The 55,508-nt window shown below is 69.9% G+C and carries 53 protein-coding genes and 1 tRNA gene (2 of these 54 running past the window's edge); 27 read left to right on the top strand and 27 right to left on the bottom strand.

Translation table 11 applies throughout. From position 1 onward, the window contains the following. Nucleotides 1-990, top strand: the 3' portion of a protein-coding gene (gene metG / locus HNQ70_RS12280) for a methionine--tRNA ligase (RefSeq protein ID WP_183967891.1). The gene continues 1,098 nt to the left of window position 1, outside the view; 990 of the gene's 2,088 nt are visible here — the last part of the coding sequence; its start codon lies beyond the left edge, outside the window; the stop codon is at nt 988-990. Nucleotides 991-993: 3 nt separating this feature from the next. On the opposite strand, the gene bamE is transcribed toward metG, so the two are convergent. After that, a complete protein-coding gene (gene bamE, locus HNQ70_RS12275; protein WP_183967884.1) occupies nt 994-1,491 on the bottom strand; it encodes an outer membrane protein assembly factor BamE domain-containing protein in 498 nt (165 codons plus the stop codon). Nucleotides 1,492-1,560: 69 nt separating this feature from the next. Between bamE and HNQ70_RS12270 the strand changes: the two genes are divergently transcribed. The 4 genes from HNQ70_RS12270 (at nt 1,561) to HNQ70_RS12255 (ending at nt 4,330) form a co-directional block, all read left to right on the top strand. Next, on the top strand, nt 1,561-1,743 hold the full coding sequence (locus HNQ70_RS12270) for a DUF3460 family protein (RefSeq protein ID WP_183967882.1): 183 nt from the start codon (nt 1,561-1,563) through the stop codon (nt 1,741-1,743). Nucleotides 1,744-1,805: 62 nt separating this feature from the next. Further along, a complete protein-coding gene (locus HNQ70_RS12265; protein WP_425504359.1) occupies nt 1,806-2,618 on the top strand; it encodes a segregation and condensation protein A in 813 nt (270 codons plus the stop codon). Nucleotides 2,619-2,685: 67 nt separating this feature from the next. Further along, complete coding sequence (murB, locus tag HNQ70_RS12260; protein WP_183967880.1) at nt 2,686-3,702, top strand: UDP-N-acetylmuramate dehydrogenase; 1,017 nt, start codon at nt 2,686-2,688, stop codon at nt 3,700-3,702. A gap of 76 nt (nt 3,703-3,778) precedes the next feature. Then, nucleotides 3,779-4,330, top strand: coding sequence for an OmpA family protein (locus HNQ70_RS12255; protein ID WP_183967873.1), 552 nt, complete (start codon nt 3,779-3,781; stop codon nt 4,328-4,330). A 74-nt stretch (nt 4,331-4,404) separates the two neighbouring features. On the opposite strand, the gene yaaA is transcribed toward HNQ70_RS12255, so the two are convergent. Next, nucleotides 4,405-5,175: a peroxide stress protein YaaA gene (yaaA, locus tag HNQ70_RS12250; protein ID WP_183967871.1), complete on the bottom strand. Its 771-nt coding sequence runs from the start codon at nt 5,173-5,175 to the stop codon at nt 4,405-4,407. A 70-nt stretch (nt 5,176-5,245) separates the two neighbouring features. Between yaaA and HNQ70_RS12245 the strand changes: the two genes are divergently transcribed. The 5 genes from HNQ70_RS12245 to HNQ70_RS12225 all read left to right on the top strand — a co-directional run bounded on the left by HNQ70_RS12245 (nt 5,246) and on the right by HNQ70_RS12225 (nt 9,760). Continuing rightward, nucleotides 5,246-5,710, top strand: a complete 465-nt coding sequence (locus tag HNQ70_RS12245; protein ID WP_183967869.1) for a PIN domain-containing protein — start codon at nt 5,246-5,248, stop codon at nt 5,708-5,710. Between the two features lie 9 nt (nt 5,711-5,719). After that, nucleotides 5,720-6,874: a pyridoxal phosphate-dependent aminotransferase gene (locus HNQ70_RS12240; RefSeq protein WP_183967867.1), complete on the top strand. Its 1,155-nt coding sequence runs from the start codon at nt 5,720-5,722 to the stop codon at nt 6,872-6,874. Nucleotides 6,875-6,964: 90 nt separating this feature from the next. Next, nucleotides 6,965-7,480 carry an LEA/WHy family protein gene (locus tag HNQ70_RS12235; protein ID WP_183967865.1) on the top strand — a complete coding sequence of 172 codons (516 nt, stop codon included), beginning with the start codon at nt 6,965-6,967 and terminating at the stop codon, nt 7,478-7,480. A 91-nt stretch (nt 7,481-7,571) separates the two neighbouring features. Further along, nucleotides 7,572-8,564: a PaaI family thioesterase gene (locus HNQ70_RS12230; protein ID WP_183967863.1), complete on the top strand. Its 993-nt coding sequence runs from the start codon at nt 7,572-7,574 to the stop codon at nt 8,562-8,564. Continuing rightward, complete coding sequence (locus HNQ70_RS12225; protein ID WP_343060762.1) at nt 8,561-9,760, top strand: MFS transporter; 1,200 nt, start codon at nt 8,561-8,563, stop codon at nt 9,758-9,760. Before HNQ70_RS12230 ends, HNQ70_RS12225 begins: the two co-directional genes overlap by 4 nt. Here the strand turns inward: HNQ70_RS12225 and HNQ70_RS12220 are convergent. From HNQ70_RS12220 to HNQ70_RS12210, 3 genes are all read right to left on the bottom strand, one after another. Next, nucleotides 9,730-10,125: a PaaI family thioesterase gene (locus HNQ70_RS12220; protein WP_183967861.1), complete on the bottom strand. Its 396-nt coding sequence runs from the start codon at nt 10,123-10,125 to the stop codon at nt 9,730-9,732. The two genes, HNQ70_RS12225 and HNQ70_RS12220, sit on opposite strands and share 31 nt — an antisense overlap. A 22-nt stretch (nt 10,126-10,147) precedes the next feature. Next, on the bottom strand, nt 10,148-11,077 hold the full coding sequence (locus tag HNQ70_RS12215; protein ID WP_183967859.1) for an SMP-30/gluconolactonase/LRE family protein: 930 nt from the start codon (nt 11,075-11,077) through the stop codon (nt 10,148-10,150). A gap of 152 nt (nt 11,078-11,229) precedes the next feature. Further along, complete coding sequence (locus tag HNQ70_RS12210; protein ID WP_183967857.1) at nt 11,230-12,600, bottom strand: sodium-dependent transporter; 1,371 nt, start codon at nt 12,598-12,600, stop codon at nt 11,230-11,232. A gap of 115 nt (nt 12,601-12,715) precedes the next feature. Here HNQ70_RS12210 and HNQ70_RS12205 point away from each other — a divergent pair, with 115 nt between their 5' ends. Both HNQ70_RS12205 and HNQ70_RS12200 read left to right on the top strand, forming a co-directional pair. After that, nucleotides 12,716-13,348, top strand: a complete 633-nt coding sequence (locus tag HNQ70_RS12205) for a DUF6198 family protein (RefSeq protein WP_183967855.1) — start codon at nt 12,716-12,718, stop codon at nt 13,346-13,348. An 11-nt stretch (nt 13,349-13,359) separates the two neighbouring features. Further along, the gene (locus HNQ70_RS12200) at nt 13,360-14,205 is read left to right on the top strand and encodes an HTD2 family dehydratase (RefSeq protein WP_183967853.1); all 846 of its coding nucleotides are present in this window, start codon (nt 13,360-13,362) and stop codon (nt 14,203-14,205) included. Between the two features lie 35 nt (nt 14,206-14,240). Here HNQ70_RS12200 and HNQ70_RS12195 read toward each other — a convergent pair whose 3' ends face one another. Next, the gene (locus tag HNQ70_RS12195) at nt 14,241-15,395 is read right to left on the bottom strand and encodes an AI-2E family transporter (RefSeq protein ID WP_183967851.1); all 1,155 of its coding nucleotides are present in this window, start codon (nt 15,393-15,395) and stop codon (nt 14,241-14,243) included. A gap of 65 nt (nt 15,396-15,460) precedes the next feature. Here HNQ70_RS12195 and HNQ70_RS12190 point away from each other — a divergent pair, with 65 nt between their 5' ends. Then, complete coding sequence (locus HNQ70_RS12190) at nt 15,461-16,375, top strand: LysR family transcriptional regulator (RefSeq protein WP_183967849.1); 915 nt, start codon at nt 15,461-15,463, stop codon at nt 16,373-16,375. A 107-nt stretch (nt 16,376-16,482) separates the two neighbouring features. Here HNQ70_RS12190 and ltrA read toward each other — a convergent pair whose 3' ends face one another. The 3 genes from ltrA to HNQ70_RS12175 all read right to left on the bottom strand — a co-directional run bounded on the left by ltrA (nt 16,483) and on the right by HNQ70_RS12175 (nt 22,271). After that, the gene (gene ltrA, locus HNQ70_RS12185; protein ID WP_183968034.1) at nt 16,483-17,850 is read right to left on the bottom strand and encodes a group II intron reverse transcriptase/maturase; all 1,368 of its coding nucleotides are present in this window, start codon (nt 17,848-17,850) and stop codon (nt 16,483-16,485) included. A gap of 456 nt (nt 17,851-18,306) precedes the next feature. Then, on the bottom strand, nt 18,307-18,774 hold the full coding sequence (locus HNQ70_RS12180) for an SWIB/MDM2 domain-containing protein (RefSeq protein WP_183967847.1): 468 nt from the start codon (nt 18,772-18,774) through the stop codon (nt 18,307-18,309). A gap of 182 nt (nt 18,775-18,956) precedes the next feature. Beyond that, nucleotides 18,957-22,271 (bottom strand): carboxyl transferase domain-containing protein, encoded by a 3,315-nt coding sequence (locus HNQ70_RS12175; RefSeq protein WP_183967845.1) that lies wholly within the window; start codon nt 22,269-22,271, stop codon nt 18,957-18,959. A 296-nt stretch (nt 22,272-22,567) separates the two neighbouring features. On the opposite strand from HNQ70_RS12175, the gene HNQ70_RS12170 reads away from it, so the two are divergent. Together HNQ70_RS12170 and HNQ70_RS12165 are read left to right on the top strand one after the other, a co-directional pair. Then, on the top strand, nt 22,568-24,073 hold the full coding sequence (locus HNQ70_RS12170; RefSeq protein WP_183967843.1) for a flavin-containing monooxygenase: 1,506 nt from the start codon (nt 22,568-22,570) through the stop codon (nt 24,071-24,073). Between the two features lie 48 nt (nt 24,074-24,121). Continuing rightward, nucleotides 24,122-25,033: an SDR family oxidoreductase gene (locus tag HNQ70_RS12165; protein WP_183967841.1), complete on the top strand. Its 912-nt coding sequence runs from the start codon at nt 24,122-24,124 to the stop codon at nt 25,031-25,033. Between the two features lie 24 nt (nt 25,034-25,057). Here HNQ70_RS12165 and HNQ70_RS12160 read toward each other — a convergent pair whose 3' ends face one another. Both HNQ70_RS12160 and HNQ70_RS12155 read right to left on the bottom strand, forming a co-directional pair. Then, complete coding sequence (locus HNQ70_RS12160; RefSeq protein ID WP_183967839.1) at nt 25,058-25,768, bottom strand: Crp/Fnr family transcriptional regulator; 711 nt, start codon at nt 25,766-25,768, stop codon at nt 25,058-25,060. Between the two features lie 74 nt (nt 25,769-25,842). Next, nucleotides 25,843-27,063, bottom strand: a complete 1,221-nt coding sequence (locus HNQ70_RS12155; protein ID WP_183967837.1) for an acyl-CoA dehydrogenase family protein — start codon at nt 27,061-27,063, stop codon at nt 25,843-25,845. A gap of 98 nt (nt 27,064-27,161) precedes the next feature. Between HNQ70_RS12155 and HNQ70_RS12150 the strand changes: the two genes are divergently transcribed. Further along, nucleotides 27,162-28,100: a LysR family transcriptional regulator gene (locus tag HNQ70_RS12150; protein ID WP_183967835.1), complete on the top strand. Its 939-nt coding sequence runs from the start codon at nt 27,162-27,164 to the stop codon at nt 28,098-28,100. An 81-nt stretch (nt 28,101-28,181) separates the two neighbouring features. Here HNQ70_RS12150 and typA read toward each other — a convergent pair whose 3' ends face one another. The 9 genes from typA to HNQ70_RS12105 all read right to left on the bottom strand — a co-directional run bounded on the left by typA (nt 28,182) and on the right by HNQ70_RS12105 (nt 39,545). Beyond that, nucleotides 28,182-30,059, bottom strand: coding sequence for a translational GTPase TypA (typA, locus tag HNQ70_RS12145; RefSeq protein ID WP_183967833.1), 1,878 nt, complete (start codon nt 30,057-30,059; stop codon nt 28,182-28,184). A gap of 43 nt (nt 30,060-30,102) precedes the next feature. Next, nucleotides 30,103-31,071 carry a tRNA pseudouridine(55) synthase TruB gene (truB, locus tag HNQ70_RS12140; protein ID WP_183967831.1) on the bottom strand — a complete coding sequence of 323 codons (969 nt, stop codon included), beginning with the start codon at nt 31,069-31,071 and terminating at the stop codon, nt 30,103-30,105. Between the two features lie 61 nt (nt 31,072-31,132). Further along, entirely contained in the window at nt 31,133-31,513 is a 381-nt protein-coding gene (gene rbfA / locus HNQ70_RS12135) for a 30S ribosome-binding factor RbfA (RefSeq protein WP_183967829.1), read from the bottom strand. A 49-nt stretch (nt 31,514-31,562) separates the two neighbouring features. Further along, nucleotides 31,563-34,385, bottom strand: coding sequence for a translation initiation factor IF-2 (gene infB, locus HNQ70_RS12130; protein WP_183967827.1), 2,823 nt, complete (start codon nt 34,383-34,385; stop codon nt 31,563-31,565). Between the two features lie 35 nt (nt 34,386-34,420). Next, entirely contained in the window at nt 34,421-35,908 is a 1,488-nt protein-coding gene (nusA, locus tag HNQ70_RS12125; RefSeq protein ID WP_183967825.1) for a transcription termination factor NusA, read from the bottom strand. A gap of 11 nt (nt 35,909-35,919) precedes the next feature. Continuing rightward, nucleotides 35,920-36,504 (bottom strand): ribosome maturation factor RimP, encoded by a 585-nt coding sequence (gene rimP / locus HNQ70_RS20225; RefSeq protein WP_183967823.1) that lies wholly within the window; start codon nt 36,502-36,504, stop codon nt 35,920-35,922. Nucleotides 36,505-36,627: 123 nt separating this feature from the next. Then, nucleotides 36,628-37,938, bottom strand: coding sequence for a 23S rRNA pseudouridine(2605) synthase RluB (rluB, locus tag HNQ70_RS12115; RefSeq protein WP_183967821.1), 1,311 nt, complete (start codon nt 37,936-37,938; stop codon nt 36,628-36,630). 557 nt (nt 37,939-38,495) lie between these two features. Continuing rightward, nucleotides 38,496-39,206 (bottom strand): SMC-Scp complex subunit ScpB, encoded by a 711-nt coding sequence (scpB, locus tag HNQ70_RS12110; protein ID WP_183967819.1) that lies wholly within the window; start codon nt 39,204-39,206, stop codon nt 38,496-38,498. Between the two features lie 262 nt (nt 39,207-39,468). Beyond that, a tRNA-Met gene (locus HNQ70_RS12105) sits at nt 39,469-39,545 on the bottom strand. Between the two features lie 201 nt (nt 39,546-39,746). On the opposite strand from HNQ70_RS12105, the gene HNQ70_RS12100 reads away from it, so the two are divergent. The 6 genes from HNQ70_RS12100 (at nt 39,747) to HNQ70_RS12075 (ending at nt 43,859) form a co-directional block, all read left to right on the top strand. After that, the gene (locus tag HNQ70_RS12100; protein ID WP_183967817.1) at nt 39,747-40,295 is read left to right on the top strand and encodes an NUDIX hydrolase; all 549 of its coding nucleotides are present in this window, start codon (nt 39,747-39,749) and stop codon (nt 40,293-40,295) included. Nucleotides 40,296-40,364: 69 nt separating this feature from the next. Beyond that, complete coding sequence (gene aat / locus HNQ70_RS12095; RefSeq protein ID WP_246434916.1) at nt 40,365-41,024, top strand: leucyl/phenylalanyl-tRNA--protein transferase; 660 nt, start codon at nt 40,365-40,367, stop codon at nt 41,022-41,024. Continuing rightward, nucleotides 41,021-41,806, top strand: a complete 786-nt coding sequence (locus HNQ70_RS12090) for an arginyltransferase (protein ID WP_183967813.1) — start codon at nt 41,021-41,023, stop codon at nt 41,804-41,806. Before aat ends, HNQ70_RS12090 begins: the two co-directional genes overlap by 4 nt. Beyond that, nucleotides 41,803-42,867 (top strand): quinone-dependent dihydroorotate dehydrogenase, encoded by a 1,065-nt coding sequence (locus HNQ70_RS12085; RefSeq protein ID WP_183967811.1) that lies wholly within the window; start codon nt 41,803-41,805, stop codon nt 42,865-42,867. Before HNQ70_RS12090 ends, HNQ70_RS12085 begins: the two co-directional genes overlap by 4 nt. A 50-nt stretch (nt 42,868-42,917) precedes the next feature. Next, the gene (locus tag HNQ70_RS12080; RefSeq protein ID WP_183967809.1) at nt 42,918-43,289 is read left to right on the top strand and encodes a DUF2946 family protein; all 372 of its coding nucleotides are present in this window, start codon (nt 42,918-42,920) and stop codon (nt 43,287-43,289) included. Nucleotides 43,290-43,391: 102 nt separating this feature from the next. Next, the gene (locus tag HNQ70_RS12075) at nt 43,392-43,859 is read left to right on the top strand and encodes a copper chaperone PCu(A)C (RefSeq protein WP_221302772.1); all 468 of its coding nucleotides are present in this window, start codon (nt 43,392-43,394) and stop codon (nt 43,857-43,859) included. A 55-nt stretch (nt 43,860-43,914) separates the two neighbouring features. On the opposite strand, the gene HNQ70_RS12070 is transcribed toward HNQ70_RS12075, so the two are convergent. Genes HNQ70_RS12070 through nthA form a run of 3 tightly spaced genes read right to left on the bottom strand, consistent with a single transcriptional unit; the run spans nt 43,915 to nt 45,631 of the window. Further along, nucleotides 43,915-44,334, bottom strand: a complete 420-nt coding sequence (locus HNQ70_RS12070) for a nitrile hydratase accessory protein (RefSeq protein ID WP_183967804.1) — start codon at nt 44,332-44,334, stop codon at nt 43,915-43,917. Further along, a complete protein-coding gene (gene nthB / locus HNQ70_RS12065) occupies nt 44,331-44,993 on the bottom strand; it encodes a nitrile hydratase subunit beta (protein ID WP_183967802.1) in 663 nt (220 codons plus the stop codon). The genes HNQ70_RS12070 and nthB overlap by 4 nt, the downstream gene beginning before the upstream one ends. Further along, nucleotides 44,990-45,631, bottom strand: a complete 642-nt coding sequence (nthA, locus tag HNQ70_RS12060; RefSeq protein ID WP_183967800.1) for a nitrile hydratase subunit alpha — start codon at nt 45,629-45,631, stop codon at nt 44,990-44,992. The genes nthB and nthA overlap by 4 nt, the downstream gene beginning before the upstream one ends. 44 nt (nt 45,632-45,675) lie before the next feature. On the opposite strand from nthA, the gene HNQ70_RS12055 reads away from it, so the two are divergent. From HNQ70_RS12055 to HNQ70_RS12045, 3 genes are read left to right on the top strand one after another with little or no spacing between them, the layout of a single operon-like run. Next, nucleotides 45,676-47,241 (top strand): B12-binding domain-containing radical SAM protein, encoded by a 1,566-nt coding sequence (locus tag HNQ70_RS12055; protein ID WP_183967798.1) that lies wholly within the window; start codon nt 45,676-45,678, stop codon nt 47,239-47,241. 16 nt (nt 47,242-47,257) lie between these two features. After that, nucleotides 47,258-48,184: a delta(1)-pyrroline-2-carboxylate reductase family protein gene (locus tag HNQ70_RS12050; protein WP_183968032.1), complete on the top strand. Its 927-nt coding sequence runs from the start codon at nt 47,258-47,260 to the stop codon at nt 48,182-48,184. 58 nt (nt 48,185-48,242) lie between these two features. Then, nucleotides 48,243-49,388 carry an NAD(P)/FAD-dependent oxidoreductase gene (locus HNQ70_RS12045; protein WP_183967796.1) on the top strand — a complete coding sequence of 382 codons (1,146 nt, stop codon included), beginning with the start codon at nt 48,243-48,245 and terminating at the stop codon, nt 49,386-49,388. 57 nt (nt 49,389-49,445) lie between these two features. Here the strand turns inward: HNQ70_RS12045 and HNQ70_RS12040 are convergent, their stop codons facing one another. Both HNQ70_RS12040 and HNQ70_RS12035 read right to left on the bottom strand, forming a co-directional pair. Continuing rightward, the gene (locus HNQ70_RS12040) at nt 49,446-50,864 is read right to left on the bottom strand and encodes a LutB/LldF family L-lactate oxidation iron-sulfur protein (RefSeq protein WP_183967794.1); all 1,419 of its coding nucleotides are present in this window, start codon (nt 50,862-50,864) and stop codon (nt 49,446-49,448) included. Next, entirely contained in the window at nt 50,864-51,589 is a 726-nt protein-coding gene (locus tag HNQ70_RS12035; RefSeq protein ID WP_183967792.1) for a heterodisulfide reductase-related iron-sulfur binding cluster, read from the bottom strand. Before HNQ70_RS12035 ends, HNQ70_RS12040 begins: the two co-directional genes overlap by 1 nt. 211 nt (nt 51,590-51,800) lie before the next feature. On the opposite strand from HNQ70_RS12035, the gene HNQ70_RS12030 reads away from it, so the two are divergent. Then, nucleotides 51,801-52,592, top strand: coding sequence for an IclR family transcriptional regulator (locus HNQ70_RS12030; RefSeq protein ID WP_183967790.1), 792 nt, complete (start codon nt 51,801-51,803; stop codon nt 52,590-52,592). A 12-nt stretch (nt 52,593-52,604) separates the two neighbouring features. Here the strand turns inward: HNQ70_RS12030 and HNQ70_RS12025 are convergent, their stop codons facing one another. Then, a complete protein-coding gene (locus tag HNQ70_RS12025; RefSeq protein ID WP_343060761.1) occupies nt 52,605-53,474 on the bottom strand; it encodes a serine hydrolase in 870 nt (289 codons plus the stop codon). 558 nt (nt 53,475-54,032) lie between these two features. Beyond that, a complete protein-coding gene (locus HNQ70_RS12020) occupies nt 54,033-54,734 on the bottom strand; it encodes a nitroreductase (RefSeq protein WP_343060760.1) in 702 nt (233 codons plus the stop codon). A gap of 276 nt (nt 54,735-55,010) precedes the next feature. On the opposite strand from HNQ70_RS12020, the gene HNQ70_RS12015 reads away from it, so the two are divergent. Further along, on the top strand, nt 55,011-55,508 hold the 5' portion of the coding sequence (locus HNQ70_RS12015) for a phasin family protein (protein ID WP_183967779.1). Its footprint extends 51 nt past the window's final position; 498 of the gene's 549 nt are visible here — the first part of the coding sequence; the start codon lies at nt 55,011-55,013; its stop codon lies off the right edge, out of view.

Genomic DNA, 55,508 nt, shown 5'->3' with positions numbered 1-55,508 from the left:
GCCGCCAAGCTGAACGCGCGGGTTGAGGACGTCGACTTCAACCCGGACGACTTCATGGCCCGGGTCAACAGCGACCTGGTCGGCAAGTACGTGAACATCGCCAGCCGGGCGTCGAGCTTCCTGTCGCGGCTGTTCGATGGTGCGCTGTGCGACGTGAGCGCGCTGCCGGCATGGCAGTCGCTCGAGACGGCGCGGCTCACGCAGGAGATCGCCGCCTGCATCGAGGGGCGTGAGTACGGCAAGGGGCTCCGCCTGGCGATGGAGTACGCGGACCGGATCAACCAGCACTTCGACGCCGAGAAGCCCTGGGAGCTCGCCAAGGACCCTGCCTCGCACGCCCGGCTGCAGCAGGTCTGTTCCATCTGCATCGCGGGTTTCCAGGCGCTCACCGTCTGGCTCAAGCCCATCCTGCCGGCGCTCGCAGCCCGCGCCGAAGGCTTCCTGGGCACCGGCGCGCTGGCCTGGAGCGACGCCGGCACGCCGCCGACGCGCATCGGCCGCTACGAGCACCTGATGACGCGGATCGACCCGAAACAGATCGACGCGCTCTTCGAGCCGCCGGCGGCGGCGCAGCCGGCCGCGGCGCCGAGCCGGCATCCCGGCGGCGGCAAGGGCGCCAGCGCGCCCGCGGGCAAGGCCGAGGCGCCCGCCACGATCGGCATCGACGATTTCGCGAAGCTGGATCTCCGGGTCGCGCGCATCGTCGCCGCAGAGACGGTGGAGGGCTCGACCAAGCTGCTCAGGCTGACGCTCGACTGCGGCGAGCCCGAGCCGCGGACGGTGTTCTCCGGAATCCGCTCGGCCTACTCGCCGGAGCAACTGGTCGGCCGCCTCACGGTGATGGTGGCCAACCTGGCGCCGCGCAAGATGAAGTTCGGGCTCTCGGAGGGCATGGTGCTGGCGGCCTCCTGGGACGACCCCGCGCGCGGCGACGGCCTCTACCTGCTCGATCCGCAGGCGGGCGCCGCGCCGGGGATGAAGATCTCCTGAGCGTCAGCGTCCCACTTCGGAACCGTCCTTGGCCGCAGTCACGCTGGTCGTGACCACGCGGCCGTCCGGATCGAAGTGCACGTTGAACATGTCGGGCCGGTTGTACTCGGAGCTGAAGCGCCAGCTCAGCACCTCCTCGCGCTTGAGCGGGAAACGCGCAGTCTCGGTGGGCTTGCCGAGCATGCGTCGCACCTCGTCCCTGAGCATCCCGGGACGGATCCGATCGAAATTTTCCTGCACAAGCACGTTCTTCATGCCGAGATAGCGCCCCTCGGCATCGATCTCGACCATGTAGGTTTCGGTCCCTTCCGGGCCGCGGACGAACTCCAGCACCTGGCTGCCGTCCTCTTCCTCCCAGATCATCTCGGGCTTGCCCATCATCCGGCGCACATCGTCGACCGTGGAGACTCCGGGCTTGAGTTCCTTCTGGGCGAAGTAGTCGCAGGCACCCAGCGAGGCGAGCGCCACCAGTCCACCGCACAGACGCATGCGCCATCCCATGTCTTCTTCCTTCATCGTCGCCGCCCCCGGGACCGGCGATGCCTTAGAATGCGGCAGGAGCCGAAACCCATGTACGAATCAGACATTACCCGATTCCTGCGCGAGCTCAAGGGCGAGCGCCCGCAGCTCGAGGCCGAGCAGCGCAAGGGGCGCGCCATCTGGTGGGACCGCCCCCAGGATCTGGAAGCGCAGCAGCGCGACAAGGCATCGCGCGTCCCCCAACAGCCCTACGTCTACCAGACCAGGAGCTGAGCCTGCATCCGCCGCGGGCCCAGGCGCCCGCCGCGGCGCCGGATCTCGATGAGGGCGCGGCCGTGCTGGCGGAGGTCGACGAACCGCAGCTCGACCTGAAGGTCTTCGCGCGCCTGTACGGCGAGCCGGTCCTCAAGCTGCCAAAAGATCTCTACATCCCGCCGGATGCCCTGGAGATCTTCCTCGACACCTTCGAGGGCCCGCTCGACCTGCTTCTGTACCTGATCCGCAAGCAGAACTTCGACATCCTCGACATTCCGATGGCGGAGGTCACCCGGCAGTACCTCGTGTACGTCGAGCAGATCCGCGACCACAACCTGGAACTCGCTGGCGAGTACCTGCTGATGGCCGCGCTGCTCATCGACATCAAGTCGCGGATGCTGCTGCCGGTGCGCAAGGCCGACACTGGCGAGGAGGTCGACGATCCGCGCGCGGAGCTGGCCAGGCGGCTGGTCGAGTACGAACGGATCAAGCTCGCCGCGCAGGGGCTGGACGAGGCGCCCCTGATCGGGCGCGACTTCCACGGCGCGCAGGTCTTCATCGACCATGAAGCCGTGGTGCGCTTCCCCTCGGTCAGCGTCGATGACCTGCGCGCAGCCTGGGCGGACGTGCTGCGCCGCGCCCGGCTCACCCAGCACCACCGGATCAGCCGGGAGGAGCTGTCGGTTCGCGAGTACATGACCGTGGTGCTGCGCACGCTGCAGCACCGGCGCTTCGCCGAATTCCAGGAACTCTTCGATCTTGCCGGTGGCGTCGCCGTGGCGGTGGTCACTTTCGTGGCGCTGCTGGAGCTCGCGCGCGAGTGCCTGGTCGAGATCACCCAGGCCGAGTCCTTCGCGCCCATCTACGTCCGGCTGGCCTACCGGCCCAGCTGACAAGCTGCGCAGGAAGCGATCGCGCCCGCCGGGGCGCCGACACACATCCGCCGATGCCGCTTACCCGATGCCGCTTACCTTCACCGAGAACGCCAGCCTCAGGCAACTGAACACCTTCGGCGTGGACCAGCGCGCGGCCCGGCTGGTCGAGGTGACCGACCCCGGCGATTTGCCGGAGGCGGTTGCGATGCTGGCCGCCGCGCCTGAGCGTCTGGTGCTCGGCGGCGGCAGCAACCTGCTCTTCACGCGCGACTTCGCCGGCACGGTGCTGCTGCTGCGCACCCGAGGGCTGCGCGTCATCGAGCGCAGCGGCGGAACAAGCCTGGTCGAGGCCGAGGCTGGCGAGTCCTGGGACGGGCTGGTCCGCTGGACGATCGCACAGGGGCTGGGCGGACTGGAAAACCTCTCGCTGATTCCCGGCAGCGTCGGCGCCAGCCCGATCCAGAACATCGGCGCCTACGGGGTCGAGATGCGCGAATGCTTCGCCGGCCTCGACGCGCTCGACCTGGACGGCACGCAGCAGCGCAGCTTTACGCCGGGTGAATGCGCTTTCGGCTATCGCGACAGCTGCTTCAAGAAGGGCGACGGCCGGCGCTGGCTGATCGCGCGCGTCCGTTTCCGCCTGCCGGACGACTGGGCGCCGAAGCTGGACTACGGCGACCTGCGCGAGGAGCTCGAACGACAGGGCATCGGGTCGGCCACTCCGGCTGACGTGGCCTCGGCCGTGCGGGCGATCCGGCGCCGCAAGCTCCCCGATCCGGCGGTGCTGGGCAACGCGGGCAGCTTCTTCAAGAATCCGGTGATCGGCCGCGAGCAGGCGCAGGAGCTGCTGGCGCGCCATCCCGGCCTGCCCTCCTGGCCTGCCGGGCAGGCCACGAAGCTGTCCGCCGCCTGGATGATCGACCGTTGCGGCTGGAAGGGCCGGCGCGAGGGCGACGCGGGCGTCCATTCATCGCACGCGCTGGTGCTGGTCAACCATGGCAACGCCACCGGCGCGCAGCTGCTTGCGCTCGCCGGGCGGATCCGCGAATCGGTTGCGGAGCGCTTCGGCGTGATGATCGAGCCGGAGCCCACGATCATCTGACACAGGGCACGGCTATAATCTAGGGTTCGGCGCCAGATAACGGCGCGCTGCGATTACAACCTTCGCCGGATTCCCCATGGACGACGCACAACAGAACGAATCGAACACCCTGGTCGCCTGGATCGTGGGCTTTGCCGCGGCTCTCGCGATCGCGGTCGCCCTGATCTCCGCCTTCATGGCGGCCTTCTCCGGCGGCAGCGCCGGCCCGGTGGCGAGCATCGCTGGCGCGTCTGCGGGCGCAACTGCGGAGCAGCCCCCGGTCGCGCTCGTCGAAGTCGACCAGCCGCCTCCCCTGGCCACCGGCGAGGGCGTCCCCGAAACGGTCCGGTTCCACTTCGAAGTGGGCAGCGCCGCGTTGCCGGCCGATGCCGCCGCCCAGGCGGGCGCCCTGGTCGCCTTCCTGAAGGATTCCCCGGAAGGCCGGCTCGGCATCTCCGGCTTCCACGACAAGACCGGCGATCCCGCTGCCAACCGCGAGCTCGCCAAGAACCGCGCGCTGGCCACCCGCACGATGCTCGTCGAGGCCGGGGCTCCGGCCAGCCGCCTCATCCTGGTCCGTCCCCAGGAAGTCGAAGGCGGAGCCGACGACCGCGAGGCCCGTCGCGTCGAGGTGTTCCCGAGCCGTTGAGCTTTCGCGGCGGGCCCGTTTCGGCCCGGCCCGCCCCGGGCCGCCGCGGCTCACGCTGCGGCGGCCGCGCCGGCTCAGGCCGCGCGCCTGAAGATCCAGGTCGATGCGTCCGAGGCCTCCGGCGCGAAAGCATAGCCGTCCACTTCGAAGCGCTTGAGCCCTTCCGGGTCCTCGATCCTGCGCTCGATCGCATAGCGCGCCATCGCTCCGCGGGCGCGCTTGGCCCGGAAGCTCACCACCTTCCACGCCGCGCCCTTGCGCTCCTGGAACACGGGCTGCACCACCGGATGCCCGAGCGCCTTCGGACGCACCGCCTTGAAATACTCCTCCGAGGCGAGGTTCACCAGCACCGGCCGCACCCCGCCGTCCAGCTCGGCCGCCAGGGCCTGCGCGATCCGGTCGCCCCAGAAGGCGTAGAGGTCGCGCCCCCGGTCGTTCTCGAGACGGGTTCCCATCTCCAGCCGGTAGGGCTGCATCAGGTCGAGCGGACGCAGCACGCCGTAGAGGCCCGACAGGATCCTCAGTCGGCCCTGGGCCCAGGCCAGCGCCTCTTCGTCCAGGGAAGCGGCATCGAGCCCATCGTAGACGTCGCCGTTGAAGGCGAGCACCGCCTGCTTCGCGTTGGCCGGCGAGAACGGCGGCGCCCAGGATGCGAATCGGGCGACGTTGAGCTCGGCGAGCGCGTCGCTGATCTTCATCAGGCTGGCCAGCCGAGGGCCATCGAGCGCGACGAGGCGGTCGACCAGCAGCCGCGAGTCGGCGAGGAAATCCGGCTGCGTGTAGCGTTGCGTGGCGGGAGGGGTGTCGAAATCCAGGGTCTTGGCGGGGGAGAGGACGATCAGCATGGAGTCAGGGGATGCGTACGGAACGATGGAGCAGGCCCGGAGCGGTCCGGCGAGCCAGCGCGATGATGGCATGAACGTCCCTGCCGCGGTGCTGGACACCAATGTGTGGCTGGACTGGCTGGTGTTCGCCGATCCGGTCATCGCGCCGGTGCGCGCCGCGGTGGCGTCCGGACAGCTGCGCCTGCTCGGGCTGGCCCGCGGCAGGGACGAACTGGCCGATGTCCTCGGCCGCGAAGCGGTGCGCCTGCAGGCCGAGGCTGCGCGGCGCCGGCGCGGGCTTGCAAACCTCCCTGCACCGCTGGCCGCGCTCGCGGAATTCGACGCCCTGGTGGCGATGCGCCCGGCGCCGCCGGCCTGCGGCCTGCTCTGCCGCGACCCGGACGACCAGTGCTTCATCGACCTGGCGATCACGGAGGGCGCGCGCTGGCTGCTCACCAAGGACCGCGCGCTTCTCGCGCTTGCGCGCCAGGCGCGGCGCCGGTCCGGGCTTGAGATCGTGCCGCCCGGGGGATTCCGGGAAGGGCCGGGCCTATAATCTGCGCCGATGCGCACCGACCCGCCCGCCCTCGAGTCCCGGCTGCCGAAAGTCGGCACCACGATCTTCACAGTGATGTCGGCGCTCGCCGCCGAATGCAAGGCGGTGAACCTCGGCCAGGGCTTCCCCGACTTCGACTGCGACCCCAGGCTCATCGACTCGGTAGTCTCGGCGATGCGCGCCGGGCTGAACCAGTATCCGCCGATGGCCGGCGCCGCGCCGCTGCGCGAGGCGATCGCCGCCAAGATCGGCCGGCTGTACCGCGCCGCCTACGATCCGGCCACCGAGATCACGGTGACCGCCGGCGCGACCCAGGCGATCTTCACCGCGGTGCTGGCGATCGTCCGTCCGGGCGACGAGGTGATCGTGCTCGAGCCGGTGTACGACAGCTACATCCCCAACATCGAGCTTGCCGGCGGCCACGCGGTGACCGTGCCGATGACCCCGGAGTTCAGGGTGGACTGGAGCGCGGTGCGCGCGGCGGTGACGCCGCGCACTCGCGCCATCATGGTCAACTCGCCGCACAACCCCAGCGGCACCATCCTGCGCGATGCCGACATGCGCGCGCTCGAGGCCATTGCGGTGGAGTCGGACCTGTTCGTGATCTCAGACGAGGTCTACGAGCACATGGTCTTCGACGGCGAGCCCCACTGCTCCGCCAGCAGCTACCCGGGGCTGGCCGCGCGCAGCTTCGTGGTGTCCTCATTCGGCAAGACCTTCCATGTGACCGGCTGGAAGGTCGCCCACTGCGCCGCGCCCGCGGCGCTGACCGCGGAGTTTCGCAAGGTCCACCAGTTCAACGTGTTCACCGTGAACACGCCCGTCCAGCACGGCCTGGCCGACTACCTGCAGGACCCGGCCCCTTACCTCGGGCTGGCCGGCTTCTACCAGCGCAAGCGCGACCTGTTCCGGCAGGGCCTCGCCGGCACGCGCTTTGGCCTGCTGCCCTGCGAAGGCACCTACTTCCAGGTGGTCGACTACTCCCGCGTCTCCGCGCTCGGCGAGGCCGACTTCGCACGCTGGCTGACCACCGAGATCGGCGTTGCGGCGATCCCCGTGTCGGCCTTCTCCGAGCATCAGGTGGACCGCGGACTGGTGCGCTTCTGCTTCGCCAAGAAGGACGAGACCCTGAAGCTCGCGCTCTCACGGCTCGCGCGGCTGTAGTCCCCGGAAGCCGACGAGCCGGTTTCACCGAACCTGCCCCCTCGCACCCGCGGCCCGTCCGGGCGCGGCCGTTTCCCGCAAGGAGCCTCCATGACGAACACACCTCGCCGCCGCCTGCTCGCGGCTGCCGGCGCGCTCGCTGCCCTGGCAGCCCTGCCGGCCTGCTCCGCCCTGCCCCCGCTCGGACTGCAGGCGCCCAAGCTCTCCTTTTCCGGACTGTCGGTGCCTCGCGTGGGCCTGGACGAGATCGAATTCCTGCTCACGGTGATCGCGGACAATCCGAACGAGATGGAGGTGCCCCTGTCGAACCTGCGCTTCGAGCTCGATCTGTTCGGGCTGCCCTTCGCTTCCGGCGCCGCCCGCGATCCGCGGCTGACGCTGCCCGGCCGCGGCACGCGCCAGGTGCCGATCGCCTTCACGATGCCCATCTCCGGCCTGCTCGACCTGGTGTCGAAGGCGCGCAGCCAGGGCAGCGGCCGCCTGGAGTACCGCCTGAAGGGCTCGGCGAACTGGGGCGACTCCCCGTTCACGATCCCGTTCGAGAAGACCGGCGACCTCGAAGCGCTACGCAAGCTGCGCGGCCTCATCAGGCTGCCTGGCGGCTGAGCGCGCGCCGGCAGGCCGGCCCCCACCGGCCCCCACCGGCCGGCGCGGCCTGCGCGCCCGCCAGACCGCTTCACTTTCCATCGAGGCAACAATGTCGAACCAATCCTCGCCCGCCGACCACTTCGCGAACCGCTTCTTCAGGTCGATCCCGCACATGAACGAGACGGGCATCCGCCTCGGACCGATGGAGGCCGGCAAGGTCACCCTGGTGCTGCCCGCCCGCAAGGACTGGCTCGGGGATCCGCAGCGCGGCCTGCTGCATCCGGGACCGCTCACCGTGCTCGCCGACTCGGCCTGCGGCGCGGCCGTCGGCGTCACGCTCGACCGCGTCCAGCCCTACGCCACCCTCGACCTGCGCATGGATCTGCTGCGCCCGGCCGGCCCCGACCGTGACGTGAGCTGCACCGCGGAGTGCTTCCGCCTCACGCGGAACATCGCGTTCACGCGCGCCACGCTCCGGCAGGCCGGCGACGATGCCCCGATCGCCACTGCACTGGCGACCTTCATGCGCGGCACCAGCAACAGGCGCTCAGCGGGAGGGGGGACGCCTGCCGGGGCCGCCGGAGCGGGGGCCCCGGCCTCGACTTCAGCTTCCGCCGCCGCGCTTCCCGAGGCCGACTCGGGGCGCCCCGCCCCCGACGGCAAGGGTCTCGTCTGGCAACCGCCCGCCGCCAGCGAGCCGATCGCGCTCGGCCGGCAGGTCCCCTACATCGATTACCTGGGAATGAACGCCTCCCGCACGCAGGACGGCACGCGCCTGTACCGCCTGCCCTTCGCCGAAAAGCTGGTCGGCAATCCGGTGCTGCCCGCGCTGCACGGCGGCGTGATCGCAGCCTTTGCGCAGACTGCCGCGATCCTCGGCCTGATCGAAGCCCTGCCGGAGCCGCGGCTGCCGAAGGCGATCGACTTCTCGATCGACTACCTGCGCTCCGGGCGGCCGCGAGAGACCTTCGCGCGCTGCGAAATCGTCCGTGTGGGCAGCCGCGTCGCCCTGGTGCAGGTCTGGTGCTGGCAGACGTCGCCGGCCGAGCCGATCGCGCTGACGCGCGGCCACTTCCTGCTTGGCGAAGCCGAGCCGCAGTGACCCGCGCTGGCGACACGCTGTTCTGGCTCGCGGCGGCCTCGTTCGCAAGCATGGCCTCGATGCGCATCTGCGACCCGATGCTGCCGGCGCTCGCCGGCGACTTCGGCGTTGCCGCGGCCGGCGCCTCCGGGGTGGTCACGCTCTACGCGATCGGCTACGGCATCTCGCAGCTCGCGCACGGGCCGCTCGGCGATCGCATCGGCAAGGCCCGCTACATCGCGGGGGCGGCGCTGGCTGCCGCTCTTGCGTCGCTTTTGTGCGCGCTCGCGCCGGGACTGGCCGCGCTCGAGCTGGCGCGGCTGCTGACCGGCGCAATCGCCGCAGCGATCATTCCCCTGTCGATGGCCTGGGTGGGCGACACCGTCCCCTACGGCCAGCGGCAGGCCTCGCTCGCCAAGTTCCTCAACGGCACGATCCTCGGCGCCATCCTCGGCCAGGCGATGGGCGGCCTGCTCGCGGACACCGTGGGCTGGCGCGCGGCCTTCGTGCTCCTGGCGGCGATCTTCGCGGTCTCGGGCTGGAAGCTGCGCGCCGTGGTCCGCGCAGGAGATGCCGCCCAGGCGGATGCCGCGCCAGGGTCGGCCGCGCAGGCCCACGCGCATGCGCCGGGCGCCCTGGCGCGGTACGGCATCGTGCTGCGCAGCGGCTGGGCCCGCGTGATCCTGGCGCTGGTCGCGGTCGAAGGCCTGCTCGCTTTCGGCGCGCTCGCCTTCGTGCCGACCTCGCTGCACGAGCGCACCGGCATGCCGGTCTGGCTGGCCGGCGCCACCGTGGCGGCCTTCGGGATCGGCGGCCTGGCCTACACGGCGAATGCCGCGCGGCTGCTTGCCCGCCTCGGCGAAGCCGGACTCGCGCTGAGCGGCGGCGCGCTGATGGCGTCCGGCTTCGCGCTGCTGGCCGCCGCGCCCCGCACCGGCGCAGTGGCCTGCATCCTGCTCGGACTGGGCTACCACATGCTGCACAACACCCTGCAGACCCATGCCACGCAGATGGCGCCGACGGTGCGCGGCACCGGCGTGGCGCTGTTCGCGATGTGCCTGTTCATCGGCCAGTCGGCCGGCGTCACCCTGGCCGCGGAGCTGGTGCTGGGCGCCGGCTTCGTCCCGGTGTTCGCCGCCGCCGGCGCCGGCGTGCTGGCGACCGGGGCTGCCTTCGCGCTGCTGCTTCAGCGCCGGGTGGGCGCGAAGATCGAGTAGCTGCCGACCGCCCGGGCGACCAGCGCGTCGCCCACCATCAGGTCGGACTCGAGGTGCGCGACGCGCCTGCCGCGGCTCACCACCCGCGTGTCGCAGACGATCCTCCCTTCGGAGACGGCGCGGTGATACGCGATGCGGATCTCGATGGTGGCGCACAGTTCGCCCTCGGCGAGAGAGGGGTACAGGGCCTTGCCCATGCCCGTATCCGCCATCGAGAACAGCACCCCGCCGTGGACCACGCCGTGCGGGTTGAGGTGCGCCGGCACGACATCGATGTAGCACTCGCTGCGGCCGGGCGCATGCCCGCCCTCCCGGAAGTGCAGGCCGATGAGTTCGGCGAAGGGATGGGCCGGCCCGGTCGACATGGTCTGCTCCGTCCTGCCCGTTTCAGGCGTTGAAGTTGAGCGCCAGCCCCGGCACCGGCCAGTCGTCGATCGCGATCAGCCTGCCGGTGCCCGACAGCGTCACGAAGACCGTCCGCAGGTCGGGCCCGCCGAAGCACAGGTTGGTCGTGTAGGGATCGGGCAGGGGCACGTGGCTCGCGAGGCTTCCGTCGGGCGAGATCACCGTGATTCCGCCGTGCAGCAGGGTGGCGACGCAGACGTTGCCGAAGGCGTCGACAGCCATCGAGTCGAAGCGCTGGTAGTGACCGCCCGGCGCGGCAGCGATCATCCGCCCGCCATTGGGCGAGGGCCAGGGCTGGCGATCGATCGTGCCGGGGCCGGTGAGGTCGAAGGCCCACAGCCGGGCGCCCTCGGTCTCCGCGTAGTACAGCGTCTTGCCGTCCGGCGAGAGCGCGATCCCGTTCGGGGTCATCAGCGGCCGCGAGACCGCGGCTGCAGCGCTGCCGTCCGCGCGCGCAAAGTAGACCGCGCCGCGGTCCATGTCGTCCTCGCGCCCCTTGCCGAGGTCGGTGAAATACATGCCGCCCCCGGCGTCGAAGACCAGGTCGTTCGGTCCGCGCAGCCGGTGCCCCGCGACCGACTCCAGGACGCGTTCCGCGCGGCCGGTGGCCAGGTCGACGCGTTCGACGCGCCCGCCGTCGTAGTCGTCGGCCTGGGCGACCGGGCGCATCATCCCCGAGGCCTCCCTGGCCCAGCGGAATCCGCCGTTGTTGCACACGTAGACCGCGCCATCGGGGCCGATCGCGGCGCCGTTCGGGCCTCCGCCCAGTTCGGCCACCACCTGCACCCGCCCGTCCGGCGTGACGCGGGTCAGCGTGCCCCGGGCGATCTCCACCAGCAGCACCGACCCGTCTCCCATGGCCACCGGTCCCTCGGGAAACTGCAAGCCCGTCGCGATCTCGCGAATCCTCATTCCGTCCCCTCCTGTGCGTTCTTCGCTGTTGTCTTTGCCCGCTCAGGGTCGGACACAATTGCCGGTCCTGGCAAGTGGATGGGCCGCGCTGATCCGGACCCGAGTACCGGAATCTGGATGCCGCCGCGCCCGGGCCGTCAACGCCCGCAGGCTCAGCGCCCGGCCAGCAGCGTCGCCAGCGCCACCGCCGCGATCCCGAACGGGGCGACCCAGCGAAGAACGAAGCGCAGCGCGCCGGCGCCGCTGGCCCCCATGCCCAGGGTCCTCGCCATGAGCCCCGCCGGGGCCGCCCAGCCGGCGAACAGCGCGATGGCGAGCCCGCCCACCGGCAGCATCAGGTTGGACGTCACCCAGTCCAGCAGATCGAAGAAGGTGGCGGTCTCGAAGCCGGCGACGCCGGCCAGCGGATGCCACCCCGACCATGCGTTGAACGAGAGCACGCTGGCAAGCCCCGCGACGAAGCAGGCCGCGCCGGCCAGCGCCGCGCTGCGCGCACGGCTCCAGCCCGTGGCCCGCACCAGCCAGGCCACGACGAGCTCGAGCAGCGAGATCGCCGACGCGAGCGCGGCGACGAACAGCAGCACGAAGAACGCCTGCGCGGCGAGGGCGCCGAAGGGCATCCGCGCGAAGGCCAGCGGCAACGTGACGAAGACCAGCCCCGGCCCGCTCGCCGGGTCGAGCCCGTGGGCGAACACGATCGGGAAGACTGCGAAACCTGCCAGGAAGGAGATGAGGGTGTCGGCGATCACCGACGCGAACGCCACTTCGCGCAGGCTGATCCGGGCGCCGCTGTATGCGGCGTAGGTGATCATCAGGCCAAGCCCCACCCCGATCGAGAAAAAGCCAAGACCCAGCGCGTCGAGCGCGGTTGCGGCGGTCAGGAACGCGGGATCGATGCGCAGCATGAAGGAGAGCGTCGCGCGAAGGTCGCCCTCGACGGCCGCGTACCCGGCCAGCAGCACCATCAGGACCACCAGCAGCGGCATCAGCACCTTGACCGCAGTCTCGATGCCGCGCGAGACGCCGCGCGCAACGATGAACGCGGTCAGCCCCATGAACAGCGCATGCCAGCCGGCCAGCCGCCACGGCGAGGCGAGGAAGGCCCCGAAACGCTCGCGCACCGCCTGCGGATCGGTCCCCGGCAGGCCGCGGGCGAACGTGTCCGCGGCATAGCCGATCGTCCAGCCGCCGATCACCGAGTAGAAGCTCAGGATCAGGAAACCTGTGAGCACGCCGAGCCCGCCCGCCCAGGCCCAGCACCGTGCGGACCCGGCCTCCCGGGCAAGCGCAGCGATGCTCGACACCGCATCCCCGCGGCCCGCCCGCCCGAGCGCGAACTCCGCGAGCATCAGCGGCACGACGACCAGCGCCAGCCCCGCCAGGTAGAACAGCAGGAAGACTCCTCCGCCGTTGGCCCCAACCTCGTAGGGGAATTTCCAGATGCTGCCAATCCCGACCGCGGATCCGACGGTGGCCAGGATGAAACCGATCCGGCCCGACCAGGCCTCCGTGGGGGCGCTCACGACCGATGGCGAGCGCGGACCGCGCGATCTTCTGCGTTCACCCTGCGCATGCTCCAAAACCCTCCGACCGATGCATTGAATCGACGCGCCCAAGAGCCGCAGGTTAACCTGAGCCATGGCCGCACAGACCCCGCAAGCGGCAGCAGCGCCGCAGACGCTGCGCCACACGCGACTCGAGGACACGCTCGCCTTCCTGTCCGCAGCGATCCTCGCCGGACTGGGCATCGCATTCTTCGAGCGCGCGGGACTGATGACCGGCGGCACCGCGGGCCTCGCGCTGCTGCTGTCCTATGGCACCGGCCTGGCCTTCGGCGCGAGCTTCGCCTTGGTGAACCTGCCTTTTCTCGCGCTCGCGCTGCTGCGGATGGGCTGGCGCTTCACCGCCAAGACGGCCGCCGCGGTGGCGCTGCTCTCGGTCGTGACCGAGGTGCAGCGACCGCTGCTGGTCCTCGAGCGGATCCAGCCGGCGTACGCGGCGCTGGCGGGCGGCCTGCTCGTCGGCATCGGCCTGCTGATCCTGTTCCGCCACCGCGGCAGCCTGGGGGGCTTCAACGTGCTTGTGCTCTTCCTGCAGGAGCGCTTCGGCTGGCGCGCCGGCTGGGTCCAGCTCGGACTCGACGCCGCGATCCTGCTGCTGTCGCTGACCGTGGTGCCGCCGGCCATCGTCGCGGTCTCGCTGGTGGGAGCGCTCGTGCTGAACGTCACACTTGCGATCAACCACCGTCCCGGCCGTTACATGGCGGTGTAGCATCGGACGCCATGGACACCCAGATCGACCTCGACGCCCTCCGTCCCTGGCTGGAACGCAGCGACTCCTCAGAGGAGACGCTCAGCCCCATCCCGGCCCTGTGCCTTGCCGCCACGCTGAACCTCGGCGAGGGCGACCGCCCTCCCGCGACGCTGCCGCCCCTCTGGCAGTGGCTGCACTTCCTCGACCGCACGCCGACCGATGGCCTCGGCGAGGACGGCTCGCCGCGCAGCCGCGCGCTGTTGCCGCCGATTCCGCTGGAACAGATCATGTGGGCGGGATCGGAGATCGAGTTCGTCGCGCCGCTGGCGCTCGGCCAGCCGGCGCGCAAGGTATCGCGCATCGCCGACATGAGCGCGAAGACCGGCTCGCGCGGGCCGATGGTCTTCCTCACCCACGAGCACCGCTACGAGCAGCAGGGCCGCACCGCGATCGTCGAGCGCACGCGCGCGGTCTTCCTCGGACCGTCGACCGGTGCCACGCCGGCCGCGGCGGCCGCGCCAGTCGCTGACCGGCAGCTGGACTGGCCGATGGACGAGGCCACCCTCTTCCGATTCTCGGCGCTCACCTTCAACACCCACCGCATCCACTACGACCTGCCCTATGCCACCGAAGTCGGCGGCTATCCGGGACTGGTCGTCCACGGGCCGCTGCAGGCGCTGCTGATCGCAGAGACCTTCAGGAAGTGGCATCCCGGGCGCACCGTCCGGCGCATGGAGTTCCGCGCCCGCGCCTCGCTGTTCAGCGGCACGCCGGTGTCCGTCTGCGCCGCGGCACCAGAAAGCGGGCGGCTGGCGTTCTGGACCCGCACGCCCGCCGGAGGCCCGGCGATGGAGTGCGTGGTCAGCTTCGACTGAACACGCGCGACCGAGCGCCTGCGATCGAGCCTGCTTCAATCGCCGAGCAGTTCGCTGATCGGCCGCAGGTCCTCGATGTGATCGCAGACGGCCTTCAGTCCCATCATGATAGGGATCGCCAGCAGCATGCCGGGGATGCCCCACAGCCAGCCCCAGGCGAGCACGCTGACGAAAATCACGACCGGGCTCATCCGGCTCGTTCGGCTGGTGAGCCAGGGTGTCAGCACGTAACCCTCGATGCTCTGGATCACCAGCGCCGCACCGCCCACCACCAGCGCCATCTCAACGCTGCCGAACTGCACGAAGCCGGCCAGCGTTGCGCCGCCGGTCAGCGCGATCGCGCCGACGTAGGGCACCAGGTTGACGACCGCAGCCATCACTCCCCAGACCGCCGCCTGTTCGAGGCCGATCCACCAGAAGACCAGCCAGGTCGCCAGGCCCACTGCAGCGCTGGTGTAGATCTGCACCAGCAGGTAGCGCTGGATCTGCGCGGCGATCTCGTCGAGCACCTTCACCGTGATCTTGCGGCGTGCAAAAGTGGGGCCGGCGATGCGCACCAGCTTGCGGCGGAATTCGCTGCCGCCCGCAAGCAGGAAGTAGGTGATGAAGCAGATCATCACCGTCTGGCCGATCATGCCGAGCAGGCCGAGGGTGCCGGGCCAGAGGTAATCCTTGACGTTGAAGCGCGGCTTTTCGATCTGGACCCGGGTCACGCCCCTGCGCACCGTCGACTGGGCGCCCCCGGTCTCTTCGGCCGCCTGCTCGAGCTGCTCGGCAGCCTTCTGGACCTTCTCGATCGAGCCCTGGGGCGCGCCAGGCTGCGGCCGGAGCACCTCGCGCAACTTGCTGGCCGAGTCCGGCAGCGCCTCGACCAGGTCGACCGCGTCGTCCTCCAGCGACCAGACCAGCGCCGAGACCCCGCCGATCAACCCAAGAATGACCAGCGCCGCGGCCAGCGCCCGCGGAATCCGCAGGCGCTCCAGCCTGGCGGTGACCGGCGACAGCGCGTAGCTGAACAGCAGGCCGAGCAGCACCGGAATGAACACCGGACTGCCCAGCCGCAGCATCGTCACGCTGGCGAGCACGGCGAGCAGCACCAGCGACGTATTGCGCACCCCGATGGACGGCGGCAGCGCTGCGCCGCCTGGCGACGCCGGAGCTTCCGTGGCGGGGGCTTGCTGTTCGCTCATGGCTCAGGATGTTGCCACGCGTTCGCACGCCGTGCGTGACAATCTCGGCTGCACACGGAGCTTTCATGGACCGCTTCAAGCAGATCGAGACCTTCGCCGCCGTCGCGATGCGCGGCAGCCTGTCGGCCGCCGGGCTGGCCGAAGGCGTGGCCCCGGCGGTGATCGGCAGGCGCATCGATGCGCTCGAAGCCCGCCTGGGCGTCAAGCTGCTGGTCCGCACCACCCGCCGCATCACGCTCACCTTCGAGGGCAGCGCCTTCCTCGAGGACTGCCAGCGCATCCTGAACGACTTCCACAATGCCGAGGCGTCGGTCTCGCTCGGCGGAGTCAAGGCCAGCGGGCACATGCGGGTGACCGCGCCCGCCGGCTTCGGACGGCGCCACGTCGCGCCGCTGGTGCCGCGCTTCCTGGCGCAGAACCGCGAGGTCTCGATCTCGCTCGACCTCAGCGACCGCCTCACCGACATCGTCAACGAGGGCTTCGACCTGGCGATCCGGATCGGCCTGCTCGACGACTCCAGCCTGGTCAGCGTCCCGCTGGCGGCCAACCACCGCGTGGTGGTGGCAAGCCCGGACTACCTGAGGCGACGCGGCACACCGCAGACGCCGGCCGACCTGGCCCGGCACGACTGCCTCACCTTCGGAACCTACGGAAACCAGTCGCGCGGCTGGCTGTTCACGGTGGACGGGCGCCCGCTGGCCTTGCGCGTGTCGGGGAACATGGAGTGCAACGACGGCGCGGTGCTCCACGAATGGGCACTGGCCGGGATGGGCCTGGCCTGGCGTTCGATGTGGGAGGTGCGCGAGGACCTGGAAGCGGGCAGGCTGACGACCGTGCTCGACGGCTACGCGGCGCCCGACAACGCGATCTGCGCCCTGTTCCCGCAGCGCAGGCATCTGCCGCTGCGCGTGAGGATGTTCATCGACTTCCTCAAGGAGACCTACGGCCGGGCGGAGTACTGGTCGGGTGCGGCCCGGTGAGCGCCAGGGTGGCGGGCTGATCGGGATAGGGGGGCCAGGTTACCCCGGCCGCCCCTCCCACACCACCCGGCATGCGGGTCCGCACCGGGCGGTTCGAGTGGTTGAGGTCATGAGAGTCGGGGAACGCCGAGCCGATCGAAATACGCGATCGGCATCACCCGGTTCAGGCGTCCGGCGCTGTTGCGCCACCAGCGCCGCGAGTTGGCCGCAACCCGGTGAGCATCCTCGTGGGACGCACCGAGCGCCTTCAGCTCGCGATACATCGTCGTCCCGCGCTTCCAGTGCTTGAGCTGGATCGCCCGCAGGCGGTGGCGCAACCACTCGTCGAGCGCGAGCCAGAGTCTCGGCGTTTGTGCCATCCGGAAGTAGGCCTTCCAGCCCAGCAGGTAGGGCCGCAACCGCTCGGCGACCTCGGCCATGCTTCGGCCCGCCGATCGCCGCGTCAGTTGGCGCACCCGCTGCTTGAACGTCGCCATGGGCTTGTCGGCCACGCGGCGCTTGATCTCGCCACCGCTGGCCACCCACAGGCTGTACCCCAGGAACTTGCGCCCGAACACGCTGGCCACCGCGCTCTTGGCCTCATTGACCGTGAGCCGCAGCCCTGCGTACAGCCGCCGCAGCAGCGCCATCACGCGCGCGCCCGCCTTCAGACTGCGCACGTACACGTTGCAGTCGTCCGCGTAACGCACGAAGCAGTGGCCCCGCCGCTCCAGTTCCCGGTCCACCTCGTCGAGCAGCACGTTGGCCAGCAGCGGGCTCAGCGGCCCGCCCTGAGGCGTGCCCTGATACCGCCGCTGCACCACGCCATCGCCCATGATCCCGGCATCCAGGTACGCACGGATCAGCCGCAGCACCGCTGCGTCTGCGATGCGCCTCTCGAGCCGGGCCATCAGGATGTCGTGATTGACCCGGTCGAAGAACTTCTCCAAGTCCACGTCCACCACGATCCTGCGTCCCGACTGCACATACGCCTGCGCGGCCAACACCGCATCCTGCGCACGGCGCCCGGGCCGAAAACCGTAGCTGTGCTCGCTGAAGCTGGGATCGAGCAGCGGCTGCAGCACCTGCAGCAGCGCCTGCTGGATCAACCGGTCCGTCACCGTCGGGATGCCCAGCTCGCGCTCGCCCCCGTCCGGCTTCGGAATCGTCACCCGCCGTACCGGACTGGGCCGGTACGTCCCCCGCAACAACCGCTCTCGGATCTCCGGCCAGGACGTCTTCAGGTGCAGCGCAGTCTGGCCGATGTCCAGACCGTCCACCCCTGCCGAGCCCTTGTTGGCCTTCACCCGCCGCCACGCCTGCTGCAGGTTCTCTCTCGTCAGCGCCGCTGCCAGCAGCGCTGACCCCGTGCCTTCGGTGTCGCGCCGCGGGCCTCGGGCTTCGTCGCTGGACGCTTCGCGCGCGGCTTCACCGCTCGCTACCCCGCCCCGCCCGGATCGCTCCGGCATCTGACGCATGGCCCCCGGCATCGACACGTCCTCGTGCACTTCCACTCGTTCGGCCCTTCGCCCCGTGCCGGCAGCTACTACGGCCTCTGCTGACTTCTCGCTCCGGCTCACCGCCGTCGCCCTTTCAAGCGCAAGGCGAGATCTCCCCGGGTAAGAACGCACTCCTTCGCTGCACAACCGCCGGATCTACGCCACTTCGCCTTGATCACGAGAGCTTCGCGGTCCTTTGCCCGCTCGCCCTGCTCGGCAGCGCCTTCTATCCGGTTCTTGTCCATCGGCTCGCAGCTGCGCTCCACGCTTCCTCCCCACACTCGGTCACCCTCGTGCAGTTGCGCTTCGCTTCGCTCGCTGTGATCAACTTGCGGCGGGACTTGCACCCGCAGGAGTGCGCCCGTGCCGGGCGCACAAAGAAAAATGCCCGCGGGAGGTCCGCGGGCACGCGTCACCTCCGGGCGGCACGGGCCGCCCGGGGTGGGGCAGGCATCACTTCAGATGCTTGCTGATGAGCTTGGTCATCTCGAACATGTCGGCCTGGGCCTTGCCGAAGATCTCGCGCAGGGCGGCGTCCGCCTTGATGAGCTTGCGGTTGGCCTCGTCCTGCAGATTGAACTTCTTGATGTGCTCCCACACCTTCTTGACCACTTCGGTGCGGGGCAGCGGCTTGTCGCCGACGATGGCTGCGAGCGCAGCGCTCGGGGTCAGCGCCTTCATGAACGCGGCGCTGGGCTGCCGCGTCGCTTTCGTCGCCGCGGGCTTCTTGGCCGACGGCTTTTTGGCAGCGGCCGGCTTCGCAGCGACGGCCTTCGCAGCGGCCGGTTTCTTCGCCGGCGCAGCGGCCTTCGTCGCGGGCGCGGCCTTGGCGGCCGGTTTCTTGGCGGCCGGCGACTTCGCCGGGGCCTTAGCGGGTTTCTTCGCAGCCGTCTTGGCGCCAGCCTTGGCAGCAGTTGCCATCGTCATCCCTCCGAGAGATTTGGTTCATCACACGATCGTTTCAACGAAAAAACCGTGCGTGAGCCGGTTTTCGCATCCGCAAGAATGACGCTTCTTCACCCGCGAGCCAATAGCGCCAACACAAAATTCTCCGCGCGGCGCAAGCGGCTGTTGTTTTTCCCTATACGGGCCGCCATTCCGGGTCACCAGGTATCGACGAAGGGCCGCTTCTTGCCGACGCGCGGCAAGGGCGCTGGCGTGGCGCGCAGCCCGCCAATGATCCAGCGGCGGGTGTCGGCCGGGTCGATCACCGCGTCGATTTCCAGGAAAGAGGCCATGTTGGTCGCCTTGCCCTTCTCGTAGGCGGCAGCCACCATCCCGGCATAGGCCTGCTGGCGCTCCTGCGGATCCTCGATCGACTCGAGCTCCTTGCGGAAGCCGAGCCGCACCGCCCCCTCCAGCCCCATGCCGCCGAACTCGCCGCTCGGCCAGGAGACTGTGAACACCGGCGCGTGGAACCCCCCGGCAGCCATCGCCTGCGCCCCGAGCCCGTAGCCCTTGCGCAGGACCACCGTGAAGAAGGGGACCGAGAGGCTCGCCGCGGTGACGAACATCCTCGAGACGTGGCGAACCAGCGCGGTGCGCTCCGCCTGCGGACCCACCATGAAGCCAGGCGTGTCGCACAGCGACACCATCGGCAGGTCGAAGGCGTCGCACAGCTGCATGAAGCGCGCCGCCTTGTCGCCCGCATCCGCATCGACCGCGCCGCCCAGGTGCTTCGGGTTGTTCGCGATCAGACCGAAGGGCCGGCCCTCGATCCGCACCAGCGCGGTGACCACACCGATGCCGAAGTCGCGACGCAGCTCGAGCACCGAATCCTTGTCGACCAGCGTCTCGATCACGGTGCGGATGTCGTAGACGCGCAGCCGGTTCTCGGGAATCAGGTGGCGCAGCAGGCGCTGGTCCGGCGCCTCGCCCGGGACGGTCGCGCCCTGGAAGTAGCCGAGGTAGCGCTTGGTGGCGGCCACCGCCTGCGCCTCGTCCTCGACGAGGATGTCGATGACCCCGTTGGGCGCCTGCACCTCCACCGGGCCCACCTCGGCCGGCTTGTACACCCCGAGACCGCCGCCCTCGATCATCGCCGGCCCCGCCATGCCGATCGAGGAATTGCGGGTTGCGATGATCACGTCGGCGCAGCCCAGCAGCGCCGCATTGCCGGCAAAGCAGTAGCCGGAGACGATTCCGACCCGCGGCACCAGTCCGCTGAGCCTCGCGTAGCTGGCGAAGGTCGTGGTGTCCAGCCCGGCCACGCCGAGGTGGTCGACGTCGCCAGGACGGCCTCCGCCGCCCTCCGCGAACAGGACCACCGGAACCCGCCACTCCTCGGCGACCTGCAGCGCGCGGTCGGTCTTCTTGTGGTTCATGAAGCCCTGGGTGCCCGCAAGCACGGTGTAGTCGTAGGACATCACCATGCAGCGCGAGCGCTCGGGCGGAAAGAGGTCGCCGTTGACCGAGGCCAGCCCCAGGACGATGCCGTCGCCCGGCGTGTTGCGGATCAGGTCGTCGATGGAACGACGGGAGCGCTGCGCCGCGACGGCCAGCGCCCCGTACTCGATGAAACTGCCGGGGTCGACCAGGTCGTCGATGTTCTCGCGCGCAGTGCGCTGGCCGGTGCGCTTGCGCCGGGCGACGGACTCGGGGCGCGCCTCGTCCATGCCCAGCGCGATCCGCTCGCGCACCTCCGCGAGGTCGGTCCGGATCGCGTCGAGATCCAGCGCGCCGGCGGTGTCGCTGCGCGCGGCATCCACCTCCGCCGGCTCGATGAAGACGATCGCCTGGCCCTCGAACAGGGTCTCGCCCCGAACAGCAGCCACCAGCCGCACAACGCCCGAGACCGACGCCTCGATGATGTGCTCCATCTTCATCGCCTCGAGCACGGCGACCTGCGCTCCGGCGTGAACCTGGTCGCCCTCGCCGACCTCGAGGGAGACGACGGTACCCTGCATCGGCGCCTCGACGGCGACCGTGCCCTCGGGCCCCTGCTCGTGCGCGGCGCCTGCACCGACGCCGCTCGCCGGGCCTGCCGACGCATCGGCGAAATAGAGTTCGCGGTGCGCGTCGCGCCCCAGATGCAGCACCTCGTCCAGGTGCGTCTCGACGAAGCGGGTGTCGACCCGGCTCGCCGCCACCGCCGGATGCTTGAGCAGCCCGTGCAGCAGGGTCTTGTTGGTGGCAACGCCGGCGATGCCGAACTCGCTGAGCGCACGGTCGGCCTTGGCGAGCAGCCGCGGCAGCCCGCCTTCGGGGGCGTGCACGATCAGCTTCGCGAGCAGCGAGTCGTAGCGCGGACTCGAGGTGTAGCCGGCGTAGCCGAGGGTGTCGACGCGCACGCCAGGTCCCGACGGCGGCTCGAACGCGGTGAGCGTGCCGCCCGAGGGCCTGGCGCTGCCGTCGGCCTGCATCGTCTCCATGTTCACGCGCAGCTGGACCGCATGACCCCGCGGCGCCGGCACCTGCGACTGCTCCAGCCCGATCGAGGCCAGCGTCGCGCCGGCGGCAAGCCTGAGCTGGACCTGGACCAGGTCGATGCCGGTCACCATCTCGGTCACCGTGTGCTCCACCTGGAGCCGCGGGTTCGCCTCGATGAACGCGTAGGCGTCGGCCGAAGCGCCGGCGGCGTCGACCAGGAATTCGAAGGTGCCCAGGCCGCGGTAGCGGGCCTGCGAGGCCAGCCGCACCGCATCGGCGAGCAGGCGCTCGCGCAGCTCCGGGTCAAGCGACGGGCTGGGCGCGAACTCCACCAGCTTCTGGTGGCGGCGCTGCAGGCTGCATTCACGCTCCCACAGGTGGGTGACCGCGCCGCTGCCGTCGCCGGCCACCTGCACCTCGATGTGGCGCGCGGCGGGCATCAGCCGCTCCAGGTACAGCGCCCCGCTTCCGAAGGCGGCGCGCGCCTCCGACTCGCAGCGTGCGAAGGCTTCCGCCACCGCGTCCGGCGATTCGACGATGCGCATGCCGCGCCCGCCTCCGCCAGCCACCGCCTTGATCACCATCGCCGCGCCCGCACCGAGCGACTCGAGGAAGGCCCGCGCCTGGCCGACGTCGACCGGCGCCGGCGTGCCCGTGATCACCGGCACGCCGGCCTGCCGGGCGAACTCCCTGGCCTTCGCCTTGTCGCCGAACAGATCGAGCACCTCGGGCGCCGGGCCCACGAAGCACAGGCCGACCTCCGCGCAGCGCCGCGCGAAGGCGGCGTTCTCGCTGAGGAAGCCATAGCCCGGATGCACCGCGTCGCAGCCGGCCGCCAGCGCCACCTGGACGATCTGCTCGATGTCCAGGTAGGCCTGCGCGCCCACCCCCGCCAGCTGGCGCGCCTCGTCGACCTTGCGCACGTGCAGCGCGCGGGCGTCGTCCTCGGAATGCACCGCCACGCTGCGGATGCCGAGTTCGGCGGCGGCGCGGGCGATGCGGATGGCAATCTCGCCACGGTTGGCGATCAGCAGGCTCTTGATGGTCATCGGGTCTCGCTCATGGAAATCACCGGGGCCGGGATGCCCGGCCGATGCCGGCGATTGTCCACGACGGGGCGGGATCGCCGGTGCGCCGTACCGCGCGTTACGGAACGCGCAGGGATCCGCCAATCCGAGACTGTCCGGGCCACCGGGCGGAGCCTCGTCACGATTCAGCGACATCGTCGAAAGCGACCGCTCTCGCCTGGGGCAACGAGACTGCCCAAAGCCGACAGTCCGGGCCGGACGCGCCAAGCAGAATCCCGGGTCTTCGCCCCTCCATCCACGAAACCCCGGAGACACCAATGCCCTCGAACGGGCCGACCGAAAGGCCTCCCTGCAGCACGACCGAACGGTTCGACGTGGTCATCGTCGGCGCCGGCATCTCCGGCATCGGCTGCGCGTACATGCTCCGCAGGCACTGCCCGGAGCTGAGCTTCGTCATCCTGGATGCCATGGAAGCGCACGGCGGCACCTGGCTCATCCACAAGTACCCGGGCGCGCGCTCGGACAGCGATCTGTTCACGTTCGGCTACGACTTCAAGCCCTGGAAGGGCGACCCCATCGCCTCGCGCCAGCAGATCCTCGAGTACCTCGGATCCGTCATCGACGACGCGGGGCTCGCCCCGCGGATCCGATATCGGCACACGGTTCGATCGGCCGACTGGTCGAGCGCATCGCGCTGCTGGAGCCTGGATGTTTCCGCCGGACCCACCCAGGAAAGCGTCCGGATCGAAGCGGGCTTCCTTTGGATGTGCCAGGGGTACTACCGTCATGACGAGGGCTACACCCCCTCGTGGTCAGGCCTTGAGGAATTCGGGGGCGACGTGATCCACCCGCAGCACTGGCCGGATTCCGTGGACCTGTCGGGCAAGCGCGTGGTGGTCGTCGGCTCGGGCGCGACGGCCGCAACGCTGATCCCGGCGCTTGCAGACCAGTGCGAGCACGTCACCATGCTCCAGCGCACGCCCACGTACTTCGCAGCGGGGCGCAATGCCGATGCGCTGGCCGACGAACTGCGCAGGCTCGAGATCGATGAGACCTGGATCCACGAGATCATGCGCCGCAAGTCCGTGCGCGACAGGGCGGACCTGATCGACCTCGCGCGTGCCAGGCCCGAAGCCTTGCAGCGGCAACTGATTGCAGGGGTCAAGGCCTGCCTGCCCGAAGGCTACGACGTGCAGCGGCATTTCACCCCGCCGTACAAGCCGCTCCAGCAGCGCGTTGCCTTCGTTCCCGACGCGGACCTGTTCAAGGCCATCGGCTCCGGAAAGGCCTCCGTGGTCACCGACCGGATCGAGACTTTCGATGCCGCCGGAATCCGTCTCCAATCCGGGGACCGGATCGACTGCGACGTCGTCATCACCGCCACCGGCTTCGATCTCTCGGTGATGGGCGAGATTCCCTTTTCGGTCGACGGACGCTCGGTGGATTTCTCCGAAACGGTGAGCTACCGGGGAATCATGTTCACCGGTGTGCCGAACATGGCAGGGGTCTACGGCTACGCGCGCTACAGCTGGACGCTGCGCGCCGAGCTCGTCGGCGCCTTCGTCTGCAGGCTGCTGAAGCACATGCAGTCACGGAACCTCAGGAGCGTGACGCCGACGCTCAGGCCCGAGGATTCCGACATGGAGCTTCACCCCTGGGTGGACACCGAGGACATGAATGCCGGCTACATGCTGCGCAGCCTGCACCGTCTCCCGAAGCGGGGCGAAAAGCCCGAATGGCAGCACAGCCAGGACTACCTCTACGAGAGCAAGGCGCTTCCCGAAGCCGACCTCTCCGACCCCATTTTTTCCTATTCGACCTGAACCCAGTCCGCGCGGTGCACCGCACCCGCGACATCGAGGAGAACGAGCATGAAGCAGATCACCGACGGCGTGGCCGTCATCACCGGCGGGGGCTCGGGCCTTGGAAAGGCCCTGGCAATGTCGGCGTCCAGGCGCGCGATGAAGCTCGTGCTGGCCGACATCCAGCCGGAGGCACTGGACCGGACCGTCCAGGAATTGCGCACGCGGGGAACCGACGCGATCGGCGTCGCGGTCGACGTCTCCGATCCGGCGGCCGTCGAGGCGCTGGCAGACCAGGCCGAGAGGCGGTTCGGCGCCGTGAACCTGCTGTTCAACAACGCCGGCGTCACCTCGGGCGGACCGGTCTGGCAGAGCACCGAGAAGGACTGGGACTGGGTGCTGGGCGTCAACCTGAAGGGCGTCGTCAACGGCGTGCGCAGCTTCACGCCCAGGATGCTGGCTTCGGCGGCTGCCGATCCCGCCTACGAAGGCTGCATTGTCAATACGGCCTCGATGGCGGGCCTGATCACCGCTCCGGGTATGGGCATCTACAGCGTCTCCAAGCATGCGGTGGTGGCGCTCTCGGAATGCCTGCACTACGACCTGCAGCTGGTCACGACGCAACTTCGCGCCGCGGTGCTCTGCCCTTCCTATGTGCCGACCGACATCGGCCAGTCGGAACGCAACAGGCCCGCGCATCTCGCGAATTCGGAGGCGCCCACGAAAGCTCAGCTGGCCTCGCGTGCCGCTGCGCAGCAGGCGGTCAGCCAGGGCGCCATCTCTGCCGAAGAGGTGGCGGAGATCACCTTCCGGGCCGTCGAAGGCGAGCGCTTCTACGTCTTCCCGAGCCCGGAGACCCTCCCGGTCTTCCGCGCCCGCTGCGGGCACGTGCTCGACCAGACCACCCCCGAGCTGCCCTACGAACTGTTTCCCGCGCTCAAGGACAGGCGCGATCGATTGCTGGCGGCGGCCCGACGCTGAGCCTGCCGGCCAGCGCGCACCGGGTCATCCGGGCGGGCGTCCGGTGCCGTCCCCGTCCAGGGCGATGGCTCGCAAGGCCTGGGTGTCCAGCAGCCTGATTCGTCCGTAGGCCAGGGTCAGGAGGCCCTCCGACTCCCACTGTTTCAGCTGCCTGTTCACACTCTGCCTCGAGGCGCCCAGCATCTGCCCGAGGCCTTCCTGCGACAGGCGCAGCTCGGCGGGACCAGCCGCTTCATCGCGCGCAATGCCTTCCTGCGTCGCCAGCAGGCATTGCGCCAACCGCACCGCGAGCGGCTGCAGAATGGTGGCATCGATCCGCTCGATCGCCCACTTGTACCGGTGACAGACCAGGCGAAGGAACTCGAGCAGATAGTCGGACCGATCGCCCAGCACCTCATGGAAGCGGCGCGCGGGGACGACGACGACTTCCGTGTCGGCAAGCGCCCTGGCGTCATGCACGCGAGGCGCTTCTATCAGCAGGGTCAGCTCTCCGAACCATCGGCCTGGTTCGACCACGCCGAGAACCGCCTCCCTGTCGCTGCGCGACGTGGTGCTCAGCTGGATGGCCCCCGACTCCACGCGGTAGACGGATCCGGGACTCGATCCGCGAGCGTAGAGCACCTCGCCTCTGGACAACCGGCGCCGCCTGCCCTTCGCGCGCAGCAGCCCGTCGAGCTCGGGGGACAGCCGGTCCGGAGCCCTGCCCGATCGCTCTTTCTCGGGTCGATCCTTCATCGAGGGGATTCTCGCATCTGACGGCCGGCGGCCCGGTCAGGCGGGCCGGCGGCACGTGCCGCCGGCCACCCCGATCAGCCGGCGTACTTGCCCAGCTCCAGCTTGGCGATGGTGTTGCGGTGCACCTCGTCCGGGCCGTCGGCCAGGCGCAGCCCGCGCTGCCAGGCGTACATGTAGGCGAGCGGGAAGTCGTCGCAGACGCCGCCGGCGCCATGCGCCTGGATCGCCCAGTCGATGATCTTCGTCGACATGTTCGGCGCGATCACCTTGATCATCGCGATCTCGGCGCGCGCGATCTTGTTGCCCACCGTGTCCATCATGTAGGCGGCCTTGAAGGTCAGCAGGCGGGCCTGGTCGATCATGCAGCGCGACTCGGCGATGCGTTCGTGCCAGACCGACTGCTCCGACACGCGTTTGCCGAACGCCACGCGGGTGGACAGGCGCTTGCACATGTACTCGAGCGCGCGCTCGGCGGCGCCGATCGAGCGCATGCAGTGGTGGATGCGGCCCGGTCCGAGGCGGCCCTGCGAGATCTCGAAGCCGCGGCCCTCGCCCAGCAGGATGTTGGCGGCCGGCACGCGCACGTTCTCCAGCACCACCTCGCAGTGGCCGTGCGGCGCGTCGTCGTAGCCGAACACGTTGAGCGGACGCAGGATCTTCACGCCCGGCGTGCCCGCGGGCACCAGCACCATCGACTGCTGCGAATGGCGCGCCGCCTCGGTGTCGGTCTTGCCCATCACGATGAAGATCTTGCAGCGCGGATCGCCCACGCCGGACGACCACCACTTGCGGCCGTTGATCACGTACTCGTCGCCCTCGCGCCGGATGCTGCACTGGACGTTGGTGGCGTCGGACGAGGCGACGGCCGGCTCGGTCATCAGGAAGGCCGAGCGGATCTCGCCCTTGAGCAGGGGCTCGAGCCACTTGTCCTTCTGCTCTTCGGTGGCATAGCGCTCGAAGGTCTCCATGTTGCCCGTATCGGGCGCCGAGCAGTTGAACACCTCGGGCGCCCAGTGGACGCGGCCCATGATCTCGCACAGCGGCGCGTACTCGAGGTTGGACAGGCCTTCCGGTGCGCGCGGCGAGTGCGGCAGGAACAGGTTCCAGAGTCCGGCGGCGCGTGCCTTGGCCTTCAGCTCCTCGATCACCTGGGTGGGCACCCAGGCGTTGCCCTTGGCGCGATTGGCCGCAACCTCGGCCTCGAAGCGATGCTCGTTCGGGTAGACATGCGCGTCCATGAAGGCGAGCAGGCGCTGCTGAAGATCCTTGACCTTGGGGCTGAACTCGAAATCCATGCTGGCGACTCCATTGCGTTGATCGGGAGAGGAGGCGAGGATAGAGTCCGATCAGAGATCAGTGAAGTGCATGTTTTGAATCAGACGGCATTCATCCGATGAATTTCGACCGGATCGACCTGAACCTGTTCCGGGTGTTCGAGGCGGTGCTGCGCGAGGGCGGAATCACCGCCGCGGCGCGCACGCTGAACCTCTCGCAGCCCGCGGTCAGCCATGCGCTGGCGCGGCTGCGCGAAGCGCTGGGCGACCCGCTGTTCGAGCGCCAGGGACGTACGATGGCGCCCACCCCCACCGCCCGCAGCCTGGCCGGCCCGATCCGGCTTGCGCTCGGAGGGCTGGAGAACAGCCTGCGCACGCTGGACCGCTTCGACCCGGCCACCGCCCAGCGGCGCTTCACGGTGGCGATGCGGCCGCAGTTGGAAGACCAGTTGCTGCCCCCGGTGATCCGGCGGCTCGCGCTCGAAGCGCCGGACATCGACCTGACCTCCACCGCAGTCGACTGGCGCAATATGCCGGCGTCCCTGGCCGACGGCACGGTGGACCTCGCGATCGACGTGCCGGGCCCGGTCGGGCCGGACATCCGACGCAGGCGGCTGCGCGACGAGCGAACGGTGGTCATTGCACGGCGCGGGCATCCGCTGCTCGCGCGGGAACGTGGCGGGCTGGACCTCGCCGCCTACCTCGAGGCGGAGCACATCCGGGTGTCGCTGCGGCGGCACCGCCCGGGACTGGAGGACATCGAGCTCGCACGGCTCGGGCTGGAGCGCCGCATCCGTCTGCGCTGCCAGAGTCACAGCGCCGCGCTCAGGATCGTCAGCCAGACGGACCTGCTGCTGACGATGGCCGAGCCCTACGCCCGCATCCTCAACGAGCCCTTCGGCAACCGCATCCTGAAGGCGCCGATCCCCTTCCCGCCGATGGACAGCTACCTGTACTGGCATGCGGGCGCGGAGCAGGACCCCGCGAACCGCTGGCTGCGCAGGATCCTGCGCGCCGAGCTCGGGGTGACGCGCCCGGCCGGGGCGGCGGGGCGCTGAAAGTCGCGCACGTCCGGCGCGGCACCTGCCGCGTGCAGCGCCGGATTCCTGCGCGCCGGCGGCGCGCAGGGTGGGCCGCGCTCAGGCGGCTTCGGTGTCGCGCGAGGCGCGCTTGCGCTCATGCTCCTTCAGCAGCCGCTTGCGCAGCCGGATGCTCTTGGGCGTGAGCTCGACCAGTTCGTCGTCGGCGATGAACTCCACCGCCTTCTCCAGCGTCAGCTGGATCGGCGGCGTCAGCACGATCGCATCGTCCTTGCCGGACGAGCGCACGTTGGTGAGCTTCTTCTCCTTCACCGGGTTGACGACCAGGTCGTTGTCCCGCGTGTGGATGCCGATGATCATGCCCTCGTACAGAGCGTCGCCGGGCTTGACGAACATGCGGCCGCGCTCCTGCAGCTTCCAGAGCGCATAGGCCACCGCATCGCCGTCGTCCTGCGAGATCAGTACGCCGTTGCGCCGGTCCTCGATGTCGCCGGCCCACGCGCCGTAGGCGTCGAAGACGTGGCTCATGACACCGGTGCCGCGCGTGAGGTTCAGGAACTCGTTGTGGAAGCCGATCAGGCCACGGGCCGGCACCCGGTACTCGAGGCGCACACGGCCCTTGCCGTCCGGCTCCATGTTCAGCAGCTCGCCCTTGCGGCGGCCGAGCAGCTCCATCACGCCGCCCTGATGCGACTCCTCGAGGTCTGCCGTCAGCAGTTCGTAGGGCTCCTCGCGCTCGCCGGCCACGATGCGCACCTTCGGCTTGGGCCGCGACACCGCCAGCTCGTAGCCTTCGCGGCGCAGGTTCTCCAGCAGGATGGTCAGGTGAAGCTCGCCGCGCCCGGACACGATGAAGGTGTCGGAATCGCTGGTGAACTCGACGCGCAGCGCCACGTTGGCCTTCAGCTCGCGCTCGAGGCGCTCGCGGATCTGCCGGCTGGTGACGAACTTGCCTTCTCGGCCGGCCATCGGCGAGGTGTTCACCAGGAACTCCATCGACATCGTCGGCTCGTCGATCGTGATGGGGACAAGCGCTTCCGGGGTGCCGACATCGCACACCGTGGTGCCGATGTCCAGCGCCTCGATGCCGGTGATCGCGACGATGTCGCCGGCCTCGGCCTCGTCCACCGCGCCGCGCTCGAGCCCCTTGTAGCGCAGCACCTGGTTGACCTTCGCGGTCACCGCGGCAACGCCGGTCGTCGCGGGATCGCCGTAAAGCACGATCACCTGCTGGCCCGCGCGCACCCGGCCGCGATTGATGCGGCCGACGCCGATCTTGCCGACGTAGCTGGAGTAGTCGAGCGCCGAGATCTGGAACTGCAGCGGACCGTCCGGATCGTCCTTGCGGGCCGGAACCTGGCGCAGGATCGCATCGAACAGCGGCTTCATCGACAAGCCCTCGGAAGCAGCGTCGCCCGGACCGTCGACGCCGTCCTCCGGCATGTCCTCCATGCGCTCCAGCGCGAAGCCGTTGATCGCCGAGGCGTAGACGACTGCGAAGTCGAGCTGTTCGTCGTTGGCGCCGAGCTTGTCGAACAGGTCGAAGGTCTGGTTCACCACCCAGTCGGGGCGCGCACCCGGGCGGTCCACCTTGTTCACCACCACGATCGGACGCAGGCCCAGCGCCAGCGCCTTGCGGGTGACGAAGCGGGTCTGCGGCATCGGACCTTCGACCGCGTCCACCAGCAGCACCACGCCGTCGACCATCGACAGCGCCCGCTCCACCTCGCCGCCGAAGTCGGCGTGCCCCGGGGTATCGACGATGTTGATGCGGGTGCCCTCGTAATCGACCGCGCAGTTCTTGGCGAGGATGGTGATGCCCCGCTCGCGCTCGATGTCGTTGCTGTCCATGACGCGCTCGGTCACCTGCTGGTGGCTCCGGAAGGTGCCGGACTGCCGCAGCAGCTGGTCGACCAGCGTGGTCTTGCCATGGTCGACGTGCGCGATGATCGCGATGTTGCGGATCTGTGAAGTCATTGGTGATGGGTCCAGGGTGAATTCTTGGGGGGCCGCCGGCGCGTCATTGCGCATCCGCGGCGGCAGGTTCCTGCGCATTGCCGACCAGCCGCTGCGGCACCAGCAGGCCGCCGTCCAGCGTGGCGATTCCGAGCAGCGCATCGCGCAGGTAAACGCGCACTCGGGGATCGGCCTGGCGCGGCTCCGCCAGCGGCACGCGCAAGCGCTGGCCGTGCAGGAAACGGCGCGCATGTTCTTCGTCAAGCAGCACGCGTGGCAGCGCCGCCAGCAGCGAATCGACCGGCGCCAGGCACGCGAGCCGCTCGGCAGGAGTCATCGCCTCGAGTCGGTCCAGGCTCACTGAACCGGCCAGGCCCAGCGCGCCAACGCGCTCGCGGCGCAGCGCGCTCAGGTGCGCGCCGCAGCCCAGCACTGCGCCGATGTCCTCGGCCAGGGTGCGGATGTAGGTGCCCTTGCTGCAGGCCACGCGCAGCACCGCCCGCAGCGAGCCGGGCTCGCCGGCAGCGACCTCGGCCACCGGGCCGAAGTCGATCAGGTCGATGCTGCGGATCGTGACGCGGCGTGGAGCGCGCTCGAGCGTGATGCCGGCGCGCGCATATTCGTAGAGCGGACGGCCGTCGCGCTTGAGCGCCGAGTACATCGGCGGGACCTGGTCGATCTCGCCGAGGAACCCGTCCGCCGCCGCGCGCACCTGCGCCTGCGCCAGGTCCACCGGCCGCCGCTCAAGGATCGCGCCTTCGGCGTCGCCAGTGTCGGTGGTGATGCCGAACGTGAATTCAGCGAGATAGGCCTTGTCGGCGCCCAGCGCGTCGCCAGCGAACTTGGTCGCCTCGCCGAAAGCGATCGGAAGCAGCCCGCTCGCCATCGGATCCAGGGTGCCGCCATGACCCGCCTTTCGCGCGTTGAACAGCCGCCGCGCGCGCAGCAGGGCATCGTTGGACGTCATGCCCTTCGGCTTGTCGAGCAGCAGCAGCCCGTCGATGCAGTCGCGTTGCTTGCGTTGGGTGTTCATGCGGATTGGCTGCCGGTTCGGTGCGACGCGCAGGGCGACGCACCGCCACCGATGCTCCGGGTCAGTCGTCCGCCCGGCGCAGGTTCGCTTCGTCGATCAGGCGCGACATCGACATGCCATGGGCGGTCGAGGTGTCGTGCGCGAAGCGAAGCTCCGGCGTGGTGTGGATGCGGATGCGGCGGAAAAGCTGCGAGCGAAGGAAGCCTGCAGCCCGCCGCAAGCCCGCCAGGGTGGACGCCACCGATTCCGGATCGTCCGGCAGCACGGTGAAATACACGGTCGCGTAGGCGTAGTCCGCCGTCAGCTCGACGCCGGTCACGGTGACCATCCCCACCCGCGGATCCTTCAATTCGCCGCGAATCATGTTCGCGAGCTCGTGATGGATCTGCTCGATCACGCGCGGGGCGCGACCGCCGGCGGGGCCTCTCGTTTGACGGCTCAATGCATTCTCCGGGCAGCCGGTCGGGTGGATCGGTAAGCGGGCCGCACGCTCATAGCGTGCGGGCCACTTCCTTCACCTCGAAGACCTCGAGCTGGTCGCCTTCCTTGATGTCGTTGAAGCCCCGCAGCGTCAGGCCGCACTCGAAGCCTTCCTTGACCTCGCGCGCGTCGTCCTTGTAGCGCTTCAGCGAATCGAGCTCGCCGCTCCAGGCCACCGTGTTGTCGCGCAGCAGGCGGACCTGCGCGCCGCGCCGCACGACGCCCTCGAGCACCATGCAGCCCGCCACGTTGCCGATTCGCGAGACCGAGATGACCTGGCGGATCTCGACGAGACCGATGATCTCTTCCTTCTTCTCGGGCGACAGCATCCCGACCATCGCCGCCCTCACCTCGTCGACCGCGTCGTAGATGATGTTGTAGTAGCGGATGTCGACGCCGTTGGACTCGGCCAGGCGACGCGACTGCTGGTCGGCACGCACGTTGAAGCCGATGAGCACGGCCTTCGATGCGATCGCCAGGTTGACGTCGCCCTCGGTGATGCCGCCGACGCCGGCATGCACCACCTGCACCCTGACCTCGTCGGTGCCCAGCTTGATCAGCGACTGGGCGAGCGCCTCCTGCGAGCCCTGCACGTCGGCCTTGATGATCAGCGGCAGGGTCTGCGTGCCGCCCTCGCCCATCTGCTCGAACATGTTCTCGAGCTTGGCCGCCTGCTGGCGAGCGAGCTTGACGTCGCGGAACTTGCCCTGGCGGAACAGCGCGATCTCGCGCGCCTTGCGCTCGTCGCCGAGCACGATGACTTCCTCGCCCGCCGCGGGAACTTCCTGCAGACCCTGGATCTCGACGGGAATCGAGGGGCCGGCCTCGGTGACCGGCTTGCCGTTCTCGTCGAGCATGGCGCGAACCCGGCCGAACACGCTTCCCGCCAGGACGATGTCGCCCTTGGAGAGCTTGCCCGACTGCACCAGCACGGTGGCGACCGGGCCGCGGCCCTTGTCCAGCCTCGCCTCGATCACCAGGCCCTTGGCGGGGCCCTCTGCCGGAGCCTTCAGCTCCAGCACCTCGGCCTGCAGCAGCACGTTCTCGAGCAGCTCGTCGATGCCCATCCCGGTCTTGGCGGACACTGCCACCACCGGCACGTCGCCGCCGTACTCCTCGGAGAGCACCTGGTGGGCGATCAGTTCCTGCTTGACACGCTCGGGATTCGCATCAGGCTTGTCCATCTTGTTCATGGCGACCACGATCGGCACCTCAGCGGCCTTCGCGTGGTGGATCGCCTCGATCGTCTGGGGCATCACGCCGTCGTCGGCGGCAACCACGAGGATGACGATGTCCGTCGCCTTCGCGCCGCGTGCGCGCATCGCGGTGAACGCCTCGTGACCCGGCGTATCCAGGAAGGTGACGACGCCGCGCGGCGTCTCGACGTGATACGCGCCGATGTGCTGGGTGATGCCGCCCGCCTCGCCCTGCGCAACCTTCGCGCGGCGGATGTAGTCGAGCAGCGAGGTCTTGCCGTGGTCGACGTGACCCATCACGGTGACGACCGGCGGCCGCGGCAGCAGCTCGGCCTCGACGCCGCCGGAGGTCAGTTCGAGGAAGGTCTCGGGATCGTCGAGCTTGGCGGCCACTGCCTTGTGGCCGAGCTCCTCGACGAGGATCATCGCGGTGTCCTGGTCGAGCACCTGGTTGATCGTGACCATCTGGCCGAGTTGCATCAGCTTCTTGATGACCTCGGCTGCCTTGACCGACATCTTGTGGGCAAGATCCGCGACCGAGATGGTCTCGGGCACGTGCACTTCCCGGACCACCGGTTCGGTCGGCTGGCTGTACGAGGACTCTTCGCGGTGATCGCCGCGATGGCGTCCGCCGCGCGGACCGCCGCGCCAGCCGCTCGCGCCGCCGGAATCGCCGCGGGTCTTCAGGGCCCGGCGCTTGGCGCCTTCCTCGTGCCACGAGGAAGAGAGTTTCTCGGACTTGACGTGCTTCTTGTCCTTGCTGTCACCAGCCGCAGGCGCAGCCGGCTTCGCGGTGGCGGGCTTGTGCAGCGTGCCCGTGGGCGCGGCCTTCCCGGCGACGGGAGCAGCTGCAACCGGCTTTGCAACCGGCGCGGGCGGCGGCGCCTCCACGACCTTGGGCTGCGGACGGCGCTGCATGCTCATCAGCCGGTTGATCTCCGCGACCTCGTTCTCGACGGCGCGGCGCGCAGCAACCTGGGCCTCGGCATCCGCCTGCGCCTTACGGGCGGCTTCGGCGGCGGCGGCAGCTTCCTCGCCGGCACGCTGGCGGTCGCCGGCCGGCTCTTCGGACTGCATCGCGGCGGCCTTCTCGCGCTCGATGCGCGCGGCCTCCTCGCGACGGGCGGCTTCGGCGGCGGCCTCGGCCTCGAGCTGGCGCTCGCGCTCGAGGAGTTCCTGCTTCTCGCGCAGCTCGGTGGCCTGGCGCTCGAGGAGCTCGCGCTCCCGGCGATCCTCTTCCTCGCGCAGCCGCTGCTGCTCGAGCTCGACGGGCGACGGAGTCGGCTCGGCCTCGGGCGCCGGCGGCGGCGCGGGAACCTCGGTGGCCACGTCGCCGTGCTCGCGCTTGACGAACACGCGCTTCTTGCGGACTTCGACCTGGATCGTGCGCGCCCGGCCGGTGCCGTCGGCCTGCTTGATCTCGGAGGTCTGCTTGCGCGTCAGCGTGATCTTCTTCTTCGCGGCATCGTCAGAGCCGTGCGCGCGGCGCAGCGCCGCGAGCAGCTGCTCCTTGTCGGCCTCGGAGAGCGGGTCGGCAGGCGAGCTCTTGTTCACGCCCGCATCACGCAGCTGCTCGAGCAGGACCTCTGCCGGGACCTTGAGTTCGGCCGCAAACTTCTCAACATTCGTGCTAGACATCGTCATCCTTCCGCTCACCTCGCCGTATCTCGTCGTCAAGCCGATTCGCCGGCGGTGAACCAATGCTCGCGCGCCTTCAGGATCAGCGCCTTGGCGCGCTCCTCGTCGATGCCGGTGGCCTCGACGAGCTCGTCGACCGCCAGCTCGGCCAGCTCGTCGCGCGTGTGCACGTCGGCGTCGGCGAGCTTCGCCGCCAGCTCGCGGTCCATGCCGTCGAGCGACAGCAGGTCCTCGGCGGTCTGTTCGATCTTCTCCTCGGTGGCGATCGCCTCGGTGAGGAGCACGTTGCGCGCCCGGGTGCGCAGCTCGTTGACCGTGTCCTCGTCGAAGGACTCGATCTCGAGCATCTCGTTGATCGGCACGTAGGCCACCTCCTCGATGCTCGTGAACCCCTCGTCGATCAGGATGTCGGCGACCTCCTGGTCCACGTCGAGCCGGCCCATGAAGACGTCGCGGATCGCCGCGCGCTCGCCCTCGGACTTCTCCTGGGACTCGGCAGCCGACATGATGTTGATCTGCCAGCCGGTGAGCTCGGAGGCGAGCCGTACGTTGCGCCCGCCGGTGCCGATCGCCAGGGCGAGGTTGTCCTCGTCGACGACCACGTCCATGCAATGCTTGTCCTCGTCGACCACGATCGACGAGACGTTCGCCGGCGCCAGCGCGCCGATCACGAACTGCGCCGGGTCCTCGGACCACAGCACGATGTCGACCCGCTCGCCGCCGAGCTCGCCGGTCACCGCCTGCACGCGCGAGCCGCGCACGCCGACGCAGGTGCCGATGGGATCGATGCGGCGATCCTGTGTGTAGACGGCGATCTTGGCGCGCACACCGGGATCGCGGGCGGCGGCCTTGATGTCGAGCAGACCCTGCTCGATCTCCGGAACCTCCATCGCGAACAGGTGCCGGATGAAGTCCGGCGACGTGCGCGAGAGGATCAGCTGCGGCCCGCGCCCTTCGCGGTTCACGCGCAGGACATAGGCGCGCACGCGGTCGCCCACCCTCAGGTTTTCCTTCGGGATCATCTGGTCGCGCGGCAGCCTGGCCTCGACCTTGCCGGACTCGACCACGGCGCCCTCGCGGTCCATCCGCTTGATGGTGCCGGACATGATCGACTCGCCGCGCTGCAGGAAGTCGGTGATGATCTGCTCACGCTCGGCATCGCGGATGCGCTGCAGGATCACCTGCTTGGCGGCCTGGGCGCCGATGCGCCCGAGCTCGATCGCATCGAGCTCCTCCTCGATGTATTCGCCCACCTGAACGTCGGCCACCTGCTTCTGCGCCTCGGTCAGGATCATTTGCAGATCGTGGTCCTCGAGCTCGCCGTCCGGCACCACCAGCCAGCGGCGAAAGGCCTCGTAGTCGCCGCTCATGCGATCGATCGACACGCGCGCGTCGACCTCTTCCTTGAAGAGCTTCTTGGTCGCGGACGCCAGCGCGCTCTCGAGCGCCTGGAACACCACTTCGCGAGGCACGTTCTTTTCCCGCGCAAGCGCGTCGACCAGCAAGAGGACTTCACGGCTCATCGCCAGATCTCCTAGAACTTCACTTTCGGTACGAGTCGCGCACGATCGATCTCGTCGAGCGCGAACACGAGTTTCTGCGTAGCTTCGGGCGCATCGGCTGCGCCCGTTCCGGCGGGGCTTGCAGCTGCCTTCGGCTTGCGCGGCGGAAGCTTCGGGATGCGCCGGGCCGCCTGCCCCTTGCCAGGCACGCTGGCGCGCACGGCATCGACGACGAGCTCCAGGCCGAAGCGGCCTTCGGGCTCGACGGTCAGCACTCCCTCGAAGTTGCGGCGACCCTCGAAGGGCCGCTTCAGCCGCACCGTGACTTCCTCGCCCGCGAAGCGGACAAAGTCGGCCGGCTTCCTGAGCGGCCGGTCCAGGCCTGGCGAAGAAACCTCCAGCCGCTCGTAGTCGATCTCATCGACCATGAGCACATGCGAGAGCTGGTGGCTCACTCGCTCGCAGTCCTCGACCCGGATTCCTGCCGGCGCATCGATGAAAACGCGCAACAGTCCTTGCTGGCCGAGCTCGAGCTCCACGAGCTCGTAACCCATCGCTGCGACGGTTCGCTCGACGATATCCTGCAGTGCTTCCAAATGAACGCGCCCTTTAGACATGAAGGCCCGTTCAGGCCAGGGCGCGCACAAATGAAAAATGGGCTGTGCCAGCCCATTCTTCTTGAGCACGCCCGGCAGTAATCGCTGAACGGGCGCTTGGAATCCGACGATTATAGCGTGTTGTCAGCCGTTTGGCGAGCGCTTGCGTCCACGGCCGCGCGCAGCCCCCTGCGGCTTGCCTGCGCCACCGCCCGCGCCGGCCCCCGGTCCGCGACCGCCGCCTCCCGGTCCGGCGGCGCGGCTGCTTCCGCCACGCTTGCCGCCCGGCCGATTCCCGCCCGGACGGCCGCCGCCCGGCGCGCCCGCAGGCCCGCCCTGCCCACCGCCGGCGCGGAAACCACCCGCCGGAGGCGGCAGCCCGAACGCGGCGGGCCCGCGCGGCCCGCCGCGCCGGGCGCCTGTCCGCCCAACGGGCTTCGCGGCACCCGGGTCGCCTTTACGAACCAGCCGCGTGATGCCCTCGTGATGGGCATTCTCGGAATTGGGCTGCCATTCTTCGTCTTCGAGCCTGGGGTCGAAGGCCTCCTCGGGATCAGGAAGGGCCGGGCCGAGCATGGCAGCCTGCGTATCGTCCTCGAACTCGAAGTCGTCGTCGTCCGGCGAGCCGTCAGCGCCACGGGCGTCCTCCTGGTCGGACGAATCCTGGGCGCCGGCATCGCCGCCGGCTGCCTTGGAGGCCTCGCGGGCCGCCTGCATCAGCGCGAGCAGTTCGCCGTCGGCGAGCTCGATCCAGCGCCCGCGCGGCAGGTCGCGCGGGAGCGCCACGGGACCGAAGCGGACGCGCACCAGTCGGCTGACCGTCAGCCCGACGGACTCCAGCATTCGACGCACCTCGCGGTTGCGCCCCTCGGCGATCACCACGCGATACCAGCGATTCGCGCCGTCGCCGCCGACGTCTTCCAGGGTGGTGAAGGAAGCGGGCCCGTCCTCGAGCTGGATGCCCGCGAGCAGCTTCTCGCGCGCCTCCTCGTCGATCCTGCCGAGCACGCGGACCGCATACTCGCGCTCCCAGCCGTACCGCGGGTGCATGAGCCGGTTGGCGAGGTCGCCGGAGGTGGTGAAGACCAGCAGGCCTTCGGTGTTGAAGTCGAGGCGGCCGACGGACACCCAGCGGGCGCCCCTCAGGCGCGGCAGGCGCTCAAAGACGGTGGCGCGCTGGCCGGGGTCGTCCCGGCTGGTGATCTCCCCCGAAGGCTTGTGATAGAGCAGCACCCTCGGCGCATCCTGGTCCGGCTTGCGCACCAGCAGCCGCCCGTTGACGCGGACCTGGTCGTTGATGCCGATGCGCTGCCCGACGTGCGCTGGCTGGCCATTGACCGAGACCCGCCCCGCGACGATGTATTCCTCCATGTCGCGACGGGAGCCGATTCCGGCGTCGGCCAGCACCTTGTGCAGCTTCGGCAGGGACTCGTCGTCGATCGCCGCGAGCGCCACTGCACGGCCAGCCTTGCCGCCGTTTCGTCCCGCCCCCAGTCCGACGACCGCATTCTCGGCGTAGAAAGGAATCGGATCGGCCTCGGGCTGGCGCGGCCCGCGGCGTCTCGGCCCGCGCGTTGGCCCCTGGCCCTGGCCGGATCCTTGACCCTGCCCCCCGCCTTGACCCTGCGCCGGACCTTGACCTTGACCTTGACCTTCACCCTGGCCCTGGAGCGGGCCCTGCCCCTGGCGCCGGCCCTGCCCCTGCCCCGATCCTCGTCCGGGCCTCTGGCCGCCGGCCCGCGCTCCGCCCTGCCCTCGGTCGCCGCGCTGCGGCGCCTCCGACGCGTCTGCGGCGCGCGGCGCACTGGCCGAGGCCTCGATGTGCTGCCCGCCCTCGTGGACGGCCTGCTCATCACGAGGCTGGACCGGTTTGCCGCGCCGCCGGGAGCCGCCCTTGGGGCCTCGCCTGCGACCGGAGCCGGAGCGCGGAGGGCGCCCGCCCTGCTCGGGACCGGCATTCGGTCCGGAATTCGCGCCGGCGTCGGGGGCGGATGGCGTACGGGTATCGTCGTTCAAGGTGCGTTTCCTTCTGCAGCGGGCACGGGCTCGACTGCGTTGTCGTTCAGTTCCCCAGGCTCCGGCGCGAGCGCGAGAACTTCGGGATCCGGCATTTCGGGGGGCGAACTCGCGCCCGTTTCGCCGCCCGCGTACGGCTTCGCGCCAGCCACTGCAGCCAGGGCTTCGACCAGCGCACCGGACGGCACGGCCGCGGAGGGATCGGTCAGTTCCGGGAGTTCGTCGAGCGAGCGAAGCCCGAGATCGTCAAGAAACTGGCGGGTGGTCGCCAGCAACTCCGGGCGACCGACCACCTCCTTGTGGCCGATCACCTCGATCCAGCCGCGCTCCTCGAGCGTGCGGACCACCTGCGAGGACACGGTGACACCTCGGATCTCCTCGATGTCTCCGCGGGTCACCGGCTGCCGGTACGCAACGATGGCGAGCGTCTCGAGCACGGCGCGCGAATAACGGGGAGGTTTCTCGGGGTGCAGGCGTGCCAGGAACTGCGCGACTTCAGGCGCGGTCTGGAAGCGCCAGCCGCCGGCCAGTTCAACGAGGCGCACGCCGCGGTCGGTCCAGTCGGAGCGAAGTCCGGCGAGCAGCTCACGCATCGCGGCCGGATCGATCGCGTCGTCGAACAGACGCCGGAGGTCGGCCATGGATAGCGGCTGAGCGGCAGAGAGCAGCGCCGCTTCGATGACGATTCTTGCCTGCGCGGTGTTCATCCGCGTGCGCCCGACCGGAGCATTGCTTCAGATGTTCGATTGAGCATTCCCGCCAGGGGAGCTGGTACTGCTGCGCACGAGCCGCGCCGAACCGGCGCGGCGCCTGTCCCGCCTGATGCCTCGGGAAGACTCGTGGTCCTCAGGGGGCAGGCCCGGAATTGCCGGGCCGGGGGTTGCAGTCAGTTGCGGCACCGAAGCCGCAAGGCCGGCGCGGGCATTTGTTGCCGCGCCTTTGACTGCACCAGGCTGCACTACAGGAATTTGGTTGCGGGGGCAGGATTTGAACCTGCGACCTTCGGGTTATGAGCCCGACGAGCTGCCAGACTGCTCCACCCCGCGTCTGGAGAACCGAACTATAGCAAGGTATTCAGTGGAATGCAAGCGCCCTGTTTTCGCACCCCCTGGAACGCAACGGCTCCGGCGCCCCGCCCGCCCGCGCTGCCGCGGCGGTGCGGCCTGCTATACACTGCGATTCACTCCCGATTCGGCACGAAACGGGCCGGCCGAAGCAGGCGGTCGGCGGCCCGCCCAGAACGACGCATGAGATTCTGCCCATCCTGCGGCCACGAGGTCGAGCAAGCCATCCCGCCTGGCGACAACCGGCTTCGCCACTGCTGCCCTTCCTGCAGCGCGATCCACTATCAGAACCCCAAGATGGTGCTCGGCACGATTCCAGTCTGGGAGGACCGGGTGCTGCTGTGTCGCCGGGCAATCGAGCCGCGCTATGGATACTGGACGCTGCCCGCCGGGTTCATGGAGAACGGCGAGAGCACCGGCGAAGGCGCTGCCCGCGAAACGCTCGAAGAGGCCGGCGCCCGGATCGAGCTCGGTGCACCGTTCTCGATTCTCGACGTGCCGCAGATCGAGCAGATCCACATGTTCTTCCACGCCACCATGCTCGGTCCGGAACTCGACCCCGGCCCCGAAAGCCTGGAGGCAAGGCTGTTCACGGAGGACGAGATCCCCTGGGACTCGCTCGCCTTCCGCACCGTTTCGCAGACCCTGCGCTGGTTCTTCGAGGACCGACGCGCAGGCGGCTACCGGCTCCACACCGAAACCATCCGCTACCAGCCCCGCCCGCCGGGCTGAGGTCGACGTCCGGGAATGCGCCTCGCCTGGGTTGAACCCGGCCAGCCCCTTCCCCCGGCGGATCGTGCGATGCGCGAGCCGAACGGGCTGCTCGCCGCTGGACGCGATCTCGATGCCCGCCGCCTCCTGGAGGCCTACCGCCAGGGCATTTTCCCCTGGTACGAGGAAGGCCAGCCCGTGCTGTGGTGGTCGCCTGACCCGCGGATGGTGCTGCACCTGGACGAACTTCGCATCACGCGGTCCTTCGCCAAGGTGCTCAGGCGGATCGCCAGGGAGCGGCGCTGGCGGCTGACGCTGGACCGCTGCTTCGAGCGGGTGATGCGCGAGTGCGCAGCGCCCCGCGACGGCCAGCCCGGCACCTGGATCACCGCGGACATCGTCGCCGCCTATTCGGAGCTGCATCGCTCGGGCCACGCGCACTCGGTCGAGGTCTGGGAGGGCGACACGCTCCTGGGCGGGCTCTATGGCGTGTCGATCGGCCGGATGTTCTTCGGTGAATCGATGTTCTCGAAGGTTCCCGAGGCATCGAAGTACGCGCTGGTCTCCCTCGCGGCGACCCTCCGGAAGGCCGGTTTCACCGTGATAGACTGCCAGCAGAACACCGGTCACCTGGCCTCCTTCGGCGCCCGAGAGATCGGCCGCGCGGCCTTCCTCCGGCTGGTGGCCGAGTTCAGCGCGCTGCCCGCGCCCGACTGGTCAGGCATGTCACCCGAAGTTCCAGACGCATGAGCCACCTGAACGAACTGCCGTTCTCCACGCTGCAGTTCTACGCGACGGCCCCCTACCCCTGCAGCTACCTCCCCGGCCGGCAGGCGCGCTCGCAGGTGGCAACGCCCAACCACCTGATCAACGCCGACGTCTATGCGGAACTGGTTCGCGCCGGTTTCCGCCGCAGCGGGGTCTTCACCTACAGGCCTCACTGCGACGGCTGCCGCGCCTGCGTGCCGGTGCGCGTGCCGGTGCGTGAGTTCAGCCCGACGCGCAGTCAGCGCCGGGCCTGGAAAGCCCACCAGGGTCTGCGCGTGCTGGTCGCGCGCGCCACGTTCTCCCGCGAGCACTACGGGCTCTACCTTCGCTACCAGGCCGCCCGGCATTCGGGCGGCGGCATGGACCACGACAGCCGCGAGCAGTACGCGCAGTTCCTGCTGCAGAGCAAGGTCAACACGCGGCTGGTGGAGTTCCGCGAGGCGGACGGCACGCTGAGGATGGTCTCGATCGTGGACCTGCTCGACGACGGGCTGTCCTCGGTCTACACCTTCTACGACCCCGATGTGCCCGGGGCCAGCTACGGCACCTACAACATCCTCTGGCAGATCGAGCAGAGCCGGCGGCTGGAGCTGCCGTGGCTCTACCTCGGCTACTGGATTGCCGAGAGCCCGAAGATGGCCTACAAGGCCCGCTTCCGCCCGGTCGAGCAGCTGCGCGCCGGCGTCTGGGAGCGGATGCAGGAGCCCGACCCCACCCCTTCCCCAGCCCGGGACGCCGCGGCGCCGGGCATGAACCCGACATGAGCCTCTATTTCCTGGCGCGCCCGGCGCTGTTCGCAATGGACCCGGAACGGGCGCACGAATTCACGCTCGGCGCCATTGACCGGGCGGCCGACTGCGGGGCGATTTCGCTGGTGGCCGGCCCGGCAGTCGACGATCCGGTCGAGGTGATGGGCCTGCGCTTTCGCAACCGCGTCGGCCTAGCAGCCGGCCTCGACAAGAACGGCGCGCACGTCGATGCCTTCGACGCGATGGGCTTCGGCTTCGTCGAGGTCGGGACGGTCACGCCGAAGCCGCAGCCCGGCAATCCGCGCCCCAGGATGTTCCGGTTGCCGCAGCGCCAGGCGCTGATCAACCGGATGGGTTTCAACAACGAAGGCGTCGAGGCCTTCGTCGCGAACGTGCGGCGCGCCCGCTCGTCCTGCGTGCTCGGCCTGAACATCGGCAAGAACGCCGCCACACCCATCGAGCACGCAACCGACGACTACCTCGCCTGCCTGGAGCGCGTCTACCCGCTGGCCAGCTACGTGACGGTGAACGTCTCCTCGCCGAACACCAAGAACCTGCGCCAGCTGCAGGGCGGCGACGAGCTCGACGGGATGCTTGCGGCGCTCAAGGAACGCCAGCTGCGGCTGGCCGACCAGCACCGCCGCTACGTCCCGATGGCGCTGAAGATCGCACCCGACCTGGACCACGCCCAGGTGGAGGAAATCGCCAACAGACTGGCAAGGCACTCGATCGACGCGGTGATCGCCACCAACACCACGATCTCGCGCGAGGCGGTGGCCGGCTTGCCGCATGCCGAGGAGGCGGGCGGGCTGTCCGGGGCGCCGGTCTTCGAGGCGTCCAACAACGTGATCCAGGCACTGCGCGCGCTGCTACCGCCCGGCTTCCCGATCATCGGCGTCGGCGGCGTGATGTCGGGCCAGGACGCGGTGGCCAAGGTGCGAGCCGGGGCCACCCTGGTCCAGGTCTATACCGGTCTCGTCTACCGCGGGCCGGCGCTGGTGCGCGAGTGCGCGCTGGCGCTGCGCAGGGAGGCCGCGCAGCAGGCGCGCGCAGCCCATCTCCCGGGCCAGGCGTAAGCCAGGCCCTGAGGAACGGCATCCCGCGCCGCGCCGGCTAGAATCGACTCATGTTCCGCGGAAACGCCCTGCGGCCCGGCGCCTGGCTGGCGCTGCTGGCCCTCGTCTCCAGCCTGCTCGCCCCGCTGGCGGGGCAGGCGCGCACCGTGGGCCTGGACCAGGCGCTCTCGCTCGCGGTCTGCAGCGCGGGCGGGCTCCCGGGGCCGGTCGACGATGCGCCGCCGCCAGGCACGCATCAGGGCGGACCGGCCTGCGCCTACTGCCAGACCGGACCCGCCGCGCTGCCCGACACTCATGGCCAACGACTCGGGCCGCCCGAAACGCGCGCGCTGCTGCAGATCTCGCTTCGGCCCGAGCCTGGGGTACTGTCCAAGAGCGCCTGGCCGCCGCTGCCCGCGCGCGGCCCGCCGCGGCCGGCCTGAACCCTCCGGCCTGAAACCTCCTGCAGGGAGCCGCACAGGGCTCCGATTCCTGCCGCGCGGCGCGCTTGCCGCGCGAAGACCTGCCCATCCGGGAACATGAACATGAAATCGAACATCCGCACCCTGGCGCTTGCCGCCGCACTCGCCGTCTCGTCCGCCGCTTTCGCCCAGGTCACCGTCAAGGACCCCTGGGTGCGCGGCACCGTCGCCCAGCAGAAGGCCAGCGGCGCGTTCATGCTGCTCCAGTCGGCGACCGCTGCGCGCCTCGTCTCCGCCGCCTCGCCGGTGGCGGGCGTGGTGGAGCTCCACGAGATGCGCATGGAGGGCGACGTGATGCGCATGCGCGCCCTCACCGGGCTGGACCTGCCTGCGGGCAGCACGGTGGAACTCAAACCCGGCGGCTATCACGTGATGCTGATGGACCTGAAGAAGCCGCTCCAGGAAGGCGACATGGTTCCGCTGACGCTGACCGTGGAGGACAAGGACGGCAAGCGGTCGACGCTGGTGGTGCAGGCACCGGTGAAGGCGCTGGCGGCCCCGGCGGGCGGCCACATGATGCGCAAGCACTGACGCTGCCAGGCGTCCCGCGACGCAGCCCGTAGCCCGTAGCTCGGGCGCAATCGCTTCAGCGGCGATTGCGCCCGGGCATGCCTTCGGATCGGCCCGCGAGGATTGCCCGGGCGCCTGGCCCCAGCTGCACCGGCCGGCCGTGGGGCGTGGCCTCGGCGGCCACCCGCCAGGCCTGGCGCAGGGCCGTGAGCGCCAGCGGCTGCGCCAGTCCCTTGCCGACCAGCAGGCGCTCGAGTGCCACCAGCCAGTGCCGGTAATAGGTGCTGCCGTCGTCGGGGTCGCCCTGCGCCTGGGCATCGCGGATCGCCTGCGCCAGGTGGCTCGCCCATTCGGTCCAGTCGAAGTACCCGCGCTCGTGCAGCGCGACCGTCATCGCGAAGACCTGCGCCTGCCAGGGTTCGGCGAAAACCGGCTCCCCCGAGCCGCAGTCGCTGCCGGGAGGCAGCGGCAGGTGCTGTACCAATGGCTCGGTCATGGGCCTGGAGTCTCCAGGTAGGACTCCCAGCAGTCGGCGCAGATGCTCGACGCCGTGGTGTCCGGCCCCCAGAGCTCGTCCGCCTCGAAACGGACGCAATAGAGCCACTGCGGGGATTCGCCCGCGCCCTGCGCGCTGCTGTCCGGGAAGACGTGCACGCCGTGCACCGCAACGATTCGGCCCGCCTTGCCTCTGAGGTAGCGGGGCAGCCGCGTGTGGTGCTGCGGATGAATGACCCTGGTGCGCACCGCATCCCCCGGGGCGAAGCGCGCCGGGGAGGTCGCGGCGCGCTTCGTCGGGCCGCCGCGCCCGAGCGCCGCGGCAACGCCGGCGGCCGGCAGCGCCGCGACGCCCTCGAGCGCCGGCGCCAGGCTGCGGCCCGCCGCGAGTTCCTCGCGCGTCACCAGCCCGCGCTCGAGCATCAGCCGCACCAGCCCTTCCAGCCAGATCTCGTAGTAGCTGCTCGACAGGTAGCGGGCCGGATCCAGTCGCTCGCGCGCCTGGCGCGCCATGTCGATGTTCCATCGTCCGGTGAAGCCCATCGCGAGCGTCACCGCGAAGGCGCGCCGCTCCCAGTCGGCGTGGAACGGCGGCTCGTCCGCCTCTGGATCAATCGGCCCGAAGCCCATCATGCCGCCGAGATCCTGTGCGCCGTTCATCTCCCGCCCTCCTCGAACCCGGCCGGCGGGCGCGCCAGCCCGGTGCCGATCATGGAGTCGCGCGTGACGAGGGCTGCGAGCCGCTCCTCGGTCCAGCCGTCGGTGCCTGCGGGGCGCATCGGAACCACCATGTAACGGATCTCGGCAGTGGAATCCCAGACGCGGATCTCGGTATCCGCGGGCAGCGTGACGCCGAACTCCGCCAGCACGCCGCGGGGATCGATCACTGCCCGCGAACGATAGGGCGCCGACTTGTACCAGACCGGCGGCAGCCCGAGCACAGGCCACGGATAGCAGGAGCAGAGCGTGCAGACCACCACGTTGTGCACGCATGGAGTGTTCTCCAGCGCCACCAGGTGCTCGCCCTGCCGGCCGCGGAAGCCGAAGGTTTCGTCGGCGCCGATGGCTGCGGTGGCGTCGCGCAGCAGCCACTCGCGGAAAGCGGGGTCGGCCCATGCGCGGGCCACGACCCGCGCGCCGTTGCGGGGGCCGACCCGGTGCTCGTAGGTTTCGACGAGGGCGTCGAGCGCGGCGGGATCGACGTAGCCCTTCTCGACGAGCAGCGTCTCGAGCGCGCGCACGCGCAATTCCATCTCGGTGAGTTCCGAACCCGGATGCGCGTGGGATGAAGAGTCCATGCGTATGATTCTGCCGGATGCGCGCTCCCCGCGCGAGCACACCCATGAGCGACATCCTTCTCGTCACGATCAACGCCCGCTACCAGCACGCCTCGCTCGGGCTGCGCTGCCTGCACGCGAACCTGGGCGGGCTGGCGCAGCGCGCTTCGATCCTCGAATTCGTGTCGGGCGCGCGCACCGAAGACATGCTCGAGCGGGTGCTGGAGCGAGGCCCGCGCATCGTCGGGATCGGGGTCTACATCTGGAACGTGGTCGAGAGCACCCGCCTGGTCGCGCAGCTGCGCGCGGTGGCTCCCGGGGTCACGGTGATCCTGGGCGGGCCCGAGGTCAGCCATGAGCACGAGGGACAGCGCATCTGCGCGCTGGCAGACCACGTGGTCACGGGACCCGGTGAGCATGCCTTCCGGCAGCTCTGCGAAGAGGTGCTCGCGGGCCAGCCGCCAGCGGCGCGGGTGATCTCCGGCGGTGCGCCCGCCCCCGCTTCGCTGGCGCTTCCGTACCCGCTCTACGGCGACGAAGACCTGCGCCATCGCTTCCTCTACGTCGAGGCTTCCCGGGGCTGCCCGTTCCGCTGCGAGTTCTGTCTGTCGGCGCTGGACCGCACCGCGGAGCCCTTCCCGCTGGACGCGATCCTCGACGCGCTGCGCGACCTGCATGCGCGCGGCGCGCGCCGCTTCAAGTTTGTCGACCGCACCTTCAACCTGAAAGTGTCGACCAGCCTTGCGATCCTGGAGTTCTTCCTCGAGCGGCTCGAGGAGCGGCCGGACGATCCGGTCTTCGCACACTTCGAGCTCGTCCCCGACCACCTGCCGGAGCGGCTGCGCGAGGCGATCCGGCGCTTTCCGCCCGGCACGCTGCAGCTGGAAATCGGCATCCAGACCTGGAACCCCGCGGTACAGGCGCTGATCAGCCGCCGCCAGGACGACGCGAAGGCGGCCGCGAACCTGGAATGGCTGGCGTGCAACACGCATGCGCATACCCACGTGGACCTGATCGCAGGCCTGCCCGGCGAGGACCTCGACAGCTTCGGCGCAGGCTTCGACCGGCTGGTGGCGCTCGCGCCCCACGAGATCCAGGTCGGGATCCTCAAGCGGCTGCGCGGCGCGCCGATCGCCCGTCATACCGAGGCCTTCGGGCTGGTCTTCAGTCCCGAGCCGCCCTACAACGTGCTGGCCACCGACCGGATCGCCTTCGCCGACATGCAGCGGATCGCGCGGTTCGCGCGCTACTGGGACCTGGTCGGCAATTCGGGGCGCTTCCCGCGCACGCTGCCCCTGCTGCTGGGCGATGCGCCGTTCCGCCGCTTCATGGCGCTCGCCGACTGGCTCTATGCGCGCACCGACGCCACCTCCCGGCTGTCGGCCGAACGGCAGTTCGAACTGGTGCGCGAATGGTTGCTCGACCAGGCCGGAACTGGCGCTGTGGTCGACGAAGCCCTGCTCGCGGACTACGCCGGCAGCGGCGCCCGCGGGCGTCCGTCCTTCCTCGCGCGCGCGGCTGCTGGCGCCGGGCGGAATGCCGCCGCCACTGGCACTGGCACTGGCACTGCCGCTGCTGCCCCGGGCGCGACGGCCGCGACGCCAAAGCGCCAGGCGCGTCACCTTGCCTGACCAGAAGGCGATGGCCATGACGCGCGCGGCGGCGCTCCCGATCCTCGATGCGGGCGCCACCGTCGCCGCCCTCCCCTGGTCCCGCCTGGTCGACGCGCTCGAGGCGATGCTGGAGCGCAAGGCTGCCGGCAGCACCCTGGCCCCAGAGCGCCTCGCCCTCCCGCTGCCGGGCGGCATGCTGCTCGCAATGCCGGCCAGCGACGGGGAGTACGCATCGACCAAGCTGGTCACGGTGCATCCGGGCAACCCGGCGCGCGGGCTGCCGACGCTGCTGGGCGAGCTGCTGCTGATGCGCGCCGACACCGGCCAGCGGCTCCTGATCCTGGACGGACCCGCGCTGACGGCGCGACGCACCGCAGCACTGTCCGTGCTGGCGGCACGCAGGCTGGCGCCCCGGGCGCGCGGGCCGCTGCTGATCGTCGGCGCCGGCATCCAGGGCCGCGCCCACCTCGAAGCCTTCGCGTCGGTGATGGGGACTCGCCAGGCATTCATCGCCTCGCGCACCCGGGCGAGCGCCGAGGCGCTCGCGCTGCACGGGCGCAGCCTCGGAATCGACGCACGCGCGGTGGCCGGCGCCGACGACGCTCTCGCGCAGGCGGGCGTGGTGGTGACCGCGACCACGAGCACCGCGCCGGTGATCGGCGACGGAGTCCGGGACGATGCCTTCGTGGCGGCGGTGGGCGCCTACCGCCCCGAGATGTGCGAGCTGCCGGCGGCCCTGCTGCACAGGGCCCGGGTCTACGTCGACGACCCGGCAGGCGCGCGCCACGAGGCGGGCGACATCCTGCAGGCCGGACTGGACTGGGCGCGGGTCACCGCACTCGAGGACGTCGTTGCTGGCGCCGCGGCCCCGCCCGCGCACGGACCGGTCGTCTTCAAGAGCGTGGGCCAGGCGCTGTGGGATCTGGCTGCGGCCCGGCTGGCCCTGGAGGCGCGGCAATGAGGCTCCTCGCCGCTGCAACGCCCTGCCTCGGCAAGGACACTGGCCGGGAGCCTGCCCGATGAGCGTCGCGACTGACGCGGACGTGATCGTGCTTGGCGCGGGCATCGTCGGTGCGGCCTGCGCCTGGCGCCTGGCCGAACGCGGCCTGCGGGTGCAGGTGCTCGAGCGGGAAGCGGTGCCCGCCGCCGGCTCCACCGGGCGCAGCGCGGCGGGCGTGCGCCATCAGTTCTCCGAGGAGGCCAATATCCTGCTCTCGATGGCGAGCATCGCCGAGTACCGCACGATGCCCGAGTCGGACTACCGTCCGACCGGCTACCTGTTCCTGGTGCCGCAGGCGCAGTGGGACGCGCACGAGCGCGCCGCCGCCCTGCAGCGCATGCATGGGATCCCGGTGCGGACCCTGTCGCCCGCCGAGGCCGCCGGACTGGTGCCAGCCACGACCGAGGGCCTGCGCGGCGCCACCTTCTGCCCGATCGACGGAGTCGTCGATCCGCACGGCATCTGCATGACCTACGCGGCGCGGGCCAGGGCGCTGGGCGCGTCGTTCGCCTTCTCCTGCGAAGCGGTCGGCATCGGCCATGACGGCAGCCGCTGGCAGGTGGAAGGCCGCAGCGGCCGCTTCCGCGCCCCCCTGCTGGTGAACGCCGCGGGCGCCTGGGCTGGCGGCGTCGCTGCCCTGGCGGGGCTGGACCTTCCGGTCGGTCCGGCGCGGCGGATGGTCTGGACCAGCGCTCCGCTGCCGGACGGCTTCGGCATGGCGCTGCCCTGCCCGCTGACCGTGGACCTCGGCAGCGGCTTCTGGTTCCGCTCGGAGCGGGACCGGCTGATTTTCGGTCTGGCCAATCCCGCCGACACCGGCTTTTCCGAGGGGATCGACTGGGAATGGCTGGAACCGACGTGGACGGCCGGCAGCGAGCGTTTCGAATGGTTCGCGGAGCTGGCGGTGGATCGCCGGGCCTGCTGGTGGGGATACTACGAAAACACGCCAGACCACAATCCGGTGCTCGGCCGACGCCCGGGCGCCGAAGGATGGATCGATGCCTGCGGATTCTCCGGCCATGGGGTGCAGCACGCGGCGGCGGTCGGGCGGCTGATCGCACAGGAGGCACTAGGGGAGCCCAGCTTCATCGACATCGAGGCGCTCAGGATCGGTCGCTTCAGCGCGCCCGGTGCAACGGGCGGCGGCGAGCGCCTGGTCGTCTGAGCGCCTGGTCGTCCGGAGCCCGAGCCCGCTGAGCCGCGCCCGCCGGCCCCGGCCCCGCTAGCCCCGACCGTCCGGGCGACGGCGCGCCCACTGCTCCTTGAAGGTCGGGCCGCGCGGAACGGGCAGGTCCCGCTGCGCGGTCCAGCCGCCCACCAGCGGCAGGGCCCCGATGCGCGCGTCCTTGCCGCCGGCCAGCCGCAGCAGGCGCGAGGCCAGCCGCACCATCGGCCGATAGAGCCCCGGACGGCTGGCCGCGAAACTCCACGCCGCCATCGCCACGCGCTCGCCCCAGGGGCGCAGCCCCCGGTTCAGCTGCTTCTCGCGCAGCTTGCGCAGGAGATCCGGCAGCGGAATCTTCATCGGGCAGACCACGTGGCACTCCCCGCACAGCGTCGACGCCTGCGGCAGGTCGAGCGCCTTCTCGAGGCCGACGTACGAGGGCGTGAGCACCGAGCCCATCGGCCCCGGATACACCCAGCCATAGGCATGCCCGCCGATCTTCTGGTAGACCGGGCAGTGGTTCATGCAGGCGCCGCAGCGGATGCAGCGCAGCATGTCCTGGAATTCGCCGCCGAGCAGCGCGGAGCGTCCACCATCGACCAGCACGAAGTACATGTGCTCGGGGCCGTCCGGCTCGCCCGCAGCGCGCGTTCCGGTGAGGATGGAGAAGTAGTTCGAGATCGACTGCCCGGTGGCCGAGCGCGGCAGCAGGCGCGCGATGGCGGCGAGGTCGTCGAGCGTGGGCAACACCTTCTCGATGCCGGTGACCGCGACGTGCACCGGCGGAACGATGGTGCACATTCCCTCGTTGCCTTCGTTGGTGAACAGCGCAACCGAGCCCGTCTCGGCGATCAGGAAGTTTCCGCCCGACACCCCCATGTCGGAGGACAGGAAGTGCGGGCGCAGGAACTCCCTCGCCTCGCGGGTCATCGCGGGAATGTCGGTCAGCCGGGGGCGGCCATGCACCCGGGCGAACAGGTCCGAGACTTCGTCCTTGCTCTTGTGAACCACCGGCGCGACGATGTGCGACGGCGGCTCGTTGTCGTTGATCTGGAGGATGTACTCGCCCAGATCGGTCTCCACCGGCTGGATGCCCGCGGCCTCCAGCGCCCGGTTCAGCGCCATCTCCTCCGAGACCATCGACTTCGACTTGGTGACCTTGCGCACGCCGTGGCGCCTGGCGATCTCGACGACGAGCTGCGATGCCTCCTCCGGTGTCTCGGCGTACAGCACGACGGCGCCGCGGCGCGTCGCCTCCTGCTCGAAGCGCTCGAGCCAGACGTCGAGCTCGGCGAGCGCGCGGTTGCGCCGCGCCACCGCGTCGTTGCGCGCCGCCTCGAAGTCGTCGAGCTCCAGGATGGCCTGGGCGCGCCCGGCCACCCACTTGGTCGAGAGCTTCTTCAGGTTCTCCTGGAGGCGCAGGTCGGCGAGCTTCTGCCCGGCGCGCGCCTTGAAGTGCATCGAAGTGACCTGCATCAGGCGTCTCCGGCCAGCACCTGCGCGACGTGCAGCACCCGGGTGGTCGTGTCGCCGCGCCTGCGCAGCCGGCCCTCCAGATGCAGCATGCAGCCGAGATCGCCCAGCACCAGGCAGCGGGCGCCGCTGGCCTGGACGTCGTCGAGCTTGGCGTCGGCGATTGCCGCGGAAATGTCCCCGTACTTGACCGAAAAGGTTCCGCCGAAGCCGCAGCAGGCGCGGGAATCGCGCATCTCGGTGAGCCGGACGTCCGGATGCAGCGCGAGCAGCGCTCGCGGCTGGCCCTGAACGCCCAGCTCGCGCAGGCCGCTGCAGCTGTCGTGATAGGTGAGCTCGCCCTCGAAGCTGCCGGGCAGCCGCTCGATGCGCAGCACGTCGTGCAGGAATGCGGTGAGCTCCCAGGTCCGGTCGGCCAGCGCCTGCACGCGGCTGCGAAGATCGGGCTCGTCGCGGAACAGCTCGGGGTAGTGGCAGCGGATCATCGCCGCGCAGGAGCCGGACGGCACCACCACGTGGTCGAAGCCCTCGAAGTCCTCGAGAAACCGGCGCGCGAGCCGCCGTGCCGCGCCGGTGTCGCCAGCGTTGTAGCCGGGCTGGCCGCAGCAGGTCTGCGCCATCGGCACCTCGACCGTACAGCCGGCCGACTCCAGGAGCCTGACCGCGGACAGGCCGATCTCGGGCCGCATCAGGTCGACCAGGCAGGTGATGAAGAATCCGATTCGCACGCAGGCTCCGGTTGGTGGCGGTTCGCGCGCCGCGCTCGGGCGGGGCGTCGACCGACGATAGAGCCTGCCGCCCCGCGGGTCAAATGCCCGGGGCCCGTTCGGCGGCGACTGCGACCGGCCTCTGGAATCGGCGCATTCCACCTTGCGGTATAGAATTTCGCTCACGCCAGGCCGGCGCCCGCGGGCCGGCGCCTTCGCAAGGGCTACGCGCATGTCCCGTCCCAGCCGCCCCGCAGCCGAAGAAGGCAAGACCGCGATCCAGGTGATCCAGCGCATGGTGTCGCTGCTCGACGCGCTCGCCGCGCAGCCCGACGCGGTGAGCCTGAAGGAGCTGTCGGCGCGCACCGGCCTGCATCCGTCGACTGCGCACCGCATCCTCAACGACCTGGTCACCGCCCGCTTCGTTGACCGGCCGGAAGCCGGCACCTACCAGCTCGGCATGCGGCTCCTCGAGCTCGGCAACCTGGTGAAGGCCCGCCTCAACGTTCGGGACGCCGCGATGGGACCGATGCGCGAGCTGCACCGCGCGACCGGCCAGCCGGTCAACCTGTCGATCCGCCAGGGCGACGAGATCGTCTACGTCGAGCGCGCGGTTTCCGAGCGATCCGGCATGCAGGTGGTGCGGGCAGTGGGCGGCCGCGCCCCGCTGCACCTGACCTCCGTCGGCAAGCTCTTCCTGGCCGAGGACGACCTGCGGGCCGCGCGCGCCTATGCCACCCGGACCGGGCTGGCGGGCAATACGCGCAACAGCATCACCGAGCCGGCCCGGCTGGAGCGCGAACTGGCGCTCGTGCGGGCGCGAGGCTATGCGCGGGACAACGAGGAACTCGAGCCCGGGGTGCGCTGCATCGCGGCCGGAATCCGCGACGACTCAGGAAGCCTGGTCGCTGGGCTTTCGATCTCGGCGCCAGCCGATTTCGTGCAGGACGACTGGATCGACCAGCTGTGCCGTACCGCCGCGGAGATCTCCGCCGCCCTGGGCTTCGAAGCCTCCGCCTCCTGACCCGCCCGCGGCTCAGGAGCCGAAGGAAGGCGCCGCCACGGTGCGCATCGGGGCCGCCCTGGCGCCGCCGTGTTCGAGCCACTCGCGCAGGCGCTGCGCGTCGCCGAACCGGGAGCTGGGGCCGGTCGCGTCGAGCAGTACCATGACCACTGCCTGACCATCGAGGCTCACCTGCATCACCAGGCAGCTGCCGGCCTCGGAGATGTAGCCGGTCTTCTGCAGGCCGATGTCCCAGGTGGGGCTGGAGATCAGCCGGTTGGTGTTGCGGTAGCTGACCATCCGGTAGCCGGTGTCCACCGTGAGCCCGGGGGCCGTGGAGAACTGACGCACCAGCGGATACTCGAGCGCCTCGCGCACCATGCGCGAGAGGTCGCGCGCATTGGAAACGTTGCTGCTGGACAGGCCGGTGGGCTCGACGAAATGCGTGTCGGGCATGCCGAGGGCACGCGCCTTGGTGTTCATTGCGTCGACGAACGCCCGCAGCCCGCCGGGATGGTTACGCCCCAGCGCGTTCGCCGCGCGGTTCTCGGAGGACATCAGCGCCAGCTGCAGCATTTCGCCGCGACTCAGGCGGGTTCCGGGCGGCAGGCGCGAGCCGGAATTCTTCTCGGTATCGATGTCCGCGGCAGTGATTTCGAGGGTCTCGCCCATCGGCGCGCCGGAATCGATGACCACCAGCGCGGTCATCAGCTTGGTGATCGAGGCGATCGGAAGCACCGCCTGCGCGTTCTTGGAGAAGAGGGGCGCGCCGGTGCGCTGGTCGACCACCAGGGCGACGGACGAACGCAGGTCGAGCGGATCGTCGGTGGCGTGCAGGCCGATCGCCTGTCCGATTGAAACACGCGCGGGGGTGAAGTCGCGCGGCGCCGCGGTCACCCGCACTGCGCTCGCCCTGGCCGAACTGCCGCGGGCGGAGGCAAGTTGCGCCTTGCCACGCGCCTGGTTCCTCAGGGTGACCCGAACTGCCGGCCCTGCGACCCGATCGCCCCGTTGCCGCGCTGCAACGGTCTTGGTCGCGCGAGCCGGCTGGCCGCGCTGGGCTTGCGTCGCGACACGCGCCGATTGTGCACGCTGCGCCCGGGCCGTCGGCTGCTTGGCGAGGCCAGCCTTCCTGGCGGCCGCAGTCCTGGCAGCCGGCGCCTTCGCTATCGTGGCCTTCGCTACCGGAGCCTTGGAGGTGCGCTGCTTGGAGCTTGAGGCAGCCTGCTTGGCCTCGGCCGCCGGGGGGGCTCCTGCCAGGGAGATCGCTGCCAGCACCGCCAGCATCCACGTCCGTTTGCGCACACCCTTCTCCTCGCCTCGCGATCCGGCCGGCGAGCACCCGGAGACACGGGGGTCAGTCGCACGGCAACCGGGGCGACCATCGCCCCGAGAAATCAGTTTAGCAAGAAAATCCTGATGAAATAGAGGCTTGGCGCGATTTCTTCAGGTGCTGCCTGATCAGAACCCGTGGAAGCGGGTAAACGAGGCCACCGGCTCGCGCTCCGTGACGAGCCGGTTGATCGGCGCGTCGGGATCGGCGTGGCCGAGCGCCATCCCACAGACCACGGTCTGGGTCGGCGGCAGCTCGAGCACCTCGGCAATGACCCGGTGGAAGCGCGAAAAGGCCTGCTGCGGGCAGGTGTCCAGCCCACGGGCACGGGCAGCGATCATGATGTTCTGCAGGAACATCCCGTAGTCGAGATAGCTGCCGGTGCGCATCGCGCTGTCGATCGTGAACATGAAGCCGACCGGGGCGTCGAAGAACATGAAGTTGCGCGCGGTCTGCTCCTGCATCCGTTCGCGGTCTCCCTTGCCGATGCCGAGCAGCCCGTACATGTCCCAGCCGATCTTGCGGCGACGGTCGACGTAGGGCGCCACCCATTCAGCCGGATAGTAGGGATAGGACTCGCTGTGATCCTTCAAGGCCTCGGGGTCGTTGAAAACCTCCAGGATCCGGCGGCTGAGCTCGGCCTTCGCTACGCCCGTCAGGACGTGCACCTCGTTCCAGGGCTGAATATTGGTGCCGGAAGGCGCCCGGCGGGCCACCTCGAGGATGTCCTCGACGACCTCCCTGGAGACCGGGGTGGGCAGGAAGGCGCGCACCGAGCGGCGCGTGAGGATGGCCTCGTCAACGAAGCGATGGCTGTGCGGATAGTCCACTGGGTTCTCTCGATGGGTTCTGGAGGGTTGAAGACGGCAGAAGCGGCGCGCGCCCGGATCGGCTCTGGCAGAAGACGAAAGATAAGGCATCCGGCCTCGGCGACACGCCGGCTTCCGGCCCGATATGCAGGATATTGCACTGCACAAAACTTTAGCTTGACATCGGTCCGATCGAACCTAGAATGCGTTTTGTGCGGTGCATCAAATTCAGTTGCCCGCCCTGCGACGGCACCACGAATCCATCCGAATCACGATTCAATCAAACAGAGGCGAGTCATGGTCAATACCCCCGAACAGTTCGTTGAAATTCAGAAATCCGCGCTGGAAGCCTTCCAGGCGATGGCGCTGAAATCGGTCGAAGGCTTCGAGAAGCTGGCCGACCTGAACATCCAGGCCTTCAAGGCCTCGGTGGCGGAGTCCAGCGAGCACATGAAATCGGCGCTGAACATCAAGGACGCGCGTTCGCTCGGCGACCTGGCCAGCACCAACCTGCAGCCCGCCGCCGACAAGTTTGGCGCGTATGCCCGCGACGTGTACCAGATCGGCGCCGAGACCGGCACCGAGATCGCGAAGATCTTCGAGAAGCAGATCGCCGAGGGCAACAAGCAGTTCGGCGCCGCCGTCGAAGAAATGACGCGCAACGCCCCGGCCGGCTCGGAAGGCGTGGTCACCCTGGTGAAGTCCGCGGTCAGCGCTGCGAACAACGCCTACGACCAGGTGAACAAGGCCGCCAAGCAGGCCGTCGAGATGGCCGAGCAGAACATCGCCAACGCC

The organism is Quisquiliibacterium transsilvanicum (assembly GCF_014202215.1).
GTDB classification, from domain to species: Bacteria; Pseudomonadota; Gammaproteobacteria; order Burkholderiales; family Burkholderiaceae_E; genus Quisquiliibacterium; species Quisquiliibacterium transsilvanicum.
Note: the sequence above shows the minus strand (reverse complement) of the source record. Positions and strands in the feature narration are given on the sequence as shown.

Bases quoted from the DNA above. Each gene is read 5' to 3' on its own strand.
- HNQ70_RS12050 (WP_183968032.1), top strand. From the start codon at position 47,258: ATGACGCGCGCGGCGGCGCTCCCGATCCTCGATGCGGGCGCCACCGTC.
- aat (WP_246434916.1), top strand. From the start codon at position 40,365: ATGCGCGAGCCGAACGGGCTGCTCGCCGCTGGACGCGATCTCGATGCC.
- HNQ70_RS12030 (WP_183967790.1), top strand. From the start codon at position 51,801: ATGTCCCGTCCCAGCCGCCCCGCAGCCGAAGAAGGCAAGACCGCGATC.
- HNQ70_RS12200 (WP_183967853.1), top strand. From the start codon at position 13,360: ATGGACACCCAGATCGACCTCGACGCCCTCCGTCCCTGGCTGGAACGC.
- nthA (WP_183967800.1), bottom strand. From the start codon at position 45,631: ATGGACTCTTCATCCCACGCGCATCCGGGTTCGGAACTCACCGAGATG.
- nusA (WP_183967825.1), bottom strand. From the start codon at position 35,908: ATGAGCCGTGAAGTCCTCTTGCTGGTCGACGCGCTTGCGCGGGAAAAG.
- HNQ70_RS12190 (WP_183967849.1), top strand. From the start codon at position 15,461: ATGGACCGCTTCAAGCAGATCGAGACCTTCGCCGCCGTCGCGATGCGC.
- HNQ70_RS12100 (WP_183967817.1), top strand. From the start codon at position 39,747: ATGAGATTCTGCCCATCCTGCGGCCACGAGGTCGAGCAAGCCATCCCG.
- HNQ70_RS12255 (WP_183967873.1), top strand. From the start codon at position 3,779: ATGGACGACGCACAACAGAACGAATCGAACACCCTGGTCGCCTGGATC.
- scpB (WP_183967819.1), bottom strand. From the start codon at position 39,206: ATGAACACCGCGCAGGCAAGAATCGTCATCGAAGCGGCGCTGCTCTCT.
- truB (WP_183967831.1), bottom strand. From the start codon at position 31,071: ATGAACACCCAACGCAAGCAACGCGACTGCATCGACGGGCTGCTGCTG.
- HNQ70_RS12230 (WP_183967863.1), top strand. From the start codon at position 7,572: ATGTCGAACCAATCCTCGCCCGCCGACCACTTCGCGAACCGCTTCTTC.
- HNQ70_RS12040 (WP_183967794.1), bottom strand. From the start codon at position 50,864: ATGCAGGTCACTTCGATGCACTTCAAGGCGCGCGCCGGGCAGAAGCTC.
- HNQ70_RS12270 (WP_183967882.1), top strand. From the start codon at position 1,561: ATGTACGAATCAGACATTACCCGATTCCTGCGCGAGCTCAAGGGCGAG.
- HNQ70_RS12205 (WP_183967855.1), top strand. From the start codon at position 12,716: ATGGCCGCACAGACCCCGCAAGCGGCAGCAGCGCCGCAGACGCTGCGC.
- HNQ70_RS12235 (WP_183967865.1), top strand. From the start codon at position 6,965: ATGACGAACACACCTCGCCGCCGCCTGCTCGCGGCTGCCGGCGCGCTC.
- HNQ70_RS12075 (WP_221302772.1), top strand. From the start codon at position 43,392: ATGAAATCGAACATCCGCACCCTGGCGCTTGCCGCCGCACTCGCCGTC.
- rimP (WP_183967823.1), bottom strand. From the start codon at position 36,504: ATGTCTAAAGGGCGCGTTCATTTGGAAGCACTGCAGGATATCGTCGAG.
- HNQ70_RS12195 (WP_183967851.1), bottom strand. From the start codon at position 15,395: ATGAGCGAACAGCAAGCCCCCGCCACGGAAGCTCCGGCGTCGCCAGGC.
- HNQ70_RS12240 (WP_183967867.1), top strand. From the start codon at position 5,720: ATGCGCACCGACCCGCCCGCCCTCGAGTCCCGGCTGCCGAAAGTCGGC.
- HNQ70_RS12215 (WP_183967859.1), bottom strand. From the start codon at position 11,077: ATGAGGATTCGCGAGATCGCGACGGGCTTGCAGTTTCCCGAGGGACCG.
- HNQ70_RS12070 (WP_183967804.1), bottom strand. From the start codon at position 44,334: ATGACCGAGCCATTGGTACAGCACCTGCCGCTGCCTCCCGGCAGCGAC.
- HNQ70_RS12080 (WP_183967809.1), top strand. From the start codon at position 42,918: ATGTTCCGCGGAAACGCCCTGCGGCCCGGCGCCTGGCTGGCGCTGCTG.
- HNQ70_RS12055 (WP_183967798.1), top strand. From the start codon at position 45,676: ATGAGCGACATCCTTCTCGTCACGATCAACGCCCGCTACCAGCACGCC.
- HNQ70_RS12150 (WP_183967835.1), top strand. From the start codon at position 27,162: ATGAATTTCGACCGGATCGACCTGAACCTGTTCCGGGTGTTCGAGGCG.
- yaaA (WP_183967871.1), bottom strand. From the start codon at position 5,175: ATGCTGATCGTCCTCTCCCCCGCCAAGACCCTGGATTTCGACACCCCT.
- HNQ70_RS12220 (WP_183967861.1), bottom strand. From the start codon at position 10,125: ATGTCGACCGGGCCGGCCCATCCCTTCGCCGAACTCATCGGCCTGCAC.
- nthB (WP_183967802.1), bottom strand. From the start codon at position 44,993: ATGAACGGCGCACAGGATCTCGGCGGCATGATGGGCTTCGGGCCGATT.
- HNQ70_RS12155 (WP_183967837.1), bottom strand. From the start codon at position 27,063: ATGGATTTCGAGTTCAGCCCCAAGGTCAAGGATCTTCAGCAGCGCCTG.
- HNQ70_RS12170 (WP_183967843.1), top strand. From the start codon at position 22,568: ATGCCCTCGAACGGGCCGACCGAAAGGCCTCCCTGCAGCACGACCGAA.
- HNQ70_RS12180 (WP_183967847.1), bottom strand. From the start codon at position 18,774: ATGGCAACTGCTGCCAAGGCTGGCGCCAAGACGGCTGCGAAGAAACCC.
- HNQ70_RS12045 (WP_183967796.1), top strand. From the start codon at position 48,243: ATGAGCGTCGCGACTGACGCGGACGTGATCGTGCTTGGCGCGGGCATC.
- HNQ70_RS12090 (WP_183967813.1), top strand. From the start codon at position 41,021: ATGAGCCACCTGAACGAACTGCCGTTCTCCACGCTGCAGTTCTACGCG.
- HNQ70_RS12085 (WP_183967811.1), top strand. From the start codon at position 41,803: ATGAGCCTCTATTTCCTGGCGCGCCCGGCGCTGTTCGCAATGGACCCG.
- HNQ70_RS12175 (WP_183967845.1), bottom strand. From the start codon at position 22,271: ATGACCATCAAGAGCCTGCTGATCGCCAACCGTGGCGAGATTGCCATC.
- HNQ70_RS12245 (WP_183967869.1), top strand. From the start codon at position 5,246: ATGAACGTCCCTGCCGCGGTGCTGGACACCAATGTGTGGCTGGACTGG.
- infB (WP_183967827.1), bottom strand. From the start codon at position 34,385: ATGTCTAGCACGAATGTTGAGAAGTTTGCGGCCGAACTCAAGGTCCCG.
- typA (WP_183967833.1), bottom strand. From the start codon at position 30,059: ATGACTTCACAGATCCGCAACATCGCGATCATCGCGCACGTCGACCAT.
- murB (WP_183967880.1), top strand. From the start codon at position 2,686: ATGCCGCTTACCTTCACCGAGAACGCCAGCCTCAGGCAACTGAACACC.
- bamE (WP_183967884.1), bottom strand. From the start codon at position 1,491: ATGGGATGGCGCATGCGTCTGTGCGGTGGACTGGTGGCGCTCGCCTCG.
- HNQ70_RS12160 (WP_183967839.1), bottom strand. From the start codon at position 25,768: ATGAAGGATCGACCCGAGAAAGAGCGATCGGGCAGGGCTCCGGACCGG.
- HNQ70_RS12165 (WP_183967841.1), top strand. From the start codon at position 24,122: ATGAAGCAGATCACCGACGGCGTGGCCGTCATCACCGGCGGGGGCTCG.